At 40.8% G+C, this 52,185-nt stretch carries 50 protein-coding genes and 1 pseudogene; 40 read left to right on the forward strand and 11 right to left on the reverse strand.

Translation table 11 applies throughout. The features are described from left to right. Positions 1 to 294: 294 nt before the first annotated feature. Positions 295 to 1,566: a replication-associated recombination protein A gene (locus HMPREF2957_RS07800; RefSeq protein ID WP_070678741.1), complete on the reverse strand. Its 1,272-nt coding sequence runs from the start codon at positions 1,564 to 1,566 to the stop codon at positions 295 to 297. 115 nt (positions 1,567 to 1,681) lie between these two features. Between HMPREF2957_RS07800 and HMPREF2957_RS07805 the strand changes: the two genes are divergently transcribed. Genes HMPREF2957_RS07805 through HMPREF2957_RS07825 form a run of 5 tightly spaced genes read left to right on the forward strand, consistent with a single transcriptional unit; the run spans position 1,682 to position 4,662 of the window. Continuing rightward, positions 1,682 to 2,152, forward strand: a complete 471-nt coding sequence (locus HMPREF2957_RS07805; RefSeq protein ID WP_016466255.1) for a DUF3013 family protein — start codon at positions 1,682 to 1,684, stop codon at positions 2,150 to 2,152. 9 nt (positions 2,153 to 2,161) lie between these two features. After that, on the forward strand, positions 2,162 to 2,590 hold the full coding sequence (locus HMPREF2957_RS07810) for an NUDIX hydrolase (protein WP_070678744.1): 429 nt from the start codon (positions 2,162 to 2,164) through the stop codon (positions 2,588 to 2,590). Beyond that, entirely contained in the window at positions 2,587 to 2,988 is a 402-nt protein-coding gene (locus tag HMPREF2957_RS07815) for a hypothetical protein (protein WP_070678747.1), read from the forward strand. Before HMPREF2957_RS07810 ends, HMPREF2957_RS07815 begins: the two co-directional genes overlap by 4 nt. Beyond that, positions 2,967 to 3,917, forward strand: a complete 951-nt coding sequence (gene prmA / locus HMPREF2957_RS07820) for a 50S ribosomal protein L11 methyltransferase (protein ID WP_070678750.1) — start codon at positions 2,967 to 2,969, stop codon at positions 3,915 to 3,917. The genes HMPREF2957_RS07815 and prmA overlap by 22 nt, the downstream gene beginning before the upstream one ends. 1 nt (position 3,918) lies before the next feature. Then, on the forward strand, positions 3,919 to 4,662 hold the full coding sequence (locus HMPREF2957_RS07825) for a 16S rRNA (uracil(1498)-N(3))-methyltransferase (protein ID WP_070678753.1): 744 nt from the start codon (positions 3,919 to 3,921) through the stop codon (positions 4,660 to 4,662). Positions 4,663 to 4,974: 312 nt separating this feature from the next. Here the strand turns inward: HMPREF2957_RS07825 and HMPREF2957_RS07830 are convergent, their stop codons facing one another. Further along, complete coding sequence (locus tag HMPREF2957_RS07830; RefSeq protein ID WP_004250763.1) at positions 4,975 to 5,739, reverse strand: (S)-acetoin forming diacetyl reductase; 765 nt, start codon at positions 5,737 to 5,739, stop codon at positions 4,975 to 4,977. A gap of 272 nt (positions 5,740 to 6,011) precedes the next feature. On the opposite strand from HMPREF2957_RS07830, the gene HMPREF2957_RS07835 reads away from it, so the two are divergent. Further along, entirely contained in the window at positions 6,012 to 6,803 is a 792-nt protein-coding gene (locus HMPREF2957_RS07835) for a DUF2785 domain-containing protein (RefSeq protein ID WP_070678758.1), read from the forward strand. Positions 6,804 to 6,912: 109 nt separating this feature from the next. Then, positions 6,913 to 7,581: an MIP/aquaporin family protein gene (locus HMPREF2957_RS07840; RefSeq protein WP_049495341.1), complete on the forward strand. Its 669-nt coding sequence runs from the start codon at positions 6,913 to 6,915 to the stop codon at positions 7,579 to 7,581. A 97-nt stretch (positions 7,582 to 7,678) separates the two neighbouring features. On the opposite strand, the gene trxA is transcribed toward HMPREF2957_RS07840, so the two are convergent. The 3 genes from trxA to HMPREF2957_RS07855 all read right to left on the reverse strand — a co-directional run bounded on the left by trxA (position 7,679) and on the right by HMPREF2957_RS07855 (position 8,706). Beyond that, positions 7,679 to 7,993, reverse strand: coding sequence for a thioredoxin (gene trxA, locus HMPREF2957_RS07845; RefSeq protein WP_001029581.1), 315 nt, complete (start codon positions 7,991 to 7,993; stop codon positions 7,679 to 7,681). A gap of 14 nt (positions 7,994 to 8,007) precedes the next feature. Next, complete coding sequence (locus tag HMPREF2957_RS07850) at positions 8,008 to 8,229, reverse strand: DUF4649 family protein (protein ID WP_004250771.1); 222 nt, start codon at positions 8,227 to 8,229, stop codon at positions 8,008 to 8,010. A gap of 96 nt (positions 8,230 to 8,325) precedes the next feature. Next, the gene (locus HMPREF2957_RS07855) at positions 8,326 to 8,706 is read right to left on the reverse strand and encodes a MarR family winged helix-turn-helix transcriptional regulator (protein ID WP_070678760.1); all 381 of its coding nucleotides are present in this window, start codon (positions 8,704 to 8,706) and stop codon (positions 8,326 to 8,328) included. A gap of 180 nt (positions 8,707 to 8,886) precedes the next feature. Here HMPREF2957_RS07855 and HMPREF2957_RS07860 point away from each other — a divergent pair, with 180 nt between their 5' ends. Together HMPREF2957_RS07860 and HMPREF2957_RS07865 are read left to right on the forward strand one after the other, a co-directional pair. After that, positions 8,887 to 9,261: a CidA/LrgA family protein gene (locus HMPREF2957_RS07860; protein ID WP_004250774.1), complete on the forward strand. Its 375-nt coding sequence runs from the start codon at positions 8,887 to 8,889 to the stop codon at positions 9,259 to 9,261. Continuing rightward, positions 9,258 to 9,953, forward strand: coding sequence for an LrgB family protein (locus HMPREF2957_RS07865; RefSeq protein ID WP_070678767.1), 696 nt, complete (start codon positions 9,258 to 9,260; stop codon positions 9,951 to 9,953). The genes HMPREF2957_RS07860 and HMPREF2957_RS07865 overlap by 4 nt, the downstream gene beginning before the upstream one ends. A gap of 69 nt (positions 9,954 to 10,022) precedes the next feature. On the opposite strand, the gene HMPREF2957_RS07870 is transcribed toward HMPREF2957_RS07865, so the two are convergent. The 3 genes from HMPREF2957_RS07870 to HMPREF2957_RS07880 are packed head-to-tail and all read right to left on the reverse strand — an operon-like array spanning position 10,023 to position 11,834. Further along, positions 10,023 to 10,754 carry a hypothetical protein gene (locus HMPREF2957_RS07870; protein ID WP_070678770.1) on the reverse strand — a complete coding sequence of 244 codons (732 nt, stop codon included), beginning with the start codon at positions 10,752 to 10,754 and terminating at the stop codon, positions 10,023 to 10,025. A 15-nt stretch (positions 10,755 to 10,769) separates the two neighbouring features. Continuing rightward, a complete protein-coding gene (locus HMPREF2957_RS07875) occupies positions 10,770 to 11,465 on the reverse strand; it encodes an ABC transporter ATP-binding protein (protein WP_004250779.1) in 696 nt (231 codons plus the stop codon). Between the two features lie 3 nt (positions 11,466 to 11,468). After that, positions 11,469 to 11,834, reverse strand: coding sequence for a GntR family transcriptional regulator (locus HMPREF2957_RS07880; protein ID WP_006149409.1), 366 nt, complete (start codon positions 11,832 to 11,834; stop codon positions 11,469 to 11,471). A gap of 143 nt (positions 11,835 to 11,977) precedes the next feature. Between HMPREF2957_RS07880 and nrdR the strand changes: the two genes are divergently transcribed. The 24 genes and pseudogenes from nrdR to HMPREF2957_RS08000 form a co-directional block, all read left to right on the forward strand. Then, the gene (gene nrdR, locus HMPREF2957_RS07885; protein ID WP_004250782.1) at positions 11,978 to 12,451 is read left to right on the forward strand and encodes a transcriptional regulator NrdR; all 474 of its coding nucleotides are present in this window, start codon (positions 11,978 to 11,980) and stop codon (positions 12,449 to 12,451) included. Continuing rightward, complete coding sequence (locus HMPREF2957_RS07890) at positions 12,452 to 13,621, forward strand: replication initiation and membrane attachment family protein (RefSeq protein ID WP_070678773.1); 1,170 nt, start codon at positions 12,452 to 12,454, stop codon at positions 13,619 to 13,621. Beyond that, the gene (gene dnaI / locus HMPREF2957_RS07895; protein ID WP_070678776.1) at positions 13,622 to 14,518 is read left to right on the forward strand and encodes a primosomal protein DnaI; all 897 of its coding nucleotides are present in this window, start codon (positions 13,622 to 13,624) and stop codon (positions 14,516 to 14,518) included. Continuing rightward, positions 14,515 to 15,228 carry an NADPH-dependent oxidoreductase gene (locus HMPREF2957_RS07900; RefSeq protein WP_070678779.1) on the forward strand — a complete coding sequence of 238 codons (714 nt, stop codon included), beginning with the start codon at positions 14,515 to 14,517 and terminating at the stop codon, positions 15,226 to 15,228. The genes dnaI and HMPREF2957_RS07900 overlap by 4 nt, the downstream gene beginning before the upstream one ends. A 13-nt stretch (positions 15,229 to 15,241) precedes the next feature. Beyond that, entirely contained in the window at positions 15,242 to 16,552 is a 1,311-nt protein-coding gene (gene der / locus HMPREF2957_RS07905) for a ribosome biogenesis GTPase Der (RefSeq protein WP_004250788.1), read from the forward strand. Positions 16,553 to 16,744: 192 nt separating this feature from the next. Continuing rightward, on the forward strand, positions 16,745 to 17,584 hold the full coding sequence (locus tag HMPREF2957_RS07910) for a TPM domain-containing protein (protein ID WP_070678782.1): 840 nt from the start codon (positions 16,745 to 16,747) through the stop codon (positions 17,582 to 17,584). Positions 17,585 to 17,622: 38 nt separating this feature from the next. After that, positions 17,623 to 18,216, forward strand: a complete 594-nt coding sequence (locus HMPREF2957_RS07915) for a LemA family protein (protein ID WP_070678788.1) — start codon at positions 17,623 to 17,625, stop codon at positions 18,214 to 18,216. Positions 18,217 to 18,395: 179 nt separating this feature from the next. Further along, positions 18,396 to 20,909: a preprotein translocase subunit SecA gene (gene secA / locus HMPREF2957_RS07920; protein WP_070678790.1), complete on the forward strand. Its 2,514-nt coding sequence runs from the start codon at positions 18,396 to 18,398 to the stop codon at positions 20,907 to 20,909. An 80-nt stretch (positions 20,910 to 20,989) separates the two neighbouring features. Next, the gene (locus tag HMPREF2957_RS07925) at positions 20,990 to 22,021 is read left to right on the forward strand and encodes a 3-deoxy-7-phosphoheptulonate synthase (RefSeq protein ID WP_004250795.1); all 1,032 of its coding nucleotides are present in this window, start codon (positions 20,990 to 20,992) and stop codon (positions 22,019 to 22,021) included. A 1-nt stretch (position 22,022) separates the two neighbouring features. Further along, positions 22,023 to 23,054 carry a 3-deoxy-7-phosphoheptulonate synthase gene (locus HMPREF2957_RS07930; protein ID WP_070678792.1) on the forward strand — a complete coding sequence of 344 codons (1,032 nt, stop codon included), beginning with the start codon at positions 22,023 to 22,025 and terminating at the stop codon, positions 23,052 to 23,054. Between the two features lie 45 nt (positions 23,055 to 23,099). Then, positions 23,100 to 23,462 (forward strand): holo-ACP synthase, encoded by a 363-nt coding sequence (gene acpS, locus HMPREF2957_RS07935; RefSeq protein ID WP_025170401.1) that lies wholly within the window; start codon positions 23,100 to 23,102, stop codon positions 23,460 to 23,462. Continuing rightward, the gene (alr, locus tag HMPREF2957_RS07940; protein WP_070678795.1) at positions 23,452 to 24,555 is read left to right on the forward strand and encodes an alanine racemase; all 1,104 of its coding nucleotides are present in this window, start codon (positions 23,452 to 23,454) and stop codon (positions 24,553 to 24,555) included. The genes acpS and alr overlap by 11 nt, the downstream gene beginning before the upstream one ends. 24 nt (positions 24,556 to 24,579) lie before the next feature. Next, complete coding sequence (recG, locus tag HMPREF2957_RS07945; protein ID WP_070678798.1) at positions 24,580 to 26,595, forward strand: ATP-dependent DNA helicase RecG; 2,016 nt, start codon at positions 24,580 to 24,582, stop codon at positions 26,593 to 26,595. A 310-nt stretch (positions 26,596 to 26,905) separates the two neighbouring features. After that, positions 26,906 to 27,889 (forward strand): acetylxylan esterase, encoded by a 984-nt coding sequence (locus HMPREF2957_RS07950; RefSeq protein WP_070678801.1) that lies wholly within the window; start codon positions 26,906 to 26,908, stop codon positions 27,887 to 27,889. Positions 27,890 to 28,243: 354 nt separating this feature from the next. Continuing rightward, positions 28,244 to 31,921: an SIALI-17 repeat-containing surface protein gene (locus HMPREF2957_RS07955; RefSeq protein ID WP_070678803.1), complete on the forward strand. Its 3,678-nt coding sequence runs from the start codon at positions 28,244 to 28,246 to the stop codon at positions 31,919 to 31,921. A gap of 290 nt (positions 31,922 to 32,211) precedes the next feature. Beyond that, entirely contained in the window at positions 32,212 to 32,910 is a 699-nt protein-coding gene (locus tag HMPREF2957_RS07960) for an N-acetylmannosamine-6-phosphate 2-epimerase (protein WP_006152943.1), read from the forward strand. Between the two features lie 116 nt (positions 32,911 to 33,026). Then, on the forward strand, positions 33,027 to 34,343 hold the full coding sequence (locus HMPREF2957_RS07965; RefSeq protein WP_049494260.1) for an ABC transporter substrate-binding protein: 1,317 nt from the start codon (positions 33,027 to 33,029) through the stop codon (positions 34,341 to 34,343). Positions 34,344 to 34,580: 237 nt separating this feature from the next. Beyond that, complete coding sequence (locus tag HMPREF2957_RS07970) at positions 34,581 to 35,447, forward strand: carbohydrate ABC transporter permease (protein WP_053092415.1); 867 nt, start codon at positions 34,581 to 34,583, stop codon at positions 35,445 to 35,447. Between the two features lie 16 nt (positions 35,448 to 35,463). After that, complete coding sequence (locus HMPREF2957_RS07975) at positions 35,464 to 36,303, forward strand: carbohydrate ABC transporter permease (protein WP_004250812.1); 840 nt, start codon at positions 35,464 to 35,466, stop codon at positions 36,301 to 36,303. A 256-nt stretch (positions 36,304 to 36,559) separates the two neighbouring features. Further along, complete coding sequence (locus HMPREF2957_RS07980; RefSeq protein ID WP_006155741.1) at positions 36,560 to 37,012, forward strand: NanQ anomerase/TabA/YiaL family protein; 453 nt, start codon at positions 36,560 to 36,562, stop codon at positions 37,010 to 37,012. Between the two features lie 19 nt (positions 37,013 to 37,031). Further along, positions 37,032 to 37,682 carry a YesL family protein gene (locus HMPREF2957_RS07985; RefSeq protein ID WP_070678806.1) on the forward strand — a complete coding sequence of 217 codons (651 nt, stop codon included), beginning with the start codon at positions 37,032 to 37,034 and terminating at the stop codon, positions 37,680 to 37,682. Positions 37,683 to 37,845: 163 nt separating this feature from the next. Further along, positions 37,846 to 38,763 carry a dihydrodipicolinate synthase family protein gene (locus tag HMPREF2957_RS07990; protein WP_006149428.1) on the forward strand — a complete coding sequence of 306 codons (918 nt, stop codon included), beginning with the start codon at positions 37,846 to 37,848 and terminating at the stop codon, positions 38,761 to 38,763. 15 nt (positions 38,764 to 38,778) lie between these two features. Then, on the forward strand, positions 38,779 to 39,663 hold the full coding sequence (locus tag HMPREF2957_RS07995; protein WP_070678810.1) for an ROK family protein: 885 nt from the start codon (positions 38,779 to 38,781) through the stop codon (positions 39,661 to 39,663). Between the two features lie 194 nt (positions 39,664 to 39,857). After that, positions 39,858 to 41,978: pseudogene (locus tag HMPREF2957_RS08000) on the forward strand (alpha-L-fucosidase); the annotation flags it as partial. An 87-nt stretch (positions 41,979 to 42,065) separates the two neighbouring features. Here the strand turns inward: HMPREF2957_RS08000 and HMPREF2957_RS08005 are convergent. After that, a complete protein-coding gene (locus tag HMPREF2957_RS08005; protein WP_070678816.1) occupies positions 42,066 to 42,917 on the reverse strand; it encodes a MurR/RpiR family transcriptional regulator in 852 nt (283 codons plus the stop codon). A gap of 181 nt (positions 42,918 to 43,098) precedes the next feature. On the opposite strand from HMPREF2957_RS08005, the gene pbp2b reads away from it, so the two are divergent. The 7 genes from pbp2b (at position 43,099) to rpsI (ending at position 50,264) form a co-directional block, all read left to right on the forward strand. Further along, positions 43,099 to 45,156 carry a penicillin-binding protein PBP2B gene (gene pbp2b, locus HMPREF2957_RS08010; RefSeq protein WP_148131995.1) on the forward strand — a complete coding sequence of 686 codons (2,058 nt, stop codon included), beginning with the start codon at positions 43,099 to 43,101 and terminating at the stop codon, positions 45,154 to 45,156. Between the two features lie 10 nt (positions 45,157 to 45,166). Next, positions 45,167 to 45,763, forward strand: coding sequence for a recombination mediator RecR (gene recR / locus HMPREF2957_RS08015; protein WP_049496176.1), 597 nt, complete (start codon positions 45,167 to 45,169; stop codon positions 45,761 to 45,763). 166 nt (positions 45,764 to 45,929) lie between these two features. Further along, positions 45,930 to 46,973: a D-alanine--D-alanine ligase gene (locus tag HMPREF2957_RS08020; protein WP_070678819.1), complete on the forward strand. Its 1,044-nt coding sequence runs from the start codon at positions 45,930 to 45,932 to the stop codon at positions 46,971 to 46,973. A 53-nt stretch (positions 46,974 to 47,026) separates the two neighbouring features. After that, a complete protein-coding gene (murF, locus tag HMPREF2957_RS08025; protein WP_070678821.1) occupies positions 47,027 to 48,394 on the forward strand; it encodes a UDP-N-acetylmuramoyl-tripeptide--D-alanyl-D-alanine ligase in 1,368 nt (455 codons plus the stop codon). Between the two features lie 146 nt (positions 48,395 to 48,540). Continuing rightward, positions 48,541 to 49,248 carry a YwaF family protein gene (locus tag HMPREF2957_RS08030; protein ID WP_070678824.1) on the forward strand — a complete coding sequence of 236 codons (708 nt, stop codon included), beginning with the start codon at positions 48,541 to 48,543 and terminating at the stop codon, positions 49,246 to 49,248. A gap of 158 nt (positions 49,249 to 49,406) precedes the next feature. After that, positions 49,407 to 49,853 (forward strand): 50S ribosomal protein L13, encoded by a 447-nt coding sequence (rplM, locus tag HMPREF2957_RS08035; protein WP_001044624.1) that lies wholly within the window; start codon positions 49,407 to 49,409, stop codon positions 49,851 to 49,853. Between the two features lie 18 nt (positions 49,854 to 49,871). Further along, positions 49,872 to 50,264 (forward strand): 30S ribosomal protein S9, encoded by a 393-nt coding sequence (rpsI, locus tag HMPREF2957_RS08040; RefSeq protein ID WP_000075969.1) that lies wholly within the window; start codon positions 49,872 to 49,874, stop codon positions 50,262 to 50,264. A gap of 109 nt (positions 50,265 to 50,373) precedes the next feature. Here rpsI and xerC read toward each other — a convergent pair whose 3' ends face one another. Both xerC and HMPREF2957_RS08050 read right to left on the reverse strand, forming a co-directional pair. Beyond that, positions 50,374 to 51,594: a site-specific integrase gene (gene xerC / locus HMPREF2957_RS08045; RefSeq protein ID WP_070678827.1), complete on the reverse strand. Its 1,221-nt coding sequence runs from the start codon at positions 51,592 to 51,594 to the stop codon at positions 50,374 to 50,376. Between the two features lie 225 nt (positions 51,595 to 51,819). Then, entirely contained in the window at positions 51,820 to 52,047 is a 228-nt protein-coding gene (locus HMPREF2957_RS08050) for a hypothetical protein (RefSeq protein WP_070678830.1), read from the reverse strand. Between the last annotated feature and the right edge of the window lie 138 nt (positions 52,048 to 52,185).

Consider the following 52,185-nt stretch of genomic DNA (forward strand, 5'->3'; position numbering starts at 1 on the left):
GTCTACTGCTCTACCAACTGAGCTAAGGAGGCAAATAAAAAGCTGTATTGGTGCCGAAACTTCACGGTTTGTATTGAACCCGCGCAATTAAGCAGGTGGGCAACTCGCTCTAACTGAAGCTGTTTCCGTGTGAGACGGCCTACATGCTGTTAGAAGACTTTTGTTTCCCTAATAATACAAAAAATAGTCGGTCAACACTTAAATGTGAAGTCGTACACCACAGCGTTTCTATGATTATATGATACCACTTTTTCAAAAAAAATCAAGGGAAAATTAAAAATTTTGAAAAGGATTTCATAAGTTTCGTAATTTATCAATGGTTTCCTTGCGTTGAGCCAGGGCACGTTCGTATTTTCCACTATCTTCTGGTGAGAAGTAGCTATGGTTGCGGATTTTTTCTGGCAAGTACTCTTGTTTGACCCAGTGACCTGGGTAGTTGTGTGGATAGAGGTAGTTTTGGGCATTGCCTAGTTCCTTGCTACCACTATAGTGACCATCACGCAAGTGACGTGGGATTGGTAGGTGACCGGATGATTTAAGATCAGCCAGAGCCTTATCCATAGCCACATAGGCTGAGTTGGACTTGGGTGAAAGTGCCAGATCAATGACGACATTGGCAATGAGGATGCGGGCTTCGGGGAATCCGATCCTCTGTGCTGCATCCAAAGCAGTTACAGTATGAATCTGGGCTTCAGGATTGGCTAAGCCAATATCTTCATAAGCAATCACAGTCAAACGACGAGCTAGGCTAGGAAGGTCACCGGCCTCTATCAAGCGAGCAGCATAGTGAAGACTGGCATCCACATCCGAGCCACGGATGGACTTTTGAAGGGCAGATAGAACATCATAGTGTCCATCTCCATCCTTGTCCATAGTGATATAGCTTCTCTGAAGACTATTTTCCATGATATCCAGTGTAATATGGTGGATACCTTTGTCAGTAGCTGGAGTGGAGAGAACTGCCAAGTCCAGCGAGTTAAAGGCAGAACGGAGATCTCCGTTGGTCGATGTTGCTATAAAATCAAGGGCATCATCATCTAACTTAACTGGGAAATCAAAACCTCGTTCAGGATCTGTCAGGGCTATTTGAATGGCCTTTTTGACGTCTTGATTGGATAAGGGTTCTAATTCAAAAATCTGAACACGGCTACGAATGGCTGGAGTGACAGAAAAGAAAGGATTTTCAGTCGTGGCTCCAATCATGATGACCAGTCCACTTTCCAAAAGAGGCAAGAGGAAGTCTTGCTTGGTCTTGTCAAGACGATGAATCTCGTCTAGTAGCAGTACAAGGCCACCTGAGAATTTAGCTTCTTCAGCAATCTCTTGGAGACGTTTTTTACTATCAACAGTGGCATTGAAGGTTCTAAAGGCATATTTGGTCGTTCCAGCGATGGCTGAAGCGATACTAGTTTTTCCGATGCCTGGAGGTCCGTAGAGTATCATAGAGGATAGGCGATTGGCTTCCACCATGCGGCGGATAATCTTGCCTGGTCCAACTAGATGCTCCTGACCGATGACCTGGTCGATGGTTTTGGGGCGCATACGAAGCGCGAGATTGTCTGGCATAGCAGTCCTTTCTAACATGGATTTTCTGATACGAATGTGGTAATATGGTAGTATCTATTTTAGCATATTTCCGAGTATTCGGGGCGATTAAAGAGTCGTATAGAAAGAGGACAAAATGGCAACATACGGATTTTTAGATGTTTTACAAGAAGAGTTGGACAAGAACTTTCCTTTTGATTATGAGATTAGCTGGGATAAGCGCAATCATGCGGTGGAAGTGAGTTTTCTGTTAGAGGCACAAAATGCTGCAGGGGTGGAGATGTTAGATGAAGACGGAGAGGTTTCGTCAGATGATATCCTTTTTGAAGAAGCGGTACTTTTTTACAACCCTGCCAAGTCAACAGTTAATGCAGAAGACTATCTCACAGTCATCCCTTACCTTCCTAAGAAAGGTTTTTCTCGTGAATTTTTAGCCTATTTTGCGCTATTTCTTAAAGATACTGCAGAGGTTGGGCTAGATGCCCTCATGGACTTTTTGGAAGACCCAGAAGCAGAAGAATTCGTCATGGAATGGAACCAAGAAGTCTTTGAAGAAGGGAAAGTCGGTTTGGAAGAAGGAGAATTTTATCCTTATCCGAGATATTAGGAGTCTAGCATGGAAATAGAACTTACTGATTTCCAAGGTTGCAAGATTGCTCTATTTTGCGGAGATAAGCTACTGACCATCTTGCGTGATGACAAGGAAAATATCCCTTGGCCCAATATGTGGGAGTTGCCGGGTGGTGGTCGTGAAGGGGACGAAAGCCCATTTGAATGCGCGGCGCGTGAAGTTTATGAGGAACTAGGCATTCACTTGACCGAAGATTGCCTGCTCTGGAGTAAGGTCTATCCCAGCATGCTCTATGAAGGCAGACAGTCAGTATTTATGGTCGGGCAACTAAGTCAAGAACAGTTTGACAGTATCACCTTTGGAGATGAAGGGCAGGGCTATAAATTGATGAACATTGAGGAATTTTTAGATTCTAAACAGGCTGTGCCACAGTTGCAGGGTAGATTGAGGGAATATTTGGAGGAAGTAAAATGATTTTTGCAATTGCAACAACGACGTTAAACAAGGAAGTTAAACGCAAACTAAAAACTGGACAATACTCTAGGGAAGAAGTTGCATTCATTTACATGGAATATTTAAAGCTAAAGAAGCAGAGAGAAAGTGGTACGAAAGTAGCTGGGATCTCTATGGCTGTTATTTGGGGATTAATGCTTGTTTTACCCTTACTGAGTGGTAGAGGTCTCGTACTGCCTCTTTCAGTACATTTTTTATTTTTGCTACTGCTTGCAGGAATTGTTCTATTTGTTTATTATCTTATGTTTGGTATTTTTAAACAGCAGATTCATAGCGCAATGAAAGAACACTATACAGATGTGATTGAAGAATTTAAGAAGAATAAGGAAAATACAAAATGGAAACATGGCAAGAGTTAAAAGTTACAGTCAAGCGTGAGGGGGAGGAATTAGTTTCCAATCTTTTAATCGAGTTAGGTGCCCAAGGTGTTGCAATCGAAGACAGCATGGACTATGTTGGAAATGTGGACCGCTTCGGTGAGATTTTCCCTGAGGTCGAACAACAAGAAGAAATTGTGGTGACAGCCTACTATCCTGAAACGGTTGATGTGGCAACGGTTGAAGCGGGCTTGCAGGCTCGCTTAGCAGAATTGACCGATTTTATGGATTTGGGAGAGGTCAAGATTGGGACGACTGCCTTGGCTGAGGAAGACTGGGCAGACAACTGGAAGAAATACTATGAACCAGCTCGCATTACCCATGACCTGACCATCGTGCCATCATGGACGGACTATGAGGCGACGGCGGGAGAAAAGATTATCAAGTTAGATCCAGGGATGGCCTTTGGGACTGGAACCCACCCGACGACCAAGATGAGTCTTTTTGCCTTGGAGCAGGTTCTTCGTGGTGGCGAAACAGTGCTAGATGTAGGGACTGGTTCAGGGGTTCTTTCTATTGCTAGCTCTCTTCTAGGTGCTAAGGAAATCTTCGCCTATGATCTGGATGATGTAGCGGTTCGAGTCGCTCAGGAAAATATTGAGCTCAATCCTGGCATGGAAAATATCCATGTGGCGCCAGGTGATTTACTTAAGGGTGTTGAGATTGAGGCAGATGTCATCGTGGCTAATATCTTGGCGGATATCCTCATTCATCTGACGGATGATGCTTATCGCTTGGTCAAGGATGAAGGCTATCTCATCATGAGTGGCATTATCAAGGACAAGTGGGAGATGGTGCGTGAGTCAGCAGAAACAGCTGGATTTTTCCTTGAAACCCACATGATCCAAGGGGAGTGGAATGCCTGTGTCTTCAAAAAAACTAAGGATATCTCTGGTGTGATTGGAGGCTAGCATGCAACAGTATTTTGTAAAAGGTTTGGCTAGCTCCCCAGTCACGATTGAGGATAAGGAAACCAGCAAGCACATGTTTCAGGTCATGCGCTTGAAAGAAGATGACCAGGTGACCCTAGTCTTTGATGATGGGATCAAGCGTTTGGCGCGCGTGGTTAATGTGGAGGCGCGTCAGTTGGAGTTGATTGAAGAATTAGCTGACAATGTAGAACTACCAGTCCAAGTGACCATTGCATCAGGCTTTCCCAAGGGAGATAAACTGGAGTTCATCACTCAAAAGGTGACGGAGCTAGGTGCTAGTCAGATTTGGGCCTTTCCTGCAGACTGGTCAGTCGCCAAATGGGACGGCAAGAAATTGGGCAAAAAGTCCGAGAAGTTAGAAAAAATTGCCCTTGGAGCAGCAGAACAAAGCAAGCGGAACTTTGTTCCAAGCATAAAGCTGTTTGAGAGAAAATCAGACTTCTTAGCACAACTTGATCAGTTTGATTGTATCGTGGTGGCTTATGAAGAGTCAGCCAAAGAAGGAGAATCAGCTGCGCTTATCCAAGCTGTTGCTGGGTTAGAAAAGGAAGCTAAACTGCTCTTTATCTTTGGTCCAGAAGGTGGTCTTTCACCTGCAGAAATTGAATCTTTTGAAGCCAAAGGAGCAATCCTAGCAGGACTTGGGCCTCGCATCCTACGAGCAGAAACAGCACCACTTTATGCCTTATCTGCCATAAGTGTTTTGCTTGAATTGGAGAAATAAGAGACTATGAAAAAATCACCTAGAAAAGGTGATTTTTTATGCGCTTGAAATGCCGCGTGAAAGAGTCAATAAATGTATCCACGGCGGCAATGGGAGTTTTTAATTTTTTGATGATTTCGCATAAAAAATGGATATCCAAACTGTTCCTAATCTTGTGTTCTATTAAAACAGGGCGAATCACACTATATAGAGCAGGAGAGTATTCCTTGTCTTGAAGAAAGATTATTTTCACTAACAAAAAAATGACTCTGGAAATTGGAATCGTAGAGATGACAAAAGAGGTTAGATTATTTTCCAACCTCTTTTTTTATCTTAATGGAATTGCATACCACCATCGACGATGATGGTTTGACCTGTAATGTAGTTTGAATCTGGTCCAGCAAGGAAGCTAACCGCTGCAGCGACATCTTCTGGCTCAGATAGGCGTTTCAATGTAATATCTTTTGCGAATGTTTGCATACCCCACTCGTCATCTTTTCCAGCATTTTTTCCAACTTCGTGAGCGATATCATACATCATTGGTGTTTTAACGATACCTGGAGCATAAGCGTTAACAGTGATGCCTGAGTCAGCTAAGTCACGTGCCAATGTTTGAGTAATACCACGAACAGCGAATTTTGTACCACCATAAACAGTCAAGTTTGGATTTCCAACAACACCTGCTTGTGAAGTAGCGTTGATGATTTTACCACCGTGACCAAGTGCTTTGAATTGAGCTTGAGCAGCTTGTGCTCCCCAGATCACCCCACCGACGTTAATAGCAAAGGTACGATTGAACTGTTCTTCTGTAATCGTATCTAGAGGTGTAGTCGGAGCGACACCAGCGTTGTTTACCACAACGTTCAAGTCTCCGAAATGGTCTACAACTTTCTGGAAAGCTGCAGCAACTTCTGCTTGTTTAGACACATCTGCTACAACAGCTAAAGCATTCTCTGCTGACAATTCAGCAACTGCTTTTTCAGCTGTTTCAGCATTGTAGTCTAATACCCCAACCTTAAAACCATCTTGGACCAAGCGTTTTGCGATTGCAAAACCGATTCCTTGACCTGCACCTGTAACAATAGCTACTTTAGACATATGATTCCTCCTTTGGTATCCGTGATACCATTTCAACGTTCATAAAAGAACAGCAAAGGGTTATAAGTGAGTTGTGATAGACTCTAAAAGAAGTCCTATCGCTTTTTAGTATACAACTTTGTGAAATTTGTGTCAAACAAAGACTGGTTTTTTGGGGGAATTAACCCTCTAAGAGTGAAAAAACTATCTGAGACTAACATGTTTATCTCTTATAATGAAGATAACTAGAAAAGAATGTTGTATAATAGATGTGTATGATTGGAGGTAGGCTGATGTATCAAGAATTGAAAAGAAAAGTAATAGAAGAAAAACCTAGTTATAGTCAAAAAGAACTCCAGTGGTTACTTGAGCACTTAGGGGATTCGAGTCCAGAAATTCGCGATGAATTGGTTTTTACCAGTTTGGCTAGAGGGATCCAAGAAGAGTTATTTACAAAGGAGCAATTTCAATTTATATCTGCTATGATTGTTTCTGATGGGGGATTAGATAAAGAGCTCGATAAGCTAGGAGCTTCAACGCTTGAACGTTCTTTTAGGGCACTTATTTATGCCAATCTCTTATCTGCCGATGGCAACCAACACTCTATTTATTATCAAGTGCTTAAAACTGATATCAAAAATACGATGCTCGATCAAGGGTTGCACTACCTTGAAAAAGAAGAGGATACGACTGGTTTTTCAAGCCAGTATGGTTGGGTACATGCTTTTGCGCATGGAGCGGATCTCTTGACTGAAGTCGTTTGTCATCCAGACTTTTCTGCAAGTCGAATTTATGAGGTGTTTGAGATCCTTGGTCCTATGTTTAAAAGAATTTCGATTCGATTTATAGATGATGAGGAATGGCGCTTAGCCAGAGTGCTTTACGAACCTATTTTGCAAGGCAAGGTGGATCAAGCGACACTAACCTCTTGGATAAAGTCACTTGATTTCCCGATAGAAGCGACGGAAGATTTTTATAAATTTTCCAATTTTAGATCTTGTCTATTAGAAGTCTATGTTCAACTCGACCAGAGAAATAGTTTACAAGATGACTTGAAAGAAGCAATTCAATCTTTTCAATATTAGATTTCGACTATTAAATGCGAAAACTTACACAAAGTTTCCAAGCACTTTTCTTGAAACCCTTTCCTTCTTCTGATAGACTAATACATAGTTTGAAAAAAGGAGACTTAACATGAAAAAATTTGTTGCTGAATTAATCGGTACTTTTATGCTCGTGTTCATCGGAACAGGAGCTGTTGTTTTTGGAAATGGTGTTGAAGGACTTGGACACCTTGGAATTGCTCTTGCCTTTGGTTTGGCAATCGTAGTCGCAGCTTTCTCAATCGGAACTGTTTCAGGTGCTCACTTGAACCCAGCTGTTTCTATCGCTATGTTTGTTAACAAACGTTTGTCATCTTCAGAGCTTGTAAACTACATCCTTGGTCAAGTAGTTGGTGCTTTCTTAGCATCAGGATCTGTGTTCTTCCTCTTGGCAAATTCAGGTATGTCAACTGCAAGTCTTGGTGAAAATGCCTTGGCAAACGGAGTAACTGTCTTTGGTGGTTTCTTGTTTGAAACAATCGCAACTTTCTTGTTTGTTTTGGTGATCATGACTGTAACTTCAGCAAGCAAAGGGAATGGCGCAATCGCTGGTTTGGTGATCGGTTTGTCATTGACAGCTATGATCCTTGTTGGATTGAACATCACTGGACTTTCAGTAAACCCAGCTCGTAGCTTGGCTCCTGCTGTATTGGTAGGTGGCGCAGCACTTCAACAAGTTTGGATTTTCATCCTTGCACCAATCGTTGGTGGAGTTCTTGCAGCCCTTGTTGCTAAAAACTTCCTTGGAACTGAAGAATAATTCAACTAGATCGAAAAAAATCCTACTCTCCATCTTGGAGGGTAGTTTTTTTATAGAAAAAAACACTCCCATAATCAAATGTGGGAGTGTTTTGTGATTAACTCAATTCAGCAACGATGGCCTTGATTTGTTCTGCAGTGTGGACACCAGCCACTTGTTTAACAACTTGTCCATCTTTCTTGAAGAGAAGAGTAGGGATAGACATGATACCAAATGCACGAGCTGTATTCGGATTTTCGTCAACGTCCATTTTAACGATCTTCAAGACATCTTCTGAAAGTTCTTCAGACAATTTGTCCAAGATTGGACCTTGCATACGACATGGACCACACCAAGTTGCCCAGAAGTCTACCAAGACCAATCCGTCTTTAGTTTCTTGTTCGAATGTTGCATCTGTAATTGCTTTTGCCATAGTATTTCTCCTTTTTAATTATATTGGCTTAAATCTTGTTTCATGAGATAGAAGAAAACATCTCCATAAGTCCCATGGTAGTCCAAATCATGCCCCTTGTAGGTTACTTTTTGGACAGGGTAGTAGTCTGCGACACCAATCAGGCAGGCATGTTGAGAACGTTCAAATTCTTCGTATGACTCGAAGGTCATGGTTCTCTCTTGCTTGCTGGCATCAAGATAAGTGATTTCAATCATAGGATTCTCCTTTGCTAAATCATATCTTCATTTTACTCCTTGGAAAAAGGAATGTCAAGAAAATTGCTTGCGCACGCAATTTTTTTTGTAAAAATTTTAGGAAAGCCAACTTGCTTTTGTTTCAAGGCTTTCTTCTACAGCCTTTTGTAGATAGGCAAGAGTTGTCTGACCCTCCTTAGTGAGGCAGATAAAACTAGCTCGCTTATCCTGGTCACAACATCTCCGACTAAGTAAAGCACAGTTTTTGGCTTCTAAGCGTGCTACCATTCGTGATACAGCACTTGGACTCAGATGGAGTTTGTCAGGCAGGTCAATCTGTCTCAAAGATTTTTCTTGAGCCTGATTTAAAAAGTGCAAGAGATAGAATTCTTTGAGCGTTAGGCTTTGGTCACTCTGCTTAGCAATCGTTTGCTCTAAAAGAGCTTCTAGCTCTACTTGTCGGCGGTTGAAGTCAAACCATTTTTCTAAGTAAGTCATATCAATCTCCTTTCTATATGGTAGTTATAAACAGATTTACCTATCTGAGATGCTTGCGCACGCAATTAGTATACAACTTTTTGGAATAGATAGCAAGAAGGATGTTTCTTGTGTATTTCCTTGAAATTTTCTGAAAAAAGAGTAAACTGGTATGCAGAAAGTCTATTTGTGGAGTAAACGATGAAATTATATGTTCAGTTAATGATTCTCTTTGTCATTTCACTGATTGGTGAGGGAATCTCTAGCTTTTTCCATTTGCCTATTCCTGGAAGCATTATCGGTTTGATTATTTTATTTTTAGCCTTGCAGTTCAAGTGGTTGCGGGTACGTCATGTCAACATGGTTGGGAATTTTCTCCTAGCTAATATGACTATCCTCTTTCTACCTCCTGCAGTTGGGATTATGGAGAAATTTGATGTGATTGCTCCCTATTTATTGCCCATTGTCTTGATTGTCTTTTTTGCAGCAGTTATCAATATTATCTTGATCGCCCTTGTAGTTCAGTTTATCAAAAAGCGTTATGAAGGAGATTACGAAGAAAGAGGTGCCAAATGAGCGAATTTGTATCCAATCCACTTTTTGGGATAGCCTTGTCCATTTTGGCTTATCTTGGAGGCATGATTATCTTTAGACGGTACCCTCATCCTCTGACCACTCCCTTACTGCTAGCAACTTTATTTGTCATTGTTTTTCTAAAACTGACTGGTATTTCTTATGTTGCCTATTATCAAGGTGGGGTCTACCTCAATAACTTGATTGTTCCTTCAACAGTAGCTTTAGGAATTCCTCTTTATAAGAGTTTTCACCTCATGAAACACCATGTTAGAAGTATTCTACTCAGTAGTTTCCTTGCTGTTGTTGTAAATACAGTTTTTACAGCTTTAGTTGCAAAATTTTTCGGTATGGATTTCTTCTTGGCGATTTCGCTTTTCCCAAAGTCTGTAACGACGGCCATGGCAGTTGGAATTACAGATAAGCTACAAGGGATAGCGACGATCACCTTGGTAGTTGTGGTAGCAACTGGCATTTTGACCAGCGTTATTGGACCAACACTTTTAAAATGGCTAAAAATTGACGATCCAGTAGCTGCTGGTCTTGCTCTTGGAGGAACTGGTCACGCAGTTGGGACTGGAACAGCTTTTAGCTATGGACCAGTTGCAGGTGCTATGGGAGGGCTAGCCATCGGTGTCACCGGTATTCTCTATGTATTTGTAAGTCCCATCGTAGCAAGTTTGATATTGAGTTAAAAAATAAGAATGTTATATTTCTTTGTGTAAAAAGAAGCCCCTAGCTTTATTTGCTAGGGGCTTCATTCATTATTGTAAGTTTACTTTGTTCTTTAAGATGTAGTAGGTTCCGAGATAGAAGCCGACGCTAAGGATTAAGTCTTTGAAAATTTCAAAGGATAATACCCAATTGTAGTCGAAATCGATGCGAAGATTGAGGGTGATAAATCCAAGAACAACTTGGATGGCGATGTAGGCGACGACCGCAAGAGCTGTACGGTATTCATTAAAGAGTTGGCCGATAGAGATAGACAAGTAGATACAAAGAATACCTGCAAGAGTATTAAAAATATAGGAAATCAAGGCTAACCAGAAATTATCTGTATAATTTTTTAGCATATACTCGGCAAAACTAGATAGGAAGGCGTCTGGTTGAATCATGGAAATGATAATATAAAGGCTAAAAAGGAAAACCACTGTACTTGTCAAAGACCAAACAAAGGCTCCAAGCAGTTTAGCGGAGAGGATCTGGTGTTCAGATACTGGCAGGGTGAGTGTTAGATAGCCACGACGATCATAAACACTTCCCTTAAATCGTTGAATAATCAAAATCAAGGTTGAGATACTCAAAGTAATGACCAGACCACCAAAAACTAGAGATAGAAATACTAACATGACAACACCCTTATCTTGATAATAGGTGCTTGAGAGGCTACTGCCCTGAATACCTATGATGACAGATAAGGATAGTACAGCTGCATAGAGGGCTAAAAACCATTTGTTGACATTTTTAAATTCATAACGAACTAAATTCCAAAACATAACAATCTCCTTTAACTAGGCTTTGAATTCGTGACGGAAGAGCTGGTCAATTGATTCACCTGACTCGTAACGAATATCATCCACATTCCCTTGACGGACGACTTTTCCGTCCTTGAGGAAAATAATCTCATCCAAGATTGGTTCGATGTCGGAAATCAAATGAGTTGAAATCAAGACAGTCGAAGTTGGAGAGTAGTTGTTGATGATGGTGTTCAAGATGTAGTCACGAGCTGCGGGATCGACACCACCGATTGGTTCGTCAAGGACGTATAGACGAGCGTCACGACTCATGACAAGGATCAACTGAACTTTTTCTTTGTTCCCTTTTGAGAGTTTCTTGAAACGGCTATTCTCGTCGATACCAAGGTCACGAAGAAGACCTTGAGCACGTTCCAGATTAAAATCTTTATAGAAGGTCTTGAAAAAGGTAAGAGCTTCTTTGACCTTCATCTGTTCGTTGAGATAGGTCGTATCAGGTAGATAAGAAACGATAGCTTTAGTTGCTGGGCTTGGTTCCATGCCATTGATGAGGATACGCCCTTGCTCTGGTTGGAGTAAACCGTTGATTAGTTTAATCAGGGTTGTTTTTCCGGAACCGTTTGGGCCAAGGAGACCCACAATCTTTCCTGCCGGGATTTCAAGGGAAACATTTTGAAGAGCAGGGCTTGCTCCATAGAATTTTGAAACATTTTCAAACGTTAACAAGGTCATAGTCTAAACTCCTTCAATATAATCTCTCAAAACAGTTGGTAGTTCTTCTTTTTCATAGCCAAATTCTACCATACCTGTTACAAACTGCTGCAACTGTTCTTCTGATAGTTGCTTCCGGGATTGGAGGATTAGGTCCAAATCCTCGGTGACAAAACGCCCTGCAGTCCGCTTGGTGTATACGAAGCCTTCTCTTTCTAGGTCTGATAGGGCACGTTGGATGGTATTAGGATTGACGCCAGCCTCGCTAGCCAGTTCTCTGACAGTTGGCAGTTGTTGGTTGGGTTCTAGTTTATGAGAAACGATTTGCAGTTTAATCTTATCCATTATCTGCAAATAAATGGGTTTGTTGTTATCAAATGTCCAGGACATCACGGTCTCCTTTCAACAATTTCTTTTTGTGTCACTTAAATAATACAACTAAACAAAAAACTTGTCAAGCCAAAAGGAGAATTATTTTGGGAATTGCTTAAAAAAATGGTATAATGAAAAGAAAACGACAAGGAGGGGAAGGCATGCGTTGTCCAAAATGTGGCGCTACTAAGTCAAGTGTTATCGATAGCCGTCAGGCTGAAGAAGGAAATACGATTAGAAGAAGACGTGAGTGTGAAGAATGTCAGCATCGTTTTACGACCTATGAACGTGTAGAAGAGAGAACGCTGGTTGTAGTCAAAAAAGATGGCACACGGGAACAGTTCTCCAGAGATAAAATCTTTAACGGGATTATTCGTTCGGCTCAAAAACGTCCGGTGTCTAGTGATGAGATTGGCATGGTGGTCAATCGTATCGAACAAAAACTCCTCAGTCGCAATGATAATGAAATTCAAAGTGAAGATATTGGTTCTCTGGTCATGGAAGAATTGGCTGAACTGGATGAAATCACTTACGTTCGTTTCGCCAGTGTCTATCGTAGCTTTAAAGATGTGAGTGAGCTCGAAAATCTACTCAAACAAATTACGCAATCTTCAAAGAAGAAAAAGGAAAAATAAATGAAGCCTAATGATCGTTTTTCTTTTCTAAAGAATAATCGGGTGTCGCAAGATCCCACAACTTTGGTGCAGTGCTACCTCCCGATTATCGGTCAGGATGCGCTGAGTCTTTATCTTTATACCTTATCTTTTTGGGATGATGGACAAAAAGAACACCTGTTTGCAGCTATCCTCAATCATCTCAATTTTGGGATGGACAGGCTGTTAAAGGCTTTTAAAATCTTATCAGCCTTCAATTTAGTTACCCTCTATCAAAAGAGTGACGGCTATGAACTTGCTATTCATCCAACGCTTTCTAGCTCAGATTTCTTGCGTCATATAGTTTATCGTACCTTATTGGAGAAAAAAATCGGTGAGCCAGCAGTTTCTGATTTGCGCCAAGAACAGGCAGGCGGAGAGCCTTTGACTGTTCCTTTGAGTCAGGCCTTTCCAGAGATAGAAGAATTGGCTAGTCATGATGAGACACCAGTAAAAGCTGATTTTAAAAATGATTTTGATTTGGAGCATTTTCGTCAGCTCATGGCGAGAGATAATCTCCGTTTCCAAGATGAACAGTCAGATGTCTTGGAGTTATTTAAAATTGCTGATGAGAAAAAATGGACCTGGTTTGAAACCTATCAATTAGCTAAAGGAACAGCTGTTTCGCAAGTAATTTCTGTCAAGCGTATGCATGAAAAATTAGCGCAAGAGTCTGTTTCATCGGACTTTAGTCCCCAAGAAGCGGCCATTATTCGAGAAGCTAAAAGTAAAACTGCCTTGCAATTTTTAGCGGGGATCAAACAAACCCTAAATGCTGGAATTATCCAATCTGAACGCGATTTGCTAAAACAGATGGCAGACTTGGGCTTGCTTGATGAAGTCATTAATGTTGTTATACTTTTGACCTTCAACAAGGTTGATTCGGCCAATCTCAATGAAAAGTATGCCATGAAAGTGGCTAATGATTACTCTTATAACAAGATTCGTTCTGCTGAGGAAGCTGTACTTCGAATCAGAGAGAAGAATCAAAAGGGGCAAGAACAAAAATCAGCGAAGCCAAGTCAAGCCAAAAGCAATGTCCCGAAATGGAGTAATCCAGAATATAAAAATGAAACCAGCGAAGAAACTCGTTTGGAGTTAGAACGTAAGAAAAAAGAAATGTTAGACCGATTAGGAAAAGGAGGAGACTAGATGGAAAGTGTAGGAGATGTGCTTAAGGGTCATCCCAGTCGTTTTCAATACCAGGACCTGGTCCAGCAGATTGTAAAAGATCCTGATGTTGCGGCTTTTATCCAGAAGGAATCTCTCAGTCAAGAGGAATTGAATCGTAGTATCTCTAAGTTTAACCAATACATCACCGAGCGAGATAAGTTCCTTCGTGGAGATACCGACTATATCGCGCGTGGCTATAAGCCAATTCTAGTTATGAATCATGGTTACGCAGATGTATCCTATGAGGAAACTCCGGAACTGATTGCGGCTGAAAAAGAAGCAGCTATCAAGAACCGTCTCAAACTGATTAATCTTCCAGCTAGTCTTAAAAAAGCTAGTTTGGCTCAAGTTGATTTGGATGATTTGGGACGTTTGCCAGTTTTTGAAAAGCTCTTTACCTTTGTTGAGCAATATCCAGAAGTCCGTAAAGGTCTCTATCTCTATGGAGACTTTGGAGTTGGAAAGAGCTTTATGGTGGCTGCCCTTGCCCATGATTTGTCAGAAAAACGTGGGGTTTCATCAACCCTTCTTCACTATCCTAGCTTTGTTATTGATGTCAAAAATGCTATCGGAGATGGGAATGTTAAGAATTTGGTGGATGAAATCAAGCAAGCTGAAGTCTTGATTTTGGATGATATTGGTGCGGAGCAATCAACGCCTTGGGTGCGTGATGAAGTCTTGCAAGTCATTCTCCAATATCGTATGCAGGAAGATTTGCCAACCTTCTTTACCTCAAATTTCAATTTTGAAGATTTGGAAAAACATTTTGCTAAAGGCAAGAACGGAAACGATGAAACATGGGAAGCTAGACGCGTTATGGAGCGTATCCGTTATTTAGCAGAAGAAACACGACTAGAAGGAGAAAATCGCCGATGAGTGAAACAATCACCTTAATGAAATCTCATACCTCGGTTCGCAGATTTAAAGAAGAAGCGATTCCTCAAGAGGACTTGAATGAGATTTTATCAGCTGCCCAAATGGCTTCTTCTTGGAAAAATTTCCAATCTTATTCTGTGATTCTAGTCAGAAGTCAAGAAAAGAAAGATGCTCTTTTTGAACTGGTTCCTCAGGAAGCGATTCGTCAGTCTGCCGCCTTCCTCCTCTTTGTAGGAGATTTAAATCGTGCAGAAAAAGGGGCTCGTCTCCATACCGATACTTTCCAACCTCAAGGGGTGGAAGGACTCCTCATTACTTCAGTAGATGCAGCCTTGGCTGGACAGAATACCTTGCTAGCGGCAGAAAGCCTTGGCTATGGTGGAGTAATCATCGGTTTGGTGCGTTACAAATCTGTTGAAGTGGCAGAATTGTTCAACCTTCCTGACTATACCTATCCAGTTTTTGGGATTGCACTCGGTGTGCCGAACCAAAAACATGATGTAAAACCAAGATTGCCACTAGAGAATGTTGTTTTTGAGGAAGAATACCAAGAACAAACAACTGAGGCTATTGAAGCCTATGACCGTGTGCAGACCGAATATGCAGGAGCTCGTGCGACTACCACTTGGAGTCAACGTCTTGCAGAGCAATTCGGTCAGCCTGAACCAAGCTCAACTAGAGAAAATCTTGAACAAAAGAACTTATTATAGAAAGTGAGAAAACATGGCCTTACCAACTGTTGCCATCGTAGGACGTCCCAATGTTGGGAAATCAACCCTGTTTAACCGTATTGCAGGGGAACGCATCTCAATCGTAGAAGATGTCGAAGGAGTGACACGGGACCGTATCTATGCTACTGGTGAATGGCTTAACCGTTCTTTCAGTATGATTGATACTGGAGGGATTGATGATGTTGATGCTCCATTTATGGAACAAATCAAGCACCAGGCAGAGATTGCCATGGAAGAAGCTGATGTCATCGTTTTTGTAGTTTCCGGTAAAGAAGGAATTACGGATGCGGATGAATACGTAGCACGTAAACTATATAAAACTCATAAACCTGTTATCCTCGCTGTCAACAAGGTTGACAATCCGGAAATGCGAAATGATATCTATGATTTTTATGCTCTTGGATTGGGAGAACCATTGCCAATTTCATCTGTGCACGGGATTGGTACAGGGGATGTATTAGATGCCATCGTCGAAAATCTTCCACATGAAGTCGAAGATGAAAATCCAGATGTCATTAAATTCAGCTTGATTGGTCGCCCGAATGTCGGAAAATCTAGCTTGATTAATGCCATTTTGGGAGAAGATCGCGTGATTGCCAGTCCTGTTGCTGGTACAACTCGTGATGCCATTGATACACATTTTACAGATGCGGATGGCCAAGAGTTTACCATGATTGATACGGCTGGTATGCGTAAGTCTGGTAAAGTCTATGAAAACACGGAAAAATACTCAGTTATGCGTGCCATGCGTGCTATTGACCGTTCAGATGTAGTCTTGATGGTCCTCAATGCTGAAGAAGGCATCCGAGAGTATGACAAGCGTATCGCAGGATTTGCCCACGAAGCTGGTAAAGGGATGATCATCGTAGTTAACAAGTGGGATACTCTTGAGAAAGATAATCATACTATGAAAAACTGGGAAGAGGATATCCGTGAACAGTTCCAATATCTACCTTACGCACCGATTATCTTTGTTTCGGCTTTGACCAAGCAACGTCTCCACAAACTTCCAGAGATGATTAAACAAATCAGCGAGAGTCAAAATACCCGTATCCCATCAGCAGTCTTGAATGATGTCATTATGGATGCTATCGCCATCAACCCAACACCGACAGACAAAGGGAAACGTCTCAAGATCTTCTATGCGACTCAAGTGGCAACTAAACCGCCGACCTTTGTGATTTTTGTCAACGAAGAAGAACTTATGCACTTCTCTTACTTGCGTTTCTTGGAAAATCAAATCCGCAAGGCTTTCGTCTTTGAAGGAACGCCAATCCATCTGATTGCAAGAAAACGGAAATAAGATGATAAAAAGAAGAAGGTTCTCAGACCTTCTTTTTTTGTAGATGATACCAAGAGCGTAGATCTAATTTGTCATCAAATTAACATCATTTTCCTAGTTCCTGTCACGATTTTGTAATGGAAACGTACTTTCTTTGTAAGATTCAAAATGCTATAATGCTCTAAACAATTTTCCTTGCATAAGGAGGTTATTATGAAAAAAGATAGATTGTTAAAGCATCCTTTCTTGGTGCGTCTACTTGGTTTGCTGATGGCATTTTTCTTCCTATCAGCATTCACTGCACCTGAAAAACCAGACTATGGTATCTATGATCCAAATCATTATTTGACAGAGGAAGTAGTTACTCAGATTCGTGATTTGAATGAAACTAATAGTCAAAAGGCAGAAAAGCTTCAAATAGGTGTCTATATCGTAGATAGTCTGGAAGGAGAAAGCATTGAAACGGTGGCTAATGAAACTGCCAGGGCTTGGAAGATTGGCTATTCAGGAGATAATTTTGGAAGTCTCATTGTAGTAGCCGTTCAAGACCGTAAATCAAGAATTGAAACCAGTAATAACACCGCCATTAGAATAACGGACTATCAAACCAAGCAGATCTTGGCAACCAGCCGTACAGATTTTAAAACTGGTGACTATGGTAAAGGAATTCTAGCGGTTGCCAAAGCCTTGGACAATCAGTTTTATAGAGGAAGTGGAACATTTCCATCTGATGAATCCTCTGAAATCAAACGTTATTCTGATAGCATCAGTGGGAAAAAATCGAGTCGCAATAGTAGCTCGTCTAGTCATCGTAAGAACAGTGACCCTATGGACAATGTGTTCGGAGTCGGGATAATCATTTATTTCATTATCGTATTTATAGCTATTATTAGAGGAGGCGGCGGTGGCCGAGGAGGAGGTTCCTCTGACGGAGGATGGTGGTTTAGTGACTCATCCGACTCAGGTTCATCTTGGTCCGATTCAGGCTCAGACTCTTCTAGTAGCTGGGACGGTGGTGGCTTCGATGGCGGTGGTTCATCAGATGATTGGTGATGCTCGTATAAAATTTAAGGAAATAAGTAGGTTTAGATATGAAAAATAAAGGAATTATTTATGTGTTGGGCATTTTGCTGGCTATTATCTTGCTTGGCGGTTGCTCAGTAGTAGGCACTTATAACGGACTTGTCTCTGAACAAACCAAGGTCGAACAAGCGCAAGCTGATGTAGCGACAGCTCTTCAACGTCGTTCTGACTTGATTGGAAATTTGGTAGAGTCTGTAAAAGGCCAGATGAACCATGAGACAGAGGTTTTTACCAAGATTGCGGAAGCTCGTGCTAAAATTGGGAATGGCTCCGTGACTTCAAAAGAAAACCAAGAGGCTCAAGGAGAGTTAAGTTCAGCTATTTCACGTTTGATATCGCTAACAGAAAATTATCCAGAACTCAAGAGCAATCAAAATGTGGAACAACTCATGACAGAATTGGCTGGAAGTGAAAATCGTATCTTTGTAGCCCGCAAGGATTACAACAAAGTGGCAACAGAATACAATCAAAAATTAAGAAGCTTCCCAACAGTTCTTTTTGCTAATATGATGAATTTTAAAGAGGCAGAAACCTTTAAAGAAAGCGAAGAAGCTAAGACAGCTCCAAAGGTTGACTTTAGTACTTCTACAACCAAAGAGTAGGCTTGAATTTTTTAAAAGAAAATCAATGATTAGCAATAGTTTGAACATTTACAAAAAAAGGCTCTAAATGAGCCTTTTTTAGCTTGTATAAACACGGATTCTTTCTTGAAAAAGCTGAGCAAATATGCTACAATAAAAAGAACATTCTAAAATATTCAGAATTTAAAGTAAGGAAAAAAATGGCAAATTTATTAAAAACAATCATCGAAAATGATAAAGGGGAACTTCGTCGCTTAGAAAAGATGGCTGATAAAGTCCTCAAATACGAAGATGAAATGGCTGCTTTGACAGACGAGCAGTTGCAAGCTAAGACAGAAGAATTTAAGCAACGTTATCAAAATGGTGAAACGCTTGATCAACTCTTGTACGAAGCCTTTGCGGTTGTACGTGAGGGAGCTAAGCGTGTTCTTGGACTTTTCCCATACAAGGTTCAGGTTATGGGTGGTATTGTTCTTCACCACGGTGACGTTCCAGAAATGCGTACAGGTGAAGGGAAAACCTTGACAGCGACAATGCCGGTATACCTTAATGCCCTTTCAGGAAAAGGTGTACACGTAGTTACCGTCAACGAATACCTTACAGAGCGTGACGCGACTGAGATGGGTGAATTGTACTCATGGCTTGGTTTGTCAGTAGGGATCAATTTGGCTGCAAAATCTCCAATGGAGAAAAAAGAAGCTTATCTCTGTGACATTACTTACTCAACGAACTCAGAAATTGGTTTCGACTATCTTCGTGACAACATGGTTGTTCGTGCAGAGAACATGGTTCAACGTCCGCTCAACTATGCCTTGGTCGATGAGGTTGACTCTATCTTGATCGACGAAGCTCGTACACCATTGATCGTTTCAGGAGCTAATGCAGTTGAAACAAGCCAACTTTATCATATGGCTGACCACTTTGTGAAGTCTTTGGATAAAGATGACTATATCATTGATATTCAGTCTAAGACAATCGGTTTGTCTGATTCAGGTATTGACAAGGCTGAAAGTTTCTTCAAACTAGAAAATCTTTATGATATCGAAAATGTGGCTTTGACTCACTTTATCGACAACGCCCTTCGTGCCAACTACATCATGATTCTTGATATTGACTATGTGGTCAGCGAAGAACAAGAAATCTTGATTGTCGACCAATTTACAGGTCGTACCATGGAAGGTCGTCGTTACTCTGATGGTTTGCACCAAGCGATTGAAGCTAAAGAAGGTGTGCCAATCCAAGATGAAACTAAGACATCAGCATCGATTACCTACCAAAACCTTTTCCGTATGTATAAAAAATTGGCAGGTATGACAGGTACTGGTAAAACAGAAGAAGAAGAATTCCGCGAAATCTACAACATTCGTGTTATTCCAATTCCTACTAACCGTCCGATCCAACGTATCGACCATTCAGACCTTCTTTACGCTAGTCTTGATGCAAAATTCAAGGCTGTAGTAGAAGATGTTAAGGCGCGTTACCAAAAAGGTCAGCCTGTCTTGGTAGGTACTGTTGCCGTTGAAACCAGTGATTTTCTTTCTAAGAAATTGGTTGAAGCAGGCGTGCCTCACGAAGTATTGAATGCTAAAAACCACTATAGAGAAGCGCAAATCATCATGAATGCTGGTCAACGTGGTGCGATTACAATCGCAACCAACATGGCTGGTCGTGGTACCGATATTAAGCTTGGTGAAGGGGTTCGTGAACTTGGTGGTCTTTGTGTCATCGGTACAGAACGTCATGAGAGCCGTCGTATCGATAACCAGCTTCGTGGACGTTCAGGTCGTCAAGGTGACCCAGGTGAGTCACAATTCTACTTGTCACTCGAAGATGATTTGATGAAACGTTTTGGTTCAGAACGCTTGAAGGGTGTCTTTGAACGTCTCAATATGTCTGACGAAGCCATTGAATCTCGTATGTTGACACGTCAGGTCGAAGCAGCGCAAAAACGTGTTGAAGGAAATAACTACGATACTCGTAAACAAGTCCTTCAATATGATGATGTCATGCGTGAACAACGTGAGATCATCTACGCACAACGCTATGATGTTATCACTGCAGAACGTGACTTGGCTCCTGAAATTCACGCGATGATTCGCCGTACGATTGGACGAATTGTCGATGGGCATGCTCGTTCTAAACAAGATGAAAAACTAGAAGCAATCTTGAACTTTGCCAAGTACAACTTGCTTCCAGAAGATTCGATTTCACTTTCAGACCTAGAAGGTTTGTCAGACCAAGCTATCAAGGATGAATTATACCAACGTGCATTGAAAGTCTATGATAGCCAAGTTGCAAAACTGCGTGACGAAGAAGCTGTAAGAGAGTTCCAGAAAGTCTTGATTCTACGTGTTGTAGATAACAAGTGGACAGACCACATCGATGCTCTTGATCAGTTGAGAAACGCTGTTGGTCTTCGTGGCTATGCTCAGAACAACCCTGTTGTAGAGTATCAAGCAGAAGGCTTCCGTATGTTTAACGATATGATTGGTTCGATTGAGTTTGATGTGACTCGCTTGATGATGAAAGCGCAAATCCATGAACAAGAACGTCCACAAACAGAACACCATATCAGTACGACAGCAACTCGCAATATCGCTGCGCAACAAGCAAATCTTCCAGCTGATTTGGACCTAAGTCAAGTGAAACGCAATGATTTGTGCCCATGTGGATCTGGTAAGAAATTTAAAAACTGTCACGGTAAACGACGTTAAGAATGACTAATTTTCAGGCGGATGCCTAGTGAAAAGTGAATTTTCGCTTGGCGTCCGTTTGCTTTATAAGGAGATGGATAATGGTATTTACAGCAAAAAGCCCTAAAATTAATATTGATGAAGTTCGTAGTTTGTCTAAACTAGAAGGACAAGTACTTGCGAACAAACTCCAACGTGATCAAGAGCTTGAAGCAATTATTCGTGGGGAAGACCAACGCATCTTATTAGTGATTGGTCCTTGCTCGTCTGACAATGAAGAAGCAGTCCTAGAGTACGCTAAGCGTTTGTCAAAACTTCAGGAAGAAGTCAAAGACCGCGTCTTTATGGTCATGCGTGTCTATACTGCTAAACCACGTACTAATGGTGATGGCTATAAGGGCTTGATTCACCAACCAAATGCCAAAGAAGCGCCTAGCCTCATCAATGGAATCAAGGCGGTTCGTCATCTGCACTACCGTGTTATTTCTGAAACAGGAATGACAACAGCAGATGAAATGTTGTACCCAGAGAACCTTCCCTTGGTAGATGATTTGATTTCTTACATGGCAGTTGGGGCTCGTTCAGTCGAAGATCAACAACACCGTTTTGTAGCCAGCGGAGCAGATTTTGCGACAGGTTTTAAAAATCCAACCTCAGGAAATCTCAATGTCATGTTTAACGGTATTTATGCAGCTCAAAACAAGCAAAGTTTCCTTTTCCTAGGGAAAGAAGTCGAGACTACTGGAAATCCTCTATCGCACGCTATTCTCCGTGGAGCTCTTAACGAGTACGGGAAAAACATTCCTAACTACTACTACGATAATTTGATGGATACTATTGCTCAGTATGAAAAGATGGGACTTGAGAATCCATTCATTATTATTGATACCAACCATGATAACTCAGGGAAACAGTATATGGAGCAGATTCGTATCGTTCGTCAGACTTTGATTAACCGTGATTGGAATGAAAAGATTAAAAAATATGTTCGTGGTTTCATGATTGAGTCTTATCTAGAAGACGGTCGCCAAAACGAACCTGAGGTCTTTGGAAAATCTATCACCGATCCATGTCTAGGATGGGAAAATACGGAAGCTCTTGTTCGCGAAATCTATCAAAGACTAGGAGAATAATATGGCATTTATCGAGAAAGGTCAAGAAATAGATATTGAAGCAATTAAGGCGGAAACACGGCTATCTGCAGAAACCTTGCAACATAAGGAAAATCGTGATCAAGAATTAGCAGATATCCTTTCAGGTAAGGATGATCGTATTCTTTTGGTCATTGGGCCTTGTTCGTCTGATAATGAAGAAGCAGTCCTAGAGTATGCTCGTCGTTTGGCAGACTTGCAGAAAAAAGTGGCAGATAAGATTTTCATGGTTATGCGTGTATATACTGCAAAGCCACGTACCAATGGAGATGGCTACAAGGGCTTGGTTCATCAGCCAGATACTTCTAAAGCTCCAAGCTTAATCAATGGTTTACAGGCTGTACGTCAGCTTCATTATCGGGTGATTACAGAAACAGGATTGACTACAGCGGATGAAATGCTTTATCCAGCCAATCTTGTCTTGGTTGATGACTTGGTGAGTTATCATGCAGTGGGTGCGCGTTCAGTAGAAGACCAAGAACACCGTTTTGTAGCTTCAGGAATCGATGCACCAGTGGGAATGAAGAACCCAACATCTGGAAACCTATCTGTGATGTTTAATGCCATCTATGCTGCACAAAACAAACAAACCTTTCTCTTTCATGGTCAAGAAGTTGAAACTTCAGGAAATCCCTTGGCTCACGTTATCCTTCGTGGAGCTATGAATGAATACGGGAAAAATGAACCTAACTTCTACTATGAAACTCTTCTAGATGCTATTGGGCGTTACGAGTCTATGGGGCTCGAAAATCCCTTTATCATGATTGATACCAATCATGATAATTCAGGGAAACAGTATATGGAGCAAGTTCGAATTGTTCGCCAAACTCTTCTCAACCGTGCCTGGAATGAAAAGATTAAGAAGACAATTCGAGGCTTCATGATTGAATCCTACTTAGCGGATGGCCGCCAAAACCAGCCAGAAATCTTTGGATGTTCCATTACAGACCCATGTTTGGGCTGGGAAAACACAGTAGCTTTAGTAGAAGAAATCTATTCTACCTTAACAAAATAAGTGAAAAGGATGGAGTTGGGGGAATCTCAACTCCTTTTGATGAAAATGATAGTTGGACACGGAATCGATATTGAAGAATTAGCTTCTATACAAAATGCAGTTGAAAAAAGAGAAGGCTTTGCGCAGCGTGTCTTGACAGACAAGGAAATGGAGCGCTTTGCTAGTCTCAAAGGTCGCAGACAGGTCGAGTATTTGGCTGGTCGTTGGTCAGCTAAAGAGGCTTTCTCAAAGGCTATGGGAACGGGAATTGGGAAGCTAGGTTTTCAGGATTTGGAAGTCTTGAACGATGAGAAGGGAGCTCCCTACTTCAGCAAATCCCCATTTTCAGGAAATGTTTGGTTATCGATTAGCCATACAGAACAGTTTGTGACAGCTAGTGTTATTTTGGAGGAAAATCATGAAAACTAGTCCACATAGACCAACCAAGGCCCTCATTAATCTAGAAGCAATCCGATACAATATTCAACAAATGGGAGCACATATTCCTAAAGACACCCTCAAATGGGCGGTTGTGAAAGCCAATGCTTATGGACATGGAGCGATAGCTGTTGCAAGAGCTATACAGGATGATGTAGATGGCTTTTGTGTGTCAAATATTGATGAAGCCATTGAACTCCGTCAGGCAGGGATTTCTAAGAAGATCCTCATTTTAGGAGTATCTGATGTTGAATCATTTTCATTGGCTAAGGATTTTGATATTACCTTGACAGTGGCAGGATTGGAATGGATTGAGAATCTCCTTGATACTGAGTCAGACTTATCAGGTTTAGCCGTTCACCTTAAGATTGACTCAGGCATGGGACGAATTGGTTTTAGAAGTGCAAGCGAGGCAGCAAAAGCTCAAGCTTTACTCAAGGAACATGGAGCCAATGTTGAGGGAATCTTTACCCACTTTGCTACTGCAGATGAAGAGTCAGTTAGCTACTTTAAACAACAGCTAGATTGTTTCAAGGGAATCCTAGATGATTTGCAAGAAGTACCAAAATTGGTTCATGCTAGTAACTCCGCAACGACTCTATGGCATGCGGAAACGATTTTCAATGCTGTTCGCATGGGGGACTCTATGTATGGTCTCAATCCAAGTGGACAAGTTTTGGAATTGCCTTATGAACTAAAACCAGCCTTAACTTTGGAGTCAGCCATCGTTCATGTCAAAACAGTAGAGGCTGGTGCTTGTATGGGCTACGGAGCGACCTATCAGGCAGACAGTGAGCAAGTCATTGCTACTTTGCCAATCGGTTATGCAGATGGTTGGACACGAGACATGCAGAATTTCTCAGTTCTGGTAGATGGTCAATTGTGTCCCATTGTAGGGCGTGTATCCATGGACCAAATCACCATTCGCTTACCTAAGCTTTACCCATTGGGTACCAAGGTAACTTTAATTGGCTCAGACGGTTATAAAGAAATTACTGCAACAGACGTAGCAGTTTACCGAGGAACCATCAATTATGAGGTGGTTTGTCTCCTCAGTGATCGAATTCCAAGAGAATATTATTAAGAAATAGAAGGAAAGGAGAAGAGCATGAATTTACATCAACCCTTGCATGTCTTACCAGGAGTAGGACCTAAATCAGCAGAGAAATATGCCAAACTAGGAATTGAAAACTTGCAAGATCTCTTGCTCTACTTCCCTTTCCGTTATGAAGATTTTAAGACTAAGCAGGTGCTAGAGCTAGAAGACGGAGAGAAGGCAGTCCTGTCTGGCCAGGTAGTGACACCAGCCAGTGTTCAATATTATGGTTTTAAGCGTAATCGCCTACGTTTTAGCCTCAAGCAGGGGGAGGTTGTTTTTGCAGTGAACTTCTTTAACCAACCCTACCTGGCAGACAAGATTGAACTAGGAGCAACCTTGGCTGTCTTTGGCAAGTGGGATCGTGCCAAGGCAAGCCTCACAGGAATGAAGGTTTTAGCCCAAGTCGAGGATGACCTCCAGCCTGTCTATCGCCTAGCGCAAGGCGTCAGTCAAGCAGGACTTGTTAAGGTCATCAAGACCGCCTTTGATCAGGGGCTGGACCTCTTGATAGAAGAAAACATCCCCCAGTCCTTGCTAGAAAAATACAAACTCATGCCCCGTAGTCAGGCTGTTCGTGCCATGCACTTTCCTAAAGATTTGGCAGAATACAAACAGGCTCTCCGTCGAATCAAATTTGAGGAACTCTTTTATTTCCAAATGCAATTACAGACCCTCAAGTCTGAAAATAAGGTTCATGGAAGTGGTCTGGTCTTGAACTGGTCTCAGAAAACATTAACTGCAGTTAAAGAGAAATTGCCTTTTGCCTTGACCCAAGCCCAAGAAAAAAGCTTACAAGAAATTCTAACAGATATGAAGTCGGACCATCACATGAATCGACTCTTACAAGGGGATGTAGGAAGTGGGAAGACAGTGGTTGCAGGTCTTGCTATGTATGCAGCTGTAACGGCAGGGTATCAGGCTGCCCTCATGGTTCCAACAGAGATTCTTGCAGAGCAGCATTTTGAAAGTCTAGAGAGCCTCTTTCCTGATTTGAAATTAGCTCTCCTGACAGGGTCGCTGAAAGCTGCAGAAAAACGCAAGGTCTTGAAAACCATTGCTAAGGGGGAAGCTGATGTGATCATCGGAACCCATGCTCTGATACAAGACGGCGTGGACTATGCCCGACTCGGCTTGATTATCATCGATGAGCAACACCGCTTTGGTGTAGGGCAAAGGCGTATTTTACGGGAAAAAGGTGAAAATCCAGATGTCCTCATGATGACGGCAACTCCCATACCACGGACCTTAGCCATCACTGCCTTTGGGGATATGGATGTTTCTATTATTGACCAGATGCCAGCAGGGCGTAAGCCGATCGTAACTCGTTGGATCAAGCATGAGCAATTACCACAGGTCTTGACTTGGTTGGAGGGTGAGATTCAGAAAGGCTCCCAAGTCTATGTTATCTCTCCTTTGATTGAAGAATCTGAAGCTCTGGACCTTAAAAATGCTATCGCTCTGTCAGAGGAGTTAACAACTCATTTTGCTGGGAAAGCAAAAGTTGCCCTCTTACATGGAAAGATGAAGAGTGATGAAAAAGATCAGATTATGCAGGATTTCAAAGAGAGAAAGACAGATATCCTGGTCTCTACAACGGTTATCGAAGTTGGGGTCAATGTGCCAAATGCGACAGTCATGATTATCATGGATGCTGACCGTTTCGGACTTAGTCAACTTCACCAGCTCAGAGGTCGTGTCGGTCGGGGAGACAAGCAGTCCTATGCAGTTCTAGTGGCCAATCCAAAAACTGACTCTGGGAAAGACCGCATGCGTATCATGACGGAAACGACCAATGGTTTTGTCCTTGCAGAAGAAGATTTGAAAATGCGGGGTTCTGGTGAAATTTTTGGGACCAAACAGTCAGGTTTACCAGAGTTCCATGTAGCTGATATCATCGAAGACTTCCCAATCCTTGAGGAAGCTAGAAAGGTAGCTAGCTATATCAGCTCCCTCCCAAATTGGCGAGAGGACCCAGAGTGGCACATGATTGCCTTAAATCTCGAGAAGAAAGAATATCTGGATTAAGCTTTTTTAAGATAATGTTAAGTTTGCTTTTAGGGTGAGTATCTATACTAGAGTCATCCAAAAGAAACGAGGACTCTCTCATGACTATTAAAGTAAATTACCAAAAGACATTTCAAAAGGAAACTCAACCTTCTCCTAAATACTAAGAAAAAGAGCGGCAACGCTCTTTTTTATATGTCTAAAACTACTTTCAAGAGGATTCTTGCCAGGGTCGGACATTAAATCCACTTTCCGTTTCCCTTTCTTTCTTGCATTGCTTCCCTATATGTGCTACAGTTATGATAACGGTTACAAAACAAAGGAGAATTCTATGAGAAATCCAGCATTAGTAGAAGAAATGAAAACATATAAAGGAAGAGATGAAGTACCTCAGGATTTTGATGCTTTTTGGGATGGTGAGATTGACAAGGTTTCGGTTTTGCCAGACTACCAACTAGAGGAACGTGACTTTCATATCCAAAATGTAAAATGCTATGAGTTAACCTTTAAAGGTACACGTGACGGCCTTGTCTATGCGCGTGTGGTCTTACCAAAATTAGATAAGAAAGTGCCAGTTATTTTCCACTTCCATGGTTATATGGGACGTTGCTGGGATTGGACAGATATGCTAGCCTTTACCGTCGCTGGTTATGGGGTTGTATCGATGGATGTTCGTGGGCAATCTGGTTACTCACAAGATGGCTTGCGTTCGCCTCTCGGAAATACAGTTAAGGGTCAAATCATTCGAGGTGTAGTAGAAGGAAAAGAGCAACTCTTCTATAAAGATGTCTATCTAGATATTTATCAATTGGTTGAAATCGTCGCTAGCTTACCACAAGTGGATGAGGAGCAGTTGGCTAGTTATGGAGCTTCGCAAGGAGGAGCCTTGGCTTTAGTAGCTGCTGGTCTCAATCCACGTATCAAGCGAACAGTGGCCATCTATCCATTCTTGTCAGACTTTAGACGAGTGCTAGAAATTGGGAATACTAGCGAAGCTTATGATGAGCTTTTTCGTTACTTTAAGTTCCATGATCCTTTCCACGAAACAGAAGAGCAGATCATGGAGACACTTGGTTATATCGATGTGAAAAACTTTGCCCATCGCATTAAAGGTGATGTGAGAATGATTACAGGGCTTGATGACGATGTCTGCTATCCAATCACCCAGTTTGCTATTTACAATCGTTTGACTTGTGAAAAGAGCTATCGTCTCATGCCAGAATATGCCCACGAGGCTATGAATGTCCATGTCAATGACCAGGTTTACAACTGGTTGTGTGGTAGTGAGATTCCCTTTACCTATGTAGGTCGTTAGAAATATGTAAAAAGAGCCCTGCTAAAACAGGGCTTTCTTTTTGAGAGATTAAAGAAAGTAGTTTCGAAAAGTTTGAAGCATAGAAATATATCTGAAAGTAAATTCTATTATAGATTACTAAGGCTATTATTTAGAATATTTATTATATAATAAGTGTAGTATCAATTTGAAAGGAGTAAAATTGTTGCTTACTTTAAGATATAAAGTATAAAAATGCAACAGAAATTCAGATGAAAAGAATGGGAAAAACCCCATCAATAATACAGTTTCTTTACATGATTTATGCCCTGGAGGCAAAAAATTTTCAATAAAAAAGAAAGCGCTTTATTTTTTGTGAAAGACGGAAGGAAATATATGACACAGAGAGATTTTGAACGGAAACAACGTTTTGGAATTAGAAAATTTACAGTAGGAGCTGCATCAGTTGTCATTGGAGCAGTTGTTTTTGGTGCTTCACCAGTTTTAGCCCAAGAAGCCCCAGCAACCGGTGGTGAAACAACTGGACAAGCTTTGCCAGAATTGCCAAAAGAAGTAGAATCAGGAAATCTGGCTAACATAGATAAGGAACTTGCTGATAAGTTGGCAGCAGCGACAGATAAAGGAACTGAGGTAAACCGTGAGGAGCTGCAAGCAAATCCAGGTTCTGAAAACCCAACAGAAACTGAAACTCCATCAGCTGAAACTGATAAGACAGAAGAAACTGAGAAACAAGAAGCTATCGCTCGTGATTATTACTCAAGAGAATTGGAAAATGCCAATGTTGTCGTTGAAAAAGAAGATGTAGAGACCAATGCAACAAATGGTCAACGAGTTGATTTGAATGATGAACTTGATAAACTGAAAAAACTTCAGAATGCTACCGTTCATATGGAGTTTAAGCCAGATACGTCTGCTCCACGTTTTTACAACCTCTTCTCAGTCTCCAGTGATACCAAAGTAAATGAGTACTTCACAATGGCCATCCTTGATAACACGGCTATCGTTGAAGGTCGTGATGCAAATGGAAACCAATTCTATGGTGATTATAAAACTGCTCCTTTGAAGATTAAGCCAGGTCAGTGGAACTCTGTAACCTTTACAGTTGAAAGACCAAATGTAGACCAACCAAAAGGTCAGGTTCGCGTCTATGTAAATGGTGTCTTGTCTCGAACAAGTCCTCAGTCTGGTCGTTTTATCCAAGATATGCCAGATGTTAATCATGTTCAAATCGGTACAACAAAACGTACAGGAAAAAACTTCTGGGGCGCTAATCTTAAAGTCCGTAATTTAACTGTTTATGATCGTGCCCTTTCTCCAGAAGAAGTTAAAAAACGTAGCCAACTTTTTGAAAGAGGAGAGTTAGAGAAGAAACTTCCTGAAGGAGCAAAAGTTACGGATAAACTGGATGTATTTGAAGGTGGTGTGAACCGCAAGCCAAATAAAGATGGTATTGCAAGTTACCGTATACCTGCACTTCTTAAGACAGATAAAGGTACCTTGATTGCCGGAACGGATGAAAGACGCTTGCATCACTCTGACTGGGGTGATATCGGTATGGTCGTTCGTCGTAGTGATGACAATGGGAAGACATGGGGAGATAGAATTACCATCTCTAATCCTCGTGACAATGAGAAAGCTAAAAATCCAGAATGGCCATCACCAGTTAATATTGACATGGCTTTAGTCCAAGATCCTGAAACTAAGAGAATCTTCTCAATTTATGATATGTTCCTCGAAGGGAAGGCAGTATTCTCTCTACCAGGGAAAGCACCACAAGCCTATGAGCAAATCGGTGATAAGGTTTACCAAGTCTTGTACAAACAAGGTGATGCGGGACGTTATACTATCCGTGAAAATGGTGAAGTTTTTGACCCTGAAAATAGAAAAACAGAATACCGTGTTGTAGTTGATCCTAAGCAACCAGCTTATAGCGATAAGGGTGATCTATACAAGGGTGAAGAACTAATTGGTAATGTCTATTTCGAATACAGTGACAAGAATATCTTTAGAGTTTCAAATACCAACTATCTCTGGATGTCTTATAGTGATGATGATGGGAAAACATGGTCTGCACCTAAAGATATTACATACGGTATCCGCAAGGACTGGATGCACTTCTTAGGTACTGGACCTGGTACAGGGATCGCCTTGCATTCAGGACCTCACAAAGGTCGTCTCGTTATCCCAGTCTATACTACAAATAACGTATCTTACTTGAGTGGTTCTCAGTCTTCACGCGTCATTTACTCGGATGACCATGGTGAAACTTGGCAAGCAGGTGAAGCTGTCAATGATAACCGCCCAGTAGGGAACCAAACAATTCACTCTTCAACTATGAATAATCCAGGTGCTCAAAATACTGAGTCAACTGTTGTTCAGTTGAACAACGGAGACCTCAAACTATTCATGCGTGGATTGACAGGAGATTTGCAGGTTGCAACAAGTAAAGATGGCGGAGCTACTTGGGAAAAAGATGTAAAACGCTATTCAGATGTCAAAGATGTCTATGTTCAAATGTCAGCTATTCATACTGTACAAGATGGTAAGGAATATATCGTCCTCAGTAACGCAGGTGGACCAGGACGTTACAACGGTTTGGTACACTTGGCACGTGTGGAAGCTAACGGAGAATTAACTTGGCTTAAACACAATCCAATTCAAAGCGGTAAATTTGCCTATAACTCATTGCAAAATCTTGGTAATGGTGAATTTGGCTTACTTTATGAGCATGCAGATGCCAATCAAAATGAATATACTTTGTCTTATAAGAAATTCAACTGGGATTTCTTGAGCAAGGATATGATTGCTCCAACTAAAGCAAAAGTAAAAAGTGCAGTAGATATGGGTAACAATATTGTTGCACTAGAATTTGATTCAGAAGTCTTGGTAAACCAAGCTCCTGTTCTTAAATTAGCGAATGGAAACCTAGCAACCTTCTTAACTCAGTACGATACAAAAACACTGCTATTTGTTGTCAAAAAAGAAGATATTGGCCAAGAAGTTACAGAGATAGTTGATGGTGCGATTGAGAGCATGCATAATTTGCCAGTTAGCCTTGATGAGGCAGGAATTCCTGGTGGAATTAATAGTAAAGAACCTGCTATTCATGAAGTTCCAGAGTTCACTGGAGGCGTCAATGGTGACGAAGTGGCAGTACATGAAGTCCCAGAATTCGAAGGTGGTGTAAATGGTGACGAAGCAGCTGTAACAGAGGCGCCTGAGTATACAGAAGCCATTGGAACAGCGGGTGAGGAAACAGCACCAACAGTAGAAGTTCCGGAATCCACAGGTGGTGTAAATGGCGAAGAAGCAACTATAACAGAGCTTCCAGAGTATACTGATGCTATTGGAACAGTAGGTGACGAAGCAGCACCAACAGTAGAAGTCCCTGAGTTTGAAGGTGGTGTAAATGGCGACGAAGCGGCTGTAACAGAGCTCCCTGAGTACACTGAACCTATTGGAACAGTAGGTGAAGAAGCAGCGCCAACAGTAGAAGTCCCAGAATTCGAAGGTGGTGTCAATGCAGTCGAAGCTGCAGTTCATGAGCTTCCAGAATTAACAGGCGGAGTAAACGCAGTTGAAGCGCTCAAAAATGAGCTTCCAGAATTTGCAGGTGGAGCAAATGCAGTTCAAGTCCTTAAGCATGAGCTTCCAGAATTCACAGGCGGAGTAAACGCAGTTCAAGCCCTTAAGCATGAGCTTCCAGAATTCACAGGCGGAGTAAACGCAGTTGAAGCGCTCAAGCATGAGCTTCCAGAATTTGCAGGTGGAGCAAATGCAGTTCAAGCCCTTAAGCATGAACTTTCAGAATTCACAGGCGGAGTATATGCAGTTGAAGCAGCCAAAAACGAACTTCCGGAATATAAGTTTGAAGAAAAATCGCTTGTCACTTTTGTAGCACAGCAAGACAAGACCTATCAAGCTCCAGCAGCTCAAGCACAACAACCAACCCTCCCTGCAACAGGAAGTGAGGTTTCAACTTCTCTAGTATCTGTAGGAATGGTTGGAATGCTTCTCGGTTTGTTTGGAATGGCTAAGAAAAAAGAAGATTAATGGCAACATTGAATCTAAAAAGTCTCTATAAAAAGGTTTAGACTTATATTAGAAGGGTCTGTAACGTTCATTCGTTACAGGCTCTTTATTTGCAGAAAGCAAAGATTCTAGTGGAAATAAGCGGATGGGAGGCAATTCAAATTCGGGTATTTTCCCCTGAAACTACTTTCAGGAGATTCTATTTCATAAAATTGTTTTGAAACTTCAATCTATTCTAGCACAAGTTGTTGAAAGCGCTTTAAAAATGATATATAATAGGCTCATAAGAAAAAAGAAAAGGAGGAAAGTGGATGCCACAGATCAGTAAAGAAGCTTTGATTGAGCAGATTAAAGATGGGATCATCGTTTCTTGTCAGGCACTTCCTCACGAACCGCTTTATACAGAAGCGGGAGGTGTAATGCCCTTGCTAGTCAAAGCGGCTGAGCAAGGTGGAGCCGTCGGTATCCGAGCAAATAGTGTTCGAGATATTAAGGAAATCAAAGAGGTCACAAATCTTCCGATTATCGGAATTATCAAACGTGATTATCCACCACAGGAACCATTCATCACAGCTACTATGAAAGAAGTTGATGAACTAGCAGCTCTAGATATTGAGGTAATCGCTCTAGATTGTACCAAGAGAGAACGCCATGATGGCCTAGAGATTCAAGAATTTATCCGTCAAATCAAAGAAAAATATCCAAACCAACTCTTGATGGCTGACACAAGTACCTTTGAAGAAGGACTAACAGCAGTTGAGGCGGGAATCGATTTTGTCGGAACAACCTTGTCAGGCTACACATCTTATAGTCCAAAAGTGGATGGTCCAGATTTTGAACTCATCAAGAAACTATGCGATGCAGGTGTAGACGTCATCGCAGAAGGAAAAATTCATACACCAGAACAGGCTAAGCAAATCCTAGGTTACGGAGTGCGAGGCATCGTAGTTGGTGGTGCTATTACTAGACCAAAAGAGATCACGGAACGATTTGTTGCAGGTCTCAAATAAGACAATTAAAACACGAGGAGAGTGGTTGATTAGTAAAATAAAATGTAAACGTATACAAAGTTGTCAATACTCATTATCCGTTTCGGATACGCATATCATCATTTAGGAGAATACTAATGAAATTTAGAAAACTAGCTTGTACAGTACTTGCGGGTGCTGCTGTTCTATCTCTTGCTGCTTGTGGCAAATCAGACGCTAAAAAAGACGCTGCAAGTGATGCAGGGAAAACTGAAATCACTTGGTGGGCTTTCCCAGTCTTCACTCAAGAAAAATCTGGTGACGGTGTAGGAACTTATGAAAAATCTATCATCGAAGCTTTCGAAAAAGCAAACCCAGATATCAAAGTTAAACTAGAAACAATCGACTTCAAATCTGGTCCAGAAAAAATCACGACAGCTATTGAAGCTGGAACTGCTCCAGATGTACTTTTCGATGCACCAGGTCGTATCATTAATTACGGTAAAAATGGTAAATTAGCTGAGTTGAATGACCTCTTTACAGATGAATTTGTTAAAGATGTTAACAATGAAAACATCATTCAAGCAAGTAAAGCTGGTGATAAAGCATACATGTATCCAATCAGTTCTGCACCATTCTACATGGCTATGAACAAGAAAATGTTGGAAGATGCTGGTGTAGCTAACCTTGTTAAAGAAGGTTGGACAACAGATGATTTTGAAAAAGTCTTGAAAGCACTTAAAGACAAAGGATACACTCCAGGTTCATTGTTCAGTTCTGGTCAAGGGGGAGACCAAGGAACACGTGCCTTCATCGCTAACCTATACGGCGGTTCTGTAACAGACAAAGAAGTTACTAAATACACAACTGACGATCCTAAGTTCGTCAAAGGTCTTGAAAAAGCAACTAGCTGGATCAAAGATGGTTTGTTGAACAACGGTTCACAATTTGACGGTGGAGCAGACATCCAAAACTTTGCAAACGGTCAAACATCATACACAATCCTTTGGGCACCAGCTCAAAACGGTATCCAAGCTAAATTGTTGGAAGCAAGTAAAGTTGAAGTGGTAGAAGTTCCATTCCCATCTGATTCAGGTAAACCAGCTCTTGAGTACCTTGTAAACGGATTTGCAGTATTTAACAACAAAGATGAAAAGAAAGTTGCTGCTGCTAAGAAATTCATCCAATTCATCGCTGATGATAAAGAGTGGGGTCCTAAAGACGTAGTTCGTACAGGTGCCTTCCCAGTTCGTACTTCATTTGGAAAACTTTATGATGATAAACGTATGGAAACTATCAGTGGTTGGACTCAATACTACTCTCCATACTACAACACAATCGACGGATTTGCTGAAATGAGAACTCTATGGTTCCCAATGTTGCAATCAGTGTCTAACGGTGACGAACAACCTGCTGCAGCTTTGAAGACATTCACTGAAAAAGCGAATGAAACAATCAAAAAAGCAGCTAAATAATAAGCCCTAAATAAAAAGTAAAATCCCCCCTTTTCCCTGTGCACATCTGTGTACGAAAAGGGGGAGTTTTATTTAAAAAATGTAAGGAACTGACAGGTCAAAATTAAAATGAAGTTCTTACATAGGCTTTTCTTGGAAAAAATTTCATTTTGATTTTACATCAATGTCAGACAACAATCAAAAAAACAAAAACTATTTGAAAGTGAGGTGCCAACTGTGAAAGTCAATAAAATTCGCATGAGAGAAACAATTGTTTCTTATGCTTTCTTAGCACCAGTATTAATCTTCTTTACCGTCTTTGTCCTAGCTCCAATGATCATGGGATTCATCACTAGTTTCTTTAACTACTCGATGACTAGCTTTGAGTTTGTGGGACTTGACAACTACATCCGCATGTTTAAAGACCCTGTCTTTACAAAATCTTTGATTAATACCGTAATCTTAGTTATCGGATCTGTACCAGTCGTTGTACTCTTCTCACTATTTGTGGCATCACAAACTTACCAACAAAATGCAGTTGCTAGATCCTTCTATCGTTTCGTATTCTTCCTTCCTGTTGTAACAGGTAGTGTTGCCGTAACGGTTGTATGGAAATGGATTTATGATCCTCTATCAGGTATTTTGAATTTCGTGCTTAAGTCAAGCCATATCATTAGCCAAAACATTTCTTGGTTGGGTGACAAAAACTGGGCTTTGATGGCGATTATGATTATTCTTTTGACAACATCAGTTGGTCAACCAATCATCCTCTACATCGCTGCAATGGGTAATATTGACAACTCTCTTGTTGAAGCGGCACGTGTCGACGGAGCAACTGAGTTACAAGTTTTCTGGAAGATTAAATGGCCAAGCCTTCTTCCAACAACTCTTTATATCGCAATCATTACAACAATCAACTCATTCCAGTGTTTCGCTTTGATTCAGCTTTTGACTTCCGGTGGTCCCAACTACTCAACAAGTACACTTATGTACTACCTTTACGAAAAAGCCTTCCAATTGACTGAGTATGGTTATGCCAATACTATTGGTGTATTCTTGGCAGTTATGATCGCAATTGTCAGCTTTGTTCAATTTAAAGTACTTGGAAACGACGTAGAATATTAATAGAAAGGAGACAGCTATGCAATCTACACAAAAGAAACCTTTAACAGCCTTCACTGTTATTTCAACCATCTTCTTGCTTTTATTGACTGTACTGTTTATCTTTCCATTCTACTGGATTTTGACAGGTGCCTTCAAATCACAACCGGATACCATTATGATTCCACCACAATGGTTCCCTAAAGCTCCAACAATGGAGAACTTCCAACAATTGATGGTGCAAAACCCAGCCTTGCAATGGATGTGGAACTCAGTCTTCATTTCATTGGTAACTATGTTCTTGGTTTGTGCAACTTCATCCCTAGCAGGTTATGTATTGGCTAAGAAACGTTTCTACGGTCAACGCATTCTCTTCGCTATCTTTATCGCTGCTATGGCTCTTCCAAAACAAGTTGTCCTTGTACCATTGGTACGTATCGTCAACTTCATGGGAATCCATGACACTCTTTGGGCGGTTATCTTGCCTTTGATCGGATGGCCATTTGGGGTCTTCCTCATGAAACAGTTCAGTGAAAACATTCCAACAGAATTGCTCGAATCTGCTAAGATTGACGGATGCGGTGAGATTCGTACTTTCTGGAGCGTAGCCTTCCCCATTGTGAAACCAGGATTTGCAGCTCTTGCAATCTTCACCTTCATCAATACATGGAATGACTACTTTATGCAGTTGGTTATGTTGACATCTCGTAACAACTTGACCATCTCACTCGGGGTTGCGACTATGCAGGCTGAGATGGCAACCAACTATGGTTTAATTATGGCAGGGGCTGCTCTTGCAGCGGTGCCAATCGTAACAGTCTTCCTTGTCTTCCAAAAATCCTTCACTCAAGGGATTACTATGGGAGCGGTCAAAGGTTAATACTCTGCGAAAATTGAATTCAAACCACGTCAGCGACTCCTTGCCGTACTCAAGTACAGCCTGCGGATTGCTTCCTAGTTTGCTCTTCAATTTTAATTGAGAATAGGAAAATCTATTTATTGAAAACGATATAGTATTATAAGTGTCTACAAAATGGATAGGAGTTGGTTGCTTCATGAAGTTTTGTTAGACACTTATAAACTTACTGGCTAGACATTTTGTGTCTGAAGATAACAATCAGGTAAAGGAAATTACTATGATTTTTGATGATTTAAAAAACATTAGCTTTTACAAGGGAATTCATCCAAATCTGGACAAGGCTATTGATTATCTCTATGAGCATCGTAAAGATACTTTTGAATTAGGTAAATACGATATTGATGGAGATAAGGTCTTCTTAGTTGTGCAGGAAAATGTTCTCAACAAAGAAGAAAATGATCGCTTTGAGCATCATAAAAACTATGCAGACTTACATTTGTTAGTTGAAGGACATGAGTATTCTAGTTACGGTTCTCGCATCAAAGATGAGGCTGTAGCCTTTGATGAAGCTAGCGATATTGGCTTTGTTCATTGTCACGAACAATACCCACTCTTGTTGGGATATCACAATTTTGCAGTTTTCTTCCCAGGAGAACCTCATCAACCTAACGGTTATGCAGGTATGGAAGATAAAGTTCGCAAATATTTATTTAAAATTTTAATCGATTAGTCAGTTAGGAGGAGAAACAATGGCACATAAAGGATCTGGATTGATAAAAGCGGCATTCGATACGGATAACTTTCTGATGCGTTTTTGCGAGAAAGTTTTAGATATCGTGACGGTTAACCTACTCTTTGTTGTGTCTTGTTTGCCTATTGTGACTATTGGAGTAGCTAAAATCAGTCTCTATCAGACAATCTTTGAAGTGAAGCGCAGCCGTCGTATTCCTGTTTTCAAAATCTATATTAGAGCCTTCAAGCAAAATTTGAAATTAGGTTTTCAGTTAGGTTTGCTGGAATTAGGAATCTTTTTGATCAGTGTGGTTGATTTATCACTATTTTGGAGTCAAACTGGTGTTGCCTTTCAGCTCATTAAAGCTATTTGCTTGGGAATTCTGATATTTTTAACCCTAGTTATGTTGGCTAGCTATCCAATTGCTGCACGCTATGACTTGACTTGGAAAGAAGTGCTCCAAAAGGGCTTACTTCTGGTAAGTTTTAACTTCGTTTGGTTCTTCTTGATGCTTGCGATTATTTTATTAATTATTATGCTTCTCTATCTATCAGGCTTTACTCTAGTGCTTGGTGGTTCAGCATTTCTACTCTTTGGCTTTGGTCTTCTTGCCTTTTGCCAAGCTGGATTAATGGAAAAATTGTTTGCTAAATATCAAGCAGATTGAAAACGACATGAAACTACTTTCAAACAAGAAAAGCTATGGGAGATGAATAGAAATTAAAATCTAAGTGGCTGAGATGTATTGAAAGCGCTTTTTACAAGGTGTATACTAAAATAGTAAAAAATCATCTGCTCAAAGCAGAAAAAAGAAATCTTAGGAGAAATCTATGTCAGATTTAAAAAAATATGAAGGTGTCATTCCTGCCTTCTACGCATGTTATGATGATGCGGGCGAAGTTAGCCCAGAACGTACACGTGCCTTGGTACAATACTTTATTGATAAAGGTGTTCAAGGACTTTACGTTAATGGCTCTTCAGGTGAGTGTATCTACCAAAGTGTAGAAGATCGTAAATTGATCTTAGAAGAAGTTATGGCAGTTGCCAAAGGTAAATTGACCATCATTGCTCACGTAGCTTGTAACAATACCAAAGATAGTATTGAACTGGCTCGTCATGCAGAAAGTTTGGGAGTAGATGCTATCGCAACAATCCCACCAATTTACTTCCGTTTGCCTGAGTACTCAGTTGCTAAATACTGGAACGACATCAGTGCTGCAGCACCAAATACAGACTATGTTATCTACAACATTCCTCAATTGGCAGGTGTTGCTTTGACTCCAAGTCTTTACACAGAAATGTTGAAAAACCCACGTGTTATCGGTGTTAAGAACTCTTCAATGCCAGTTCAAGATATCCAAACTTTTGTTAGTCTTGGTGGCGATGACCATATCGTCTTTAACGGACCAGACGAGCAGTTCCTAGGCGGACGTCTCATGGGAGCAAAAGCTGGTATCGGTGGTACTTATGGTGCTATGCCAGAACTCTTCTTGAAACTTAACCAATTGATTGCGGATAAGGACCTAGAAACAGCGCGTGAATTGCAATACGCAATCAACGCTATCATCGGTAAATTGACTGCAGCCCATGGGAATATGTACTGTGTGATTAAAGAAGTCTTGAAAATCAATGAAGGACTTAACATCGGATCAGTTCGTTCTCCACTTACACCAGTGACCGAAGAAGATCGTCCAGTTGTAGAAGCAGCTGCTCAATTGATTCGTGAAACTAAGGAGCGTTTCCTCTAATCAATAGGAGGCTTTATGACTAATTACGTTGCAATTGATATTGGTGGAACTAATATCAAATACGGTTTAATTGACCAAGAGGGACAACTTGTAGAGTCTAACGAAGTAGCGACTGAGGCTCACAAGGGTGGTCCACACATCTTACAGAAAACAAAAGATATCGTAGCTAGCTATCTGGAAAAAGGACCAGTGTCAGGTGTAGCCATTTCCTCGGCGGGAATGGTTGATCCTGATAAGGGTGAGATTTTCTACGCTGGTCCACAGATTCCAAATTATGCCGGAACCCAATTTAAAAAGGAAATTGAAGCTAGCTTTAATATTCCTTGTGAAATTGAAAATGATGTTAACTGTGCAGGTCTTGCTGAAGCTGTCTCTGGTTCAGGAAAGGGTGCAAGTATTACCCTTTGTTTGACAATTGGAACAGGTATCGGTGGTTGCTTAATCATTGATGGCCAAGTTTTTCATGGCTTTAGTAATTCTGCCTGTGAAGTTGGTTATCTGCACATGCAGGATGGAGCTTTCCAGGATTTAGCATCTACGACAGCTCTTGTTAAGTATGTAGCAGACGCACATGGAGATGAAGTGGAACAGTGGAACGGTCGTAGAATTTTCAAAGAAGCTACCGAAGGCAATAAACTCTGTATGGAGGGGATTGACCGTATGGTGGAATACCTTGGTAAGGGTCTCGCAAATATTTGTTATGTTGCCAATCCAGAAGTTGTCATCCTTGGTGGTGGGATCATGGGGCAAGAAGCAATTTTGAAACCAAAAATCCGTAAGGCTTTGAAAGATTCACTTGTTCCAAGCTTGGCAGACAAGACTCGACTTGAATTTGCCCACCATCAGAATACTGCTGGCATGCTCGGTGCTTATTATCATTTCAAAACAAAACAATCCTAAATTGGCCTTGCCAATTTAGGATTTTTAAATAAAGGCAAATACTAACTTGCTTACTGCTGGCAAGGTATCTTGCATTTTTGACTTCGATATAGTATATTTAAGTTAATTCAAATATATATCAGTAATACCAATAGATATGAACTAAAGGAGAGCAATCATTGACCTATAATCAACAAGAAAAATATAACAGTAAAGTAAGCTCCCCTGAGGATCAAGAAACAGAAATTATGGCCTTTGAACCACTTCCGAGCAAGGCTCAATTGGATTATCACAAGGAGGAATTGGCTGCCTTCATCCACTATGGTATGAACACCTATACTGATTCTGAGTGGGGGGATGGTCAAGAAAATCCTCAAAACTTCAATCCAACTAACCTTGATACAGATCAGTGGATTAAGACTTTGAAGGATGCTGGATTCAAACGAACCATTATGGTTGTAAAACACCATGACGGATTTGTGATTTATCCATCTAAATATACAGACCATACGGTGGCTGCAAGTCCGTGGAAAGATGGTAAGGGAGACCTTCTCGAAGAGATCTCTAAATCAGCGACTAAGTATGACATGAATATGGGTGTTTACCTATCACCATGGGATGCCAACCATCCTAAATATCGTGTTGCAACTGAGAAAGAGTACAACGAATACTACCTCAACCAACTCAAGGAAATCCTTGGCAATCCTAAATACGGAAACAAAGGTAAGTTTATCGAAGTTTGGATGGACGGTGCGCGTGGTAGCGGAGCTCAAAAAGTAACTTATACCTTTGATGAGTGGTTCAAGTACATCAAGGAAACTGAAGGAGATATCGCTATCTTCTCTGCTCAACCGACAAGTGTCCGTTGGATCGGTAATGAACGTGGTATCGCCGGAGATCCGGTTTGGCATAAGGTCAGGAAAGCTAAAATCACTGATGATGTGAAGAATGAATATCTCAACCATGGAGATCCAGAAGGAGACATGTACTCAGTTGGTGAAGCAGACGTTTCTATCCGTTCAGGTTGGTTCTACCATGACAATCAACAGCCAAAATCAATCAAAGATTTGATGGATATCTACTTCAAGTCTGTTGGTCGTGGAACTCCACTTCTCCTCAATATTCCACCTAATAAAGAAGGTAAATTCGCAGAAGCAGATGTCGCTCGCTTGCAAGAATTCCGAGCAACCTTGGATCAAATGTATGCGACTGACTTCGCTAAGGGTGCAACTGTAACTGCAAGTTCTACTCGTAAGAATCACTTGTATCAAGCAAGTCATTTGACAGATGGTAAGGATGATACGAACTGGGCACTAGCAAATGATGCTAAGACAGGTGAATTTACTGTCGATCTTGGACAAAAGAGACGTTTTGACGTAGTCGAACTCAAAGAAGATATCGCTAAGGGTCAACGTATCTCTGGCTTCAAGGTTGAAGTTGAACTTAATGGACGTTGGGTACCATACGGTGAAGGTTCGACTGTTGGCTATCGTCGTCTTATCCAAGGTCAACCAGTAGAGGCACAAAAGATTCGTGTAACCATTACTGGTGCACAAGCGACTCCAATTTTGACAAACTTCTCTGTTTATAAGACACCAAGCAGTATCGAGAAGACAGATGGTTACCCTCTAGGACTAGATTACCATTCAAATACAATTGCTGATAAAGACAATACAACTTGGTATGATGAATCTGAAGGCGTCCGCGGAACATCTATATGGACTAACCAAAAAGATGCTTGCGTAACCTACCGTTTCACTGGAACAAAAGCATATGTAGTGTCTACAGTTGATCCAAACCACGGTGAAATGTCCGTTTACGTGGATGGTCAAAAGGTTGCAGATGTCCAAACCAAAAATGCAGCTCGCAAGCGTAGTCAGATGGTCTATGAAACAGCTGACTTGGCTCCAGGTGAACATACCATCAAACTCGTTAACAAAACTGGTAAAGCTATTGCAACGGAAGGTATCTACACGCTCAACAATGCTGGTAAAGGTATGTTTGAGATGAAAGAAACGACCTATGAAGTTCAAAAAGGTCAACCGGTTACTGTAACCATTAAGCGTGTTGGTGGTAGCAAAGGAACAGCAACAGTCCATGTTGTAACAGAGCCAGGAACAGGGGTTCATGGTAAAGTGTACAAGGACACAACAGCTGACTTAACCTTCCAAGATGGTGAAACTGAGAAAACAATCACGATTCCAACAATCGACTTTACAGAGCAAGCTGATTCAGTCTTTGACTTCAAGGTGAAAATGACCAGCGTTTCTGACAATGCTCTTCTTGGATTTGCTTCAGAAGCTACTGTACGAGTGATGAAAGCTGAATTATTTTAGAAAAATTAGCGAGTATAGATAAATGTCTATCGAGATTTTATGCAAAAAATTTTGAATGATAAAAAATCCTAAATTGTTAAAATCAATTTAGGATTTTCCCTTTCTGTGATTTCTACGATAACCATTCAGTCTATTATTCTCCCAATAGCTATTAAAGATTTTTTCTTTACTTTCACGATCAATCTCTAGGAAATAAGCGTAGAGTAAATCAATGATAATCAGCATTGGAATCTGAGCAGAAATTCGTTGAATATAAGATGCTTGGTTTTGGCTTGCGACCAAAATGGTTTCTGTAAATGCTTGAGTATCCTTATTCGGTGAACTTGTAAATAGAACTGTCTTAGCTCCCATATCCTGGGCATCTAATAAACTATCGATGATAGATGGAGTTGTTCCTGAAAGGGAAAAGCCAAAGACCAAACATTTTTCATCGATGATACTGGTTGTCCAGGCGAAACCATCTGGATCAGTTAAGGCTTCACAGACCACACCTAATCTCATAAAACGTAGCTTCATCTCACGTGCAACTAAACCAGAACTTCCAGTTCCAAAAAAATACACGCGTTCTGATTGGTCAATCATCTTAGCGACACGTTCTAGTTGTTCATCGTCAATCAATCCTTGAGAAACTTCTCGTAGGTTTGCATAGCTTCTGAGTACTCTCTGAGTCAGAGGATTCATATCCTGTTGAGGAACGGAAAGGGTATCCTTTTGTTGTTGGTATTTGAAAATAAATTCCCGATAGCCTGTAAAGCCGCATTTTTTGGCAAAACGAGTGAGAGCCGCCTGAGAAATATGAAGTTTTTGAGTGACCTGCTGAGAAGACAAGTCATCACGAATGGTATCAGCCTGCAAAAAATAGCGGGCAATCTCTTGCTCTAAATCGGTCATTTCTTCAAAGTGAAGATCAATAATCGTAGAGATGTCTGGCTTGTTCATAGGACTCCTTTGTAGTTATTTGTTAAACATTATTTGTCAATAAAAGCTAACAAATAAAATAGCGCTTACTCTCATTATACCACAGTTGCTTTGTTTTTGGGATAAAAAGGAAAAGTCTTTTCTTTTTCCATAATTTTCTCTTCAAATTGTGGTACAATGAAGAGTAAGATTTTGATTAGAAATGAGACTGATTTGTATGAGAAAATTCAACAGCCATTCGATTCCGATTCGACTTAATTTATTGTTTGCAATCGTTATTTTGCTTTTCATGACCATCATTGGTCGCTTGCTCTATATGCAAGTTTTGAACAAGGATTTTTATGAAGCTAAGCTAGCATCAGCTAGCCAGACTAGGGTAACAACGAGTTCTGCTCGTGGAGAAATCTATGACGCAGCTGGAAAACCCTTGGTAGAAAATACCGTTAAACAAGTAGTAGCTTTCACACGAAGCAATAAGATGACGGCTGCAGATTTAAAGGATATTTCCACTAAACTCTTAACGTATGTAACAGTTACCTCGCCAGATTTGACAGAACGTCAAATGGCTGATTATTATCTAGCAGATCCAGCTGTCTATAAAAAAACGGTAGAAGCACTTCCCAAAGATAAACGTTTTGATTCTGATGGTAATCAACTATCTGAAGCTCAAGTTTATAATAATGCTGCTGAGAGTATCACTTCTGATCAGCTGAACTATTCAGAGGATGAAAAGAAGGCAATCTATATCTTTAGTCAGCTCAATGCAGTAGAAAATTTTGCGACAGGAAATATTCAAACAGATCCTTTGAGTGAAACACAGGTAGCTGTAATTGCTTCTGCTTCAAAGGAATTGCCAGGTATTTCTATCTCTACCTCATGGGATCGAAAGGTCTTAGAAACTTCTCTTTCATCTATTGTCGGAACTGTTTCTAGTGAAAAAGCCGGTCTCCCAGCGGAAGAAGCAGAAGCCTATCTTAAAAAGGGCTATTCTCTAAATGACCGTGTTGGAACCTCCTATTTGGAAAAGCAATATGAAGAGACCTTACAAGGAAAACGCTCGGTAAAAGAAATCCATCTGGACAAATATGGCAACATGGAAAGTGTGGATACAATTGAGGAAGGTAGTAAAGGAAACAATATCAAGCTGACCATTGATTTGGCCTTCCAAGATAGCGTGGATGCTTTGCTGAAAAGTTATTTCAATTCCGAGCTAGGAAATGGTGGAGCCAAGTATTCTGAGGGTGTGTATGCAGTCGCCCTTAACCCCAAAACAGGTGCTGTTTTGTCTATGTCAGGACTCAAACATGACCTGAAAACGGGAGAGTTGACTCCTGATTCCTTGGGAACGGTAACCAATGTCTTTGTCCCAGGTTCGGTTGTTAAGGCCGCTACCATCAGCTCAGGTTGGGAAAATGGTGTTTTATCAGGAAACCAAACCTTAACAGATCAGCCTATTGTTTTCCAAGGTTCAGCTCCAATTTATTCTTGGTATAAATTGGCATATGGATCTTTTCCTATTACAGCTGTGGAAGCCTTGGAGTATTCATCCAATGCTTACATGGTTCAAACCGCTCTTGGAATCATGGGCCAGACCTATCAACCCAATATGTTTGTCGGCACCAGCAATCTAGAGTCTGCTATGGGGAAATTGCGTTCAACCTTTGGTGAATATGGTTTGGGTTCTGCGACTGGGATTGACCTACCAGATGAATCTACTGGATTTGTTCCCAAAGAGTATAACTTTGCCAATTTCATTACTAATGCTTTTGGCCAGTTTGATAACTACACACCGATGCAATTAGCCCAGTACGTTGCAACTATTGCTAACAATGGTGTTCGTCTAGCTCCACATATTGTCGAGGGAATATACGACAACAATGATAAGGGTGGCCTTGGGGAATTAATCCAAGCAATAGATACCAAGGAAATCAACAAGGTCAATATTTCTGAATCAGATATGGCAATCTTGCACCAAGGATTTTACCAAGTATCGCATGGAACTAGTCCCCTTACGACAGGACGGGCGTTTTCAGATGGCGCCACTGTTTCTATCAGTGGTAAGACCGGTACAGGTGAAAGCTATGTAGCTGGTGGTCAAGAAGCTAATAATACCAATGCCGTGGCCTATGCTCCAACAGAAAATCCTCAAATTGCAGTTGCAGTAGTCTTTCCTCATAATACCAATTTAACCAAAAATGTTGGGCCAGCAATTGCTCGCGACATTATCAATTTATATAACCAACACCATCCAATGAACTAGAAAGGAAGCCATGCTTTATCCAACACCTATTGCTAAGTTGATTGACAGTTATTCCAAACTTCCTGGTATTGGGATTAAGACAGCAACCCGTCTAGCCTTTTATACTATTGGAATGCCGGATGATGACGTCAATGAATTTGCAAAAAATCTTCTTGCAGCTAAGCGAGAATTGACCTATTGCTCTATTTGTGGGCGTTTGACAGATGATGATCCTTGTTCTATCTGTACTGATCCTAGCCGTGACCAGTCTACGATTCTGGTTCTGGAGGATAGCAGAGATGTTGCTGCTATGGAAAACATCCAAGAATACCACGGACTTTACCATGTTTTACACGGCTTGATTTCCCCTATGAATGGGATTAGCCCAGATGACATCAACCTGAAAAGTCTCATGACTCGCCTCATGGATGGTGAAGTTTCTGAGGTCATCGTAGCCACCAATGCAACAGCAGATGGTGAGGCGACCTCCATGTATATCTCTCGGCTACTCAAACCCGCGGGGATTAAGGTTACTCGTCTAGCACGAGGTCTAGCAGTAGGAGCTGATATCGAATATGCGGACGAAGTAACGCTCCTAAGAGCTATTGAAAATCGTACAGAACTTTAGTCTGTAAGGATATAGAACAGGCAATTAGCTAGTAGATACGATATATAAGAAATCAAGAGACTGGATTTATTTTTAATCCAGTCTCTTTTGTGCTATTCAAGTTTAAAAAAATAAACAAATGTGATATACTAAAAAGCGAGTATTCTAGTAGAAATAGGACAATCATATGAAACAAACAATTATTCTATTATATGGTGGACGCAGTGCAGAGCGTGAAGTGTCTGTATTGTCAGCTGAGAGTGTCATGCGTGCGGTTAACTATGACCGTTTTGAAGTCAAAACTTTCTTTATCAGCCAGTCTGGTGATTTTATCAAAACCCAAGAATTTACCCAAACTCCTGGCCAAGATGAACGTCTCATGACCAATGAAACGATTGATTGGGACAAGAAAATTGCTCCAAGTGCCATCTACGAAGAAGGCGCAGTTGTTTTTCCAGTTCTTCATGGACCTATGGGAGAAGACGGTTCCGTTCAAGGTTTCCTAGAAGTCTTGAAAATGCCTTATGTCGGTTGCAACATCTTATCTTCAAGCCTTGCTATGGACAAAATCACGACTAAACGTGTCTTGGAATCTGCTGGGATTGCCCAAGTCCCTTACGTAGCCATTGTTGAAGGGGACGACTTAGCTTCTAAGATCGCAGAAGTTGAAGAAAAATTAAGGTATCCAGTCTTTACCAAACCATCTAATATGGGTTCTAGTGTTGGTATTTCTAAGTCTGAAAATAAAGAGGAACTCCATCAAGCTCTTGAACTCGCCTTTAAATATGATAGTCGTGTCTTGGTAGAGCAAGGCGTCAATGCGCGTGAAATCGAAGTTGGGCTTTTAGGAAACTATGATGTCAAGAGCACTCTGCCTGGTGAAGTTGTCAAGGACGTAGCCTTCTATGACTACGAAGCAAAATACATCGATAACAAGATTACGATGGATATTCCAGCCAAGATTAGTGATGATGTAGTAGCAGTCATGCGTAAAAATGCAGAAGCTGCCTTCCGTGCTATCGGTGGACTTGGATTGTCTCGTTGTGACTTCTTCTATACAGATAAGGGAGAAGTTTTCCTAAATGAGCTCAATACCATGCCAGGATTTACCCAATGGTCTATGTATCCCTTGCTCTGGGACAATATGGGGATTAGCTATCCAGAACTAATCGAGCGTCTGGTTGAGCTTGCTAAAGAGAGCTTTAACAAGCGTGAAGCGCACCTATTGTAAAGATAGCTATAAGGGCGGGGCAAGACTCCCTGCCCCTTTTTAAAGGAGTAAACATGAAACTTACGATTCACGAAGTTGCGCGTGTTGTCAGTGCAAAAAATGATGTGACAAGCTATGCGGACAGCCCACTAGTTAAGGCAGAGTTTGATAGTCGTTTGATTGGGCCTGGTGATCTATTTGTGCCACTCAAGGGGGCGCGTGATGGTCATGACTTTATCGAGACGGCTTTTGAAAACGGCGCTGCTGTAACCTTGTCAGAGAAAGAAGTAGCAGGTTATCCTTATATTTTAGTAGAGGATGTTTTGACAGCCTTTCAAGCTCTTGCAGCCTATTACCTTCAAAAAACAGGTGTAGATGTCTTTGCTGTTACAGGTTCAAATGGGAAGACAACGACCAAGGATATGTTGGCTCATTTACTTTCTACAAGCTACAAAACCTACAAAACGCAAGGAAATTACAATAACGAGATTGGCTTACCCTATACAGTTCTTCATATGCCAGATGACACTGAGAAATTGGTCTTGGAGATGGGGCAGGATCACTTGGGAGATATTCATCTTTTGTCTGAACTGGCTCATCCGAAAACAGCTATTGTGACTCTGGTCGGAGAGGCTCATTTGGCCTTCTTCAAGGATCGTTCTGAGATTGCCAAAGGTAAATTACAGATTGCTGATGGTATGGAGAAAGGTAGCTTGCTCTTGGCGCCAGCTGATCCCATTGTAGAGGATTATCTACCTGCTGACCAAAAAGTAGTTCGTTTTGGTCCGGGTGCAGAACTCGAAATTACAGAATTGATTGAGCGTAAGGATAGCTTAACCTTCAAGGCTAATTTCTTGGAGCAGGCTCTTGACTTGCCAGTAACAGGTAAGTACAATGCGACTAATGCCATGATTGCTTCTTATGTTGCCCTGCAAGAAGGAGTGACTGAGGAGCAGATTGGTCAAGCTTTCCAGGATCTAGAATTGACCCGCAATCGTACTGAGTGGAAAAAAGCTGCCAATGGAGCAGATATCCTGTCAGATGTTTACAATGCTAATCCAACAGCTATGAAGTTGATTTTAGAAACTTTCTCTGCTATTCCAGCTAATGAAGGTGGTAAGAAAATCGCAGTTCTGGCGGATATGAAGGAACTTGGAGAACAGTCTGTTCAACTCCACAATCAGATGATTTTGAGCATTACACCCGATGTCCTTGATACCGTTATTTTCTACGGCGAAGACATTGCTGATTTGGCTCAACTAGCCAGTCAAATGTTCCCAATCGGCCATGTTTATTACTTCAAGAAAACAGCTGATGAAGACCAGTTTGAAGCTATGCTTAAGCGGGTCAAGGAAATTCTTGGTGCAAATGACCAAATTCTACTTAAAGGTTCCAACTCTATGAACCTAGCTAAGCTAGTAGAAAGATTGCAAGAAGACTAATGGTCTTCTATTAAGAAAAAATTTTTAAGAGTTAATTTGTCTCGAAGAATCAGCTTCTTTGGGACACAAAAATATAAGAAATAAATGTAAGCTAGGCTCTATGGAGATAAGTAAGAGGTGGCTTATATGAAAATGAGGAAAATTATATGAATGTTTGGGATGCTTTATTTACAACCCAGCCGACGGAGCCACCCCAATTTGGATTTACTTGGTACGCAAGCACGTTTGCCTTACTGTTTTTGACAATTTATCTTGCTTATCGCTATCGTGATAATAAGGTTTGTCAACGATTCTTCCAGATTATGCAGGCAATTCAGTTAATCTCGCTTTACAGCTGGTATTGGATCAATCAGTTCCCGCTGTCAGAAAGCTTGCCTTTTTATCATTGCCGATTAGCCATGTTTGTAGTTCTCTTGCTTCCAGGTATTTCAAAAACCAAACAATATTTTGCTTTGCTTGGAACCTTCGGGACGATTGCAGCCTTTGTTTATCCAATCCCAGACGCTTACTCTTTCCCGCACATTGTTATTCTGTCCTTTATTTTCGGACATTTAGCTCTTCTTGGAAATTCCTTGATTTATCTTTTAAATAACTACGATTCTCGTCTCTTGGATTTCAAAGGTATTCTTATACTGACCTCTTTACTTAATGGTTTGATTTTTATAGTCAATTTATTGACGGGTGGAGATTACGGTTTTATGACAAAACCACCATTGGTTGGAGACCATGGTCTTGTGGTTAATTACATCATTGTCACTCTATTTTTGACTTGTGCTATTTTCCTCTTCTCTAAAGGTTTTCAAGTCATCACTCAGGAGAAGGAAGAAAGAAGATTGAAAATCTGGCAGAAATAAAAAATATTTTCCCAACCGCTTGACTTTTATCTGAGAATTTTGATACAATAGTAGGCGGTATTGTTTACCCCATTTGTAAGGCCCCGGAACCTTTCAAATACCCTGCGGACCGGAACATCCGCCCTGTAAACAAAAACGACATTCATATAGGAGAAATCATGAACAAAACTACATTCATGGCTAAACCAGGCCAAGTAGAACGCAAATGGTACGTTGTTGACGCAACTGATGTACCTCTTGGACGCCTTTCAGCAGTTGTTGCAAGCGTGCTTCGCGGAAAAAACAAACCAACATTCACACCTCACACTGACACAGGTGACTTCGTAATCGTTATCAATGCTGAAAAAGTTAAATTGACTGGTAAAAAAGCAACTGATAAGATCTACTACACTCACTCAAACCACCCAGGTGGATTGAAACAAATCTCTGCTGGTGAACTTCGTTCTAAAAATGCAGTTCGTTTGATCGAGAAATCAGTTAAAGGTATGCTTCCACACAATACTCTTGGCCGCGCTCAAGGTATGAAATTGAAAGTATTCGTTGGAGCTGAGCACACTCACGCTGCACAACAACCAGAAGTTCTTGATATTTCAGGACTTATCTAAGGAAAGGAACAATAAAGTATGTCACAAGCACAATATGCAGGTACTGGACGTCGTAAAAACGCTGTTGCACGCGTTCGCCTTGTTCCAGGAACTGGTAAAATCACTGTTAACAAAAAAGATGTTGAAGAGTACATCCCACACGCTGACCTTCGTTTGGTCATCAACCAACCATTCGCAGTTACTTCAACTGTAGGTTCATACGACGTTTTCGTTAACGTTGTAGGTGGTGGTTACGCTGGTCAAGCAGGAGCTATCCGTCACGGTATCGCTCGTGCCCTTCTTCAAGTAGACCCAGACTTCCGCGATTCATTGAAACGCGCAGGACTTCTTACACGTGACTCACGTAAAGTTGAGCGTAAGAAACCAGGTCTTAAGAAAGCTCGTAAAGCTAGCCAGTTCTCAAAACGTTAAGAACCAGCTACAATACAGCATTTACAACACTTCATGGTTCACACCATGGGGTGTTTTTTTACTGATTTTTAGCAAAATTCACACCACTTTTCACACCAAATTCACACCATTACTTTTTAAGATTGCGGTAGGCAATTTCACCAACTGCCATTGGAACAACATTTGAAGTATTGACATAGGTCTTAGTTGTAAAAGTGTCGCTATGCGTTAAAGCCTCTGAAATAGCTTCAAGTGATGTTCCTGCTTGTTTAGCTAAAGTTGCTCCGGTGTGGCGTAATTTGTGTGGTGTAGCATGTGTCAGCTCCTTGTGACGGCGTTTGACTGACTTCATTTTGTTATTGAGATAATCAGCGTGTAAGGGGCTGTTTACATTGCCTTTCATGTCAACATAAGTAAATACATATTGTTCGTCAGATTGGATAATACCAAATTTAGCTAATTCTGATTTTTGTTGTTTTTTCCAAGATTGAAGCAGGTCAGCTAGTTCAGTTGGGATTTGGAAAGTTGTTTTCTTGTTTCCTTTGGTAGATTTTGGATTTTTGTATTTATCTAGGGCTTGTATTAACTGAATTTCTTGTTTGTTGATATCAATGTGTTTCCATTGAAGAGCGTAGCTTTCAGACTTTCTATCTCCTAAGAAAAATGTTGTGTAAAACAGCACATAATCTTTGAATAAGATCTTATCGTTTTTTAAGTCTTCTTCAAAAGCTGTAAACCATGCTTGAAGCTCTAATTGTGATAGGTATAAATCTTCATCGTTTTTAGCTTCTTGTAACTTGATTTTCTTAGTTGCTTTGATTCGTCTAATAGTTTTTGAAATACGATTAGTTTCGATGTATTCCAATTCTTCTGCCCAGTCAAAGATAGAATTAACGTAACTTCTGATGACTTTGAAGTTGGCATATTCTTCTGCCTTTTGAGTGAGAAGGTTTAAAATAACCTGCTTATTTTGGTTAAGAAAGTCAATCGAGTAATTCCCTAGCATGGGTAGAATGTGCTTTCTAAAGACAATTTCTGTACCGTCAATAGTAGCTTGTGAGGGTGGTTTTAAGGTTGAAGTTGTTTGCCCTGCTTTGTAGGATTCCCACCATACTTGATGATAAAACTCTTTGAATTGGATAGAACCAGTTCTTTCAAGTTGTGAAGTAGAATCGCCGCTCAGAATTTTATCTATTTTATTTTGTAGTTCGAGTTCATATTTTTTAGCCTCACTCCTTAGCTTGAAACGTTTTTCAATCACTTTTTTATCAATTCCAAGAGAAGCTTTTACTTCTTCAGGAATATAAATCCGTAAGCGATAAGTTTCATTTTTGGTTTTTGTAATTGACATAGTATTCTCCTTTTGAATTGAGCTAGAAAATACCGTAGCTTCATTATAACAAACTACGGTAAAAATGCTATTGATTTTGCAACCAGCGATTGAGCTCAGTTTTATCAAATCGGACTGTTTTTCCTTTGCCACTTCCAACATTACCTAGAACTAAAAAATTTATGGTGAGGCTTGGGATAGACCATCCTATCTTTCCACCCCCACGTTTAAGTAAAGGTTTACTGTCTACCATATATCTATATCTTCATCATACCTATCTTCATTGGTTACTTCAGAAGCTCGAGCCATTCGATTGTAGGTCGCTTCCGCAACAGGCTTAATATCAAAAGTAGCTATCCATCCAGCTCCTGCATTTTGTTTTATGATGAGGATATCTAAAGCAAATTCAGCTGTATACTTTGATAAAACTCCTGAAAAATAGTCCTCTAACAAAGTTTTATCTGCATCTTTCAAATTATTTGCTAAATAAATCCAAATATCAATTCCGTTACTAGTAGCAGGAGAGACAATTTTGATACAAAGTTCGGTTTTTATAGGAAAACTAAAAGTTTATGTACAATCGACTTAACTAGATCTAAACCATTGATAAAA

This window comes from Streptococcus sp. HMSC062D07 (assembly GCF_001814215.1).
Taxonomy (GTDB): Bacteria; Bacillota; Bacilli; order Lactobacillales; family Streptococcaceae; genus Streptococcus; species Streptococcus infantis_I.

Excerpts from the sequence above, each read along its gene's own strand:
- recR (WP_049496176.1), top strand. The coding sequence starts at position 45,167 with ATGCTTTATCCAACACCTATTGCTAAGTTGATTGACAGTTATTCCAAA.
- HMPREF2957_RS07930 (WP_070678792.1), top strand. The coding sequence starts at position 22,023 with ATGGCATTTATCGAGAAAGGTCAAGAAATAGATATTGAAGCAATTAAG.
- HMPREF2957_RS07800 (WP_070678741.1), bottom strand. The coding sequence starts at position 1,566 with ATGCCAGACAATCTCGCGCTTCGTATGCGCCCCAAAACCATCGACCAG.
- HMPREF2957_RS07925 (WP_004250795.1), top strand. The coding sequence starts at position 20,990 with ATGGTATTTACAGCAAAAAGCCCTAAAATTAATATTGATGAAGTTCGT.
- xerC (WP_070678827.1), bottom strand. The coding sequence starts at position 51,594 with ATGTCAATTACAAAAACCAAAAATGAAACTTATCGCTTACGGATTTAT.
- HMPREF2957_RS07830 (WP_004250763.1), bottom strand. The coding sequence starts at position 5,739 with ATGTCTAAAGTAGCTATTGTTACAGGTGCAGGTCAAGGAATCGGTTTT.
- acpS (WP_025170401.1), top strand. The coding sequence starts at position 23,100 with ATGATAGTTGGACACGGAATCGATATTGAAGAATTAGCTTCTATACAA.
- HMPREF2957_RS07815 (WP_070678747.1), top strand. The coding sequence starts at position 2,587 with ATGATTTTTGCAATTGCAACAACGACGTTAAACAAGGAAGTTAAACGC.
- HMPREF2957_RS07950 (WP_070678801.1), top strand. The coding sequence starts at position 26,906 with ATGAGAAATCCAGCATTAGTAGAAGAAATGAAAACATATAAAGGAAGA.
- secA (WP_070678790.1), top strand. The coding sequence starts at position 18,396 with ATGGCAAATTTATTAAAAACAATCATCGAAAATGATAAAGGGGAACTT.
- HMPREF2957_RS07965 (WP_049494260.1), top strand. The coding sequence starts at position 33,027 with ATGAAATTTAGAAAACTAGCTTGTACAGTACTTGCGGGTGCTGCTGTT.
- HMPREF2957_RS07975 (WP_004250812.1), top strand. The coding sequence starts at position 35,464 with ATGCAATCTACACAAAAGAAACCTTTAACAGCCTTCACTGTTATTTCA.
- der (WP_004250788.1), top strand. The coding sequence starts at position 15,242 with ATGGCCTTACCAACTGTTGCCATCGTAGGACGTCCCAATGTTGGGAAA.
- alr (WP_070678795.1), top strand. The coding sequence starts at position 23,452 with ATGAAAACTAGTCCACATAGACCAACCAAGGCCCTCATTAATCTAGAA.
- HMPREF2957_RS07955 (WP_070678803.1), top strand. The coding sequence starts at position 28,244 with ATGACACAGAGAGATTTTGAACGGAAACAACGTTTTGGAATTAGAAAA.
- HMPREF2957_RS07860 (WP_004250774.1), top strand. The coding sequence starts at position 8,887 with ATGAAATTATATGTTCAGTTAATGATTCTCTTTGTCATTTCACTGATT.
- HMPREF2957_RS07855 (WP_070678760.1), bottom strand. The coding sequence starts at position 8,706 with ATGACTTACTTAGAAAAATGGTTTGACTTCAACCGCCGACAAGTAGAG.
- prmA (WP_070678750.1), top strand. The coding sequence starts at position 2,967 with ATGGAAACATGGCAAGAGTTAAAAGTTACAGTCAAGCGTGAGGGGGAG.
- nrdR (WP_004250782.1), top strand. The coding sequence starts at position 11,978 with ATGCGTTGTCCAAAATGTGGCGCTACTAAGTCAAGTGTTATCGATAGC.
- HMPREF2957_RS08020 (WP_070678819.1), top strand. The coding sequence starts at position 45,930 with ATGAAACAAACAATTATTCTATTATATGGTGGACGCAGTGCAGAGCGT.
- HMPREF2957_RS07980 (WP_006155741.1), top strand. The coding sequence starts at position 36,560 with ATGATTTTTGATGATTTAAAAAACATTAGCTTTTACAAGGGAATTCAT.
- trxA (WP_001029581.1), bottom strand. The coding sequence starts at position 7,993 with ATGGCAAAAGCAATTACAGATGCAACATTCGAACAAGAAACTAAAGAC.
- HMPREF2957_RS07805 (WP_016466255.1), top strand. The coding sequence starts at position 1,682 with ATGGCAACATACGGATTTTTAGATGTTTTACAAGAAGAGTTGGACAAG.
- HMPREF2957_RS07875 (WP_004250779.1), bottom strand. The coding sequence starts at position 11,465 with ATGACCTTGTTAACGTTTGAAAATGTTTCAAAATTCTATGGAGCAAGC.
- pbp2b (WP_148131995.1), top strand. The coding sequence starts at position 43,099 with ATGAGACTGATTTGTATGAGAAAATTCAACAGCCATTCGATTCCGATT.
- HMPREF2957_RS07890 (WP_070678773.1), top strand. The coding sequence starts at position 12,452 with ATGAAGCCTAATGATCGTTTTTCTTTTCTAAAGAATAATCGGGTGTCG.
- HMPREF2957_RS07835 (WP_070678758.1), top strand. The coding sequence starts at position 6,012 with ATGTATCAAGAATTGAAAAGAAAAGTAATAGAAGAAAAACCTAGTTAT.
- HMPREF2957_RS07995 (WP_070678810.1), top strand. The coding sequence starts at position 38,779 with ATGACTAATTACGTTGCAATTGATATTGGTGGAACTAATATCAAATAC.
- HMPREF2957_RS08030 (WP_070678824.1), top strand. The coding sequence starts at position 48,541 with ATGAATGTTTGGGATGCTTTATTTACAACCCAGCCGACGGAGCCACCC.
- HMPREF2957_RS07960 (WP_006152943.1), top strand. The coding sequence starts at position 32,212 with ATGCCACAGATCAGTAAAGAAGCTTTGATTGAGCAGATTAAAGATGGG.
- HMPREF2957_RS07910 (WP_070678782.1), top strand. The coding sequence starts at position 16,745 with ATGAAAAAAGATAGATTGTTAAAGCATCCTTTCTTGGTGCGTCTACTT.
- dnaI (WP_070678776.1), top strand. The coding sequence starts at position 13,622 with ATGGAAAGTGTAGGAGATGTGCTTAAGGGTCATCCCAGTCGTTTTCAA.
- HMPREF2957_RS07900 (WP_070678779.1), top strand. The coding sequence starts at position 14,515 with ATGAGTGAAACAATCACCTTAATGAAATCTCATACCTCGGTTCGCAGA.
- recG (WP_070678798.1), top strand. The coding sequence starts at position 24,580 with ATGAATTTACATCAACCCTTGCATGTCTTACCAGGAGTAGGACCTAAA.
- HMPREF2957_RS07970 (WP_053092415.1), top strand. The coding sequence starts at position 34,581 with ATGAGAGAAACAATTGTTTCTTATGCTTTCTTAGCACCAGTATTAATC.
- HMPREF2957_RS07915 (WP_070678788.1), top strand. The coding sequence starts at position 17,623 with ATGAAAAATAAAGGAATTATTTATGTGTTGGGCATTTTGCTGGCTATT.
- HMPREF2957_RS07985 (WP_070678806.1), top strand. The coding sequence starts at position 37,032 with ATGGCACATAAAGGATCTGGATTGATAAAAGCGGCATTCGATACGGAT.
- HMPREF2957_RS07870 (WP_070678770.1), bottom strand. The coding sequence starts at position 10,754 with ATGTTTTGGAATTTAGTTCGTTATGAATTTAAAAATGTCAACAAATGG.
- HMPREF2957_RS07880 (WP_006149409.1), bottom strand. The coding sequence starts at position 11,834 with ATGTCCTGGACATTTGATAACAACAAACCCATTTATTTGCAGATAATG.
- HMPREF2957_RS07825 (WP_070678753.1), top strand. The coding sequence starts at position 3,919 with ATGCAACAGTATTTTGTAAAAGGTTTGGCTAGCTCCCCAGTCACGATT.
- HMPREF2957_RS07840 (WP_049495341.1), top strand. The coding sequence starts at position 6,913 with ATGAAAAAATTTGTTGCTGAATTAATCGGTACTTTTATGCTCGTGTTC.
- murF (WP_070678821.1), top strand. The coding sequence starts at position 47,027 with ATGAAACTTACGATTCACGAAGTTGCGCGTGTTGTCAGTGCAAAAAAT.
- HMPREF2957_RS07810 (WP_070678744.1), top strand. The coding sequence starts at position 2,162 with ATGGAAATAGAACTTACTGATTTCCAAGGTTGCAAGATTGCTCTATTT.
- HMPREF2957_RS08005 (WP_070678816.1), bottom strand. The coding sequence starts at position 42,917 with ATGAACAAGCCAGACATCTCTACGATTATTGATCTTCACTTTGAAGAA.
- HMPREF2957_RS07865 (WP_070678767.1), top strand. The coding sequence starts at position 9,258 with ATGAGCGAATTTGTATCCAATCCACTTTTTGGGATAGCCTTGTCCATT.
- rplM (WP_001044624.1), top strand. The coding sequence starts at position 49,407 with ATGAACAAAACTACATTCATGGCTAAACCAGGCCAAGTAGAACGCAAA.
- HMPREF2957_RS07990 (WP_006149428.1), top strand. The coding sequence starts at position 37,846 with ATGTCAGATTTAAAAAAATATGAAGGTGTCATTCCTGCCTTCTACGCA.
- rpsI (WP_000075969.1), top strand. The coding sequence starts at position 49,872 with ATGTCACAAGCACAATATGCAGGTACTGGACGTCGTAAAAACGCTGTT.
- HMPREF2957_RS07850 (WP_004250771.1), bottom strand. The coding sequence starts at position 8,229 with ATGATTGAAATCACTTATCTTGATGCCAGCAAGCAAGAGAGAACCATG.